The 55,740-nt window shown below is 62.3% G+C and carries 54 protein-coding genes and 4 tRNA genes (1 of these 58 running past the window's edge); 40 read left to right on the top strand and 18 right to left on the bottom strand.

The features are described from left to right. The 12 genes from LVD10_RS03015 to LVD10_RS02960 form a co-directional block, all read left to right on the top strand. Window positions 1–140, top strand: the end of a protein-coding gene (locus tag LVD10_RS03015; RefSeq protein WP_232942951.1) for an STAS domain-containing protein. The gene continues 208 nt to the left of window position 1, outside the view; 140 of the gene's 348 nt are visible here — the last part of the coding sequence; its start codon lies off the left edge, out of view; its stop codon occupies window positions 138–140. 2 nt (window positions 141–142) lie between these two features. After that, window positions 143–1,909 carry an ATP-binding SpoIIE family protein phosphatase gene (locus LVD10_RS03010; RefSeq protein WP_232942950.1) on the top strand — a complete coding sequence of 589 codons (1,767 nt, stop codon included), beginning with the start codon at window positions 143–145 and terminating at the stop codon, window positions 1,907–1,909. 110 nt (window positions 1,910–2,019) lie between these two features. After that, window positions 2,020–2,679, top strand: a complete 660-nt coding sequence (ccmA, locus tag LVD10_RS03005) for a cytochrome c biogenesis heme-transporting ATPase CcmA (protein ID WP_232942949.1) — start codon at window positions 2,020–2,022, stop codon at window positions 2,677–2,679. After that, window positions 2,666–3,409, top strand: coding sequence for a heme exporter protein CcmB (gene ccmB / locus LVD10_RS03000; RefSeq protein WP_232942948.1), 744 nt, complete (start codon window positions 2,666–2,668; stop codon window positions 3,407–3,409). The genes ccmA and ccmB overlap by 14 nt, the downstream gene beginning before the upstream one ends. Window positions 3,410–3,421: 12 nt before the next feature. Then, window positions 3,422–4,165: a heme ABC transporter permease gene (locus LVD10_RS02995; RefSeq protein WP_305080400.1), complete on the top strand. Its 744-nt coding sequence runs from the start codon at window positions 3,422–3,424 to the stop codon at window positions 4,163–4,165. 1 nt (window position 4,166) lies between these two features. Next, window positions 4,167–4,400: a heme exporter protein CcmD gene (gene ccmD / locus LVD10_RS02990; RefSeq protein ID WP_232942947.1), complete on the top strand. Its 234-nt coding sequence runs from the start codon at window positions 4,167–4,169 to the stop codon at window positions 4,398–4,400. Between the two features lie 60 nt (window positions 4,401–4,460). Then, window positions 4,461–4,910, top strand: a complete 450-nt coding sequence (gene ccmE, locus LVD10_RS02985) for a cytochrome c maturation protein CcmE (protein ID WP_232942946.1) — start codon at window positions 4,461–4,463, stop codon at window positions 4,908–4,910. Further along, window positions 4,907–6,892 carry a heme lyase CcmF/NrfE family subunit gene (locus LVD10_RS02980; protein ID WP_232942945.1) on the top strand — a complete coding sequence of 662 codons (1,986 nt, stop codon included), beginning with the start codon at window positions 4,907–4,909 and terminating at the stop codon, window positions 6,890–6,892. Before ccmE ends, LVD10_RS02980 begins: the two co-directional genes overlap by 4 nt. A 33-nt stretch (window positions 6,893–6,925) precedes the next feature. Continuing rightward, the gene (locus LVD10_RS02975) at window positions 6,926–7,510 is read left to right on the top strand and encodes a DsbE family thiol:disulfide interchange protein (protein WP_232942944.1); all 585 of its coding nucleotides are present in this window, start codon (window positions 6,926–6,928) and stop codon (window positions 7,508–7,510) included. Further along, window positions 7,473–8,075 (top strand): IMPACT family protein, encoded by a 603-nt coding sequence (locus LVD10_RS02970; RefSeq protein WP_237061775.1) that lies wholly within the window; start codon window positions 7,473–7,475, stop codon window positions 8,073–8,075. Before LVD10_RS02975 ends, LVD10_RS02970 begins: the two co-directional genes overlap by 38 nt. A gap of 162 nt (window positions 8,076–8,237) precedes the next feature. Then, on the top strand, window positions 8,238–8,576 hold the full coding sequence (locus LVD10_RS02965) for a hypothetical protein (RefSeq protein ID WP_237061774.1): 339 nt from the start codon (window positions 8,238–8,240) through the stop codon (window positions 8,574–8,576). After that, window positions 8,480–10,135, top strand: a complete 1,656-nt coding sequence (locus tag LVD10_RS02960) for a BCCT family transporter (RefSeq protein WP_334079056.1) — start codon at window positions 8,480–8,482, stop codon at window positions 10,133–10,135. Before LVD10_RS02965 ends, LVD10_RS02960 begins: the two co-directional genes overlap by 97 nt. A gap of 475 nt (window positions 10,136–10,610) precedes the next feature. On the opposite strand, the gene LVD10_RS02955 is transcribed toward LVD10_RS02960, so the two are convergent. Together LVD10_RS02955 and LVD10_RS02950 are read right to left on the bottom strand one after the other, a co-directional pair. Next, window positions 10,611–10,687: transfer RNA gene (locus LVD10_RS02955), tRNA-Asp, on the bottom strand. A 47-nt stretch (window positions 10,688–10,734) separates the two neighbouring features. Beyond that, window positions 10,735–10,810: transfer RNA gene (locus LVD10_RS02950), tRNA-Val, on the bottom strand. 216 nt (window positions 10,811–11,026) lie between these two features. Between LVD10_RS02950 and LVD10_RS02945 the strand changes: the two genes are divergently transcribed. After that, on the top strand, window positions 11,027–11,746 hold the full coding sequence (locus LVD10_RS02945) for a DUF4197 domain-containing protein (protein WP_232942940.1): 720 nt from the start codon (window positions 11,027–11,029) through the stop codon (window positions 11,744–11,746). Window positions 11,747–12,301: 555 nt separating this feature from the next. Here LVD10_RS02945 and LVD10_RS02940 read toward each other — a convergent pair. After that, window positions 12,302–12,378 (bottom strand) — tRNA-Asp (locus LVD10_RS02940). A 47-nt stretch (window positions 12,379–12,425) separates the two neighbouring features. Next, a tRNA-Val gene (locus LVD10_RS02935) sits at window positions 12,426–12,501 on the bottom strand. Between the two features lie 178 nt (window positions 12,502–12,679). Here LVD10_RS02935 and LVD10_RS02930 point away from each other — a divergent pair. The 8 genes from LVD10_RS02930 (at window position 12,680) to LVD10_RS02895 (ending at window position 24,445) form a co-directional block, all read left to right on the top strand. Next, complete coding sequence (locus LVD10_RS02930) at window positions 12,680–13,231, top strand: cytochrome c-type biogenesis protein (RefSeq protein WP_232942939.1); 552 nt, start codon at window positions 12,680–12,682, stop codon at window positions 13,229–13,231. Next, complete coding sequence (gene ccmI, locus LVD10_RS02925) at window positions 13,224–14,480, top strand: c-type cytochrome biogenesis protein CcmI (protein ID WP_237061876.1); 1,257 nt, start codon at window positions 13,224–13,226, stop codon at window positions 14,478–14,480. Before LVD10_RS02930 ends, ccmI begins: the two co-directional genes overlap by 8 nt. A 202-nt stretch (window positions 14,481–14,682) precedes the next feature. Continuing rightward, entirely contained in the window at window positions 14,683–18,186 is a 3,504-nt protein-coding gene (gene smc, locus LVD10_RS02920; protein WP_237061765.1) for a chromosome segregation protein SMC, read from the top strand. A gap of 24 nt (window positions 18,187–18,210) precedes the next feature. Beyond that, complete coding sequence (gene zipA / locus LVD10_RS02915) at window positions 18,211–19,320, top strand: cell division protein ZipA (protein ID WP_232942937.1); 1,110 nt, start codon at window positions 18,211–18,213, stop codon at window positions 19,318–19,320. 135 nt (window positions 19,321–19,455) lie between these two features. After that, window positions 19,456–21,495: an NAD-dependent DNA ligase LigA gene (gene ligA / locus LVD10_RS02910; RefSeq protein WP_237061763.1), complete on the top strand. Its 2,040-nt coding sequence runs from the start codon at window positions 19,456–19,458 to the stop codon at window positions 21,493–21,495. Between the two features lie 177 nt (window positions 21,496–21,672). Then, window positions 21,673–22,107, top strand: coding sequence for a hypothetical protein (locus tag LVD10_RS02905; protein ID WP_232942935.1), 435 nt, complete (start codon window positions 21,673–21,675; stop codon window positions 22,105–22,107). 139 nt (window positions 22,108–22,246) lie between these two features. Continuing rightward, complete coding sequence (locus tag LVD10_RS02900; protein ID WP_232942934.1) at window positions 22,247–22,858, top strand: hypothetical protein; 612 nt, start codon at window positions 22,247–22,249, stop codon at window positions 22,856–22,858. Window positions 22,859–23,053: 195 nt separating this feature from the next. Next, window positions 23,054–24,445 carry a class II fumarate hydratase gene (locus LVD10_RS02895; RefSeq protein WP_237061754.1) on the top strand — a complete coding sequence of 464 codons (1,392 nt, stop codon included), beginning with the start codon at window positions 23,054–23,056 and terminating at the stop codon, window positions 24,443–24,445. Window positions 24,446–24,465: 20 nt separating this feature from the next. On the opposite strand, the gene LVD10_RS17890 is transcribed toward LVD10_RS02895, so the two are convergent. Next, entirely contained in the window at window positions 24,466–24,588 is a 123-nt protein-coding gene (locus tag LVD10_RS17890) for a hypothetical protein (protein WP_255701150.1), read from the bottom strand. Window positions 24,589–24,729: 141 nt separating this feature from the next. Between LVD10_RS17890 and LVD10_RS02890 the strand changes: the two genes are divergently transcribed. The 6 genes from LVD10_RS02890 (at window position 24,730) to LVD10_RS02865 (ending at window position 30,752) form a co-directional block, all read left to right on the top strand. Then, window positions 24,730–24,933, top strand: a complete 204-nt coding sequence (locus LVD10_RS02890; RefSeq protein ID WP_232942932.1) for a hypothetical protein — start codon at window positions 24,730–24,732, stop codon at window positions 24,931–24,933. Next, window positions 24,934–26,004, top strand: a complete 1,071-nt coding sequence (locus tag LVD10_RS02885; protein ID WP_237061752.1) for an AraC family transcriptional regulator — start codon at window positions 24,934–24,936, stop codon at window positions 26,002–26,004. Window positions 26,005–26,186: 182 nt separating this feature from the next. Beyond that, complete coding sequence (locus tag LVD10_RS02880) at window positions 26,187–27,980, top strand: acyl-CoA dehydrogenase C-terminal domain-containing protein (protein ID WP_237061750.1); 1,794 nt, start codon at window positions 26,187–26,189, stop codon at window positions 27,978–27,980. A 59-nt stretch (window positions 27,981–28,039) separates the two neighbouring features. Further along, complete coding sequence (locus tag LVD10_RS02875; RefSeq protein WP_232942929.1) at window positions 28,040–28,357, top strand: SCP2 sterol-binding domain-containing protein; 318 nt, start codon at window positions 28,040–28,042, stop codon at window positions 28,355–28,357. Window positions 28,358–28,461: 104 nt separating this feature from the next. Then, window positions 28,462–30,099: an AMP-binding protein gene (locus LVD10_RS02870; protein ID WP_232942928.1), complete on the top strand. Its 1,638-nt coding sequence runs from the start codon at window positions 28,462–28,464 to the stop codon at window positions 30,097–30,099. A gap of 188 nt (window positions 30,100–30,287) precedes the next feature. Continuing rightward, entirely contained in the window at window positions 30,288–30,752 is a 465-nt protein-coding gene (locus LVD10_RS02865; protein ID WP_232942927.1) for a phosphate-starvation-inducible PsiE family protein, read from the top strand. A 66-nt stretch (window positions 30,753–30,818) separates the two neighbouring features. Here the strand turns inward: LVD10_RS02865 and LVD10_RS02860 are convergent, their stop codons facing one another. From LVD10_RS02860 to LVD10_RS02850, 3 genes are all read right to left on the bottom strand, one after another. Beyond that, complete coding sequence (locus LVD10_RS02860; RefSeq protein ID WP_237061748.1) at window positions 30,819–32,585, bottom strand: M28 family metallopeptidase; 1,767 nt, start codon at window positions 32,583–32,585, stop codon at window positions 30,819–30,821. A 190-nt stretch (window positions 32,586–32,775) separates the two neighbouring features. After that, on the bottom strand, window positions 32,776–33,906 hold the full coding sequence (locus LVD10_RS02855) for a M14 family metallopeptidase (RefSeq protein ID WP_237061747.1): 1,131 nt from the start codon (window positions 33,904–33,906) through the stop codon (window positions 32,776–32,778). A gap of 389 nt (window positions 33,907–34,295) precedes the next feature. Continuing rightward, on the bottom strand, window positions 34,296–34,865 hold the full coding sequence (locus LVD10_RS02850; protein ID WP_232942924.1) for a lipid-binding SYLF domain-containing protein: 570 nt from the start codon (window positions 34,863–34,865) through the stop codon (window positions 34,296–34,298). Between the two features lie 185 nt (window positions 34,866–35,050). On the opposite strand from LVD10_RS02850, the gene LVD10_RS02845 reads away from it, so the two are divergent. Then, window positions 35,051–35,533 carry a hypothetical protein gene (locus tag LVD10_RS02845; RefSeq protein ID WP_237061746.1) on the top strand — a complete coding sequence of 161 codons (483 nt, stop codon included), beginning with the start codon at window positions 35,051–35,053 and terminating at the stop codon, window positions 35,531–35,533. Between the two features lie 384 nt (window positions 35,534–35,917). Here LVD10_RS02845 and LVD10_RS02840 read toward each other — a convergent pair whose 3' ends face one another. After that, window positions 35,918–36,928 (bottom strand): AraC family transcriptional regulator, encoded by a 1,011-nt coding sequence (locus LVD10_RS02840; RefSeq protein WP_232942922.1) that lies wholly within the window; start codon window positions 36,926–36,928, stop codon window positions 35,918–35,920. Window positions 36,929–37,053: 125 nt separating this feature from the next. Between LVD10_RS02840 and LVD10_RS02835 the strand changes: the two genes are divergently transcribed. From LVD10_RS02835 to LVD10_RS02820, 4 genes are read left to right on the top strand one after another with little or no spacing between them, the layout of a single operon-like run. Then, a complete protein-coding gene (locus tag LVD10_RS02835; protein ID WP_237061744.1) occupies window positions 37,054–38,394 on the top strand; it encodes a flavin-containing monooxygenase in 1,341 nt (446 codons plus the stop codon). Then, entirely contained in the window at window positions 38,394–39,344 is a 951-nt protein-coding gene (locus LVD10_RS02830) for a bile acid:sodium symporter family protein (RefSeq protein WP_232942920.1), read from the top strand. Before LVD10_RS02835 ends, LVD10_RS02830 begins: the two co-directional genes overlap by 1 nt. Continuing rightward, window positions 39,341–40,303, top strand: a complete 963-nt coding sequence (locus LVD10_RS02825) for an SDR family oxidoreductase (RefSeq protein WP_232942919.1) — start codon at window positions 39,341–39,343, stop codon at window positions 40,301–40,303. The genes LVD10_RS02830 and LVD10_RS02825 overlap by 4 nt, the downstream gene beginning before the upstream one ends. After that, window positions 40,300–41,139 (top strand): SDR family NAD(P)-dependent oxidoreductase, encoded by an 840-nt coding sequence (locus LVD10_RS02820; RefSeq protein ID WP_237061742.1) that lies wholly within the window; start codon window positions 40,300–40,302, stop codon window positions 41,137–41,139. The genes LVD10_RS02825 and LVD10_RS02820 overlap by 4 nt, the downstream gene beginning before the upstream one ends. A gap of 45 nt (window positions 41,140–41,184) precedes the next feature. On the opposite strand, the gene LVD10_RS02815 is transcribed toward LVD10_RS02820, so the two are convergent. From LVD10_RS02815 to LVD10_RS02805, 3 genes are all read right to left on the bottom strand, one after another. Beyond that, the gene (locus LVD10_RS02815) at window positions 41,185–41,607 is read right to left on the bottom strand and encodes a hypothetical protein (protein WP_232942917.1); all 423 of its coding nucleotides are present in this window, start codon (window positions 41,605–41,607) and stop codon (window positions 41,185–41,187) included. 77 nt (window positions 41,608–41,684) lie between these two features. Beyond that, window positions 41,685–42,230, bottom strand: coding sequence for an Hsp20/alpha crystallin family protein (locus LVD10_RS02810; RefSeq protein ID WP_237061740.1), 546 nt, complete (start codon window positions 42,228–42,230; stop codon window positions 41,685–41,687). A gap of 155 nt (window positions 42,231–42,385) precedes the next feature. After that, window positions 42,386–42,979 (bottom strand): LysE family translocator, encoded by a 594-nt coding sequence (locus LVD10_RS02805; protein ID WP_237061738.1) that lies wholly within the window; start codon window positions 42,977–42,979, stop codon window positions 42,386–42,388. Window positions 42,980–43,114: 135 nt separating this feature from the next. Between LVD10_RS02805 and LVD10_RS02800 the strand changes: the two genes are divergently transcribed. Next, window positions 43,115–43,909 (top strand): TatD family hydrolase, encoded by a 795-nt coding sequence (locus tag LVD10_RS02800; RefSeq protein WP_232942914.1) that lies wholly within the window; start codon window positions 43,115–43,117, stop codon window positions 43,907–43,909. Next, window positions 43,906–45,561, top strand: a complete 1,656-nt coding sequence (locus LVD10_RS02795) for an aminotransferase class V-fold PLP-dependent enzyme (protein ID WP_232942913.1) — start codon at window positions 43,906–43,908, stop codon at window positions 45,559–45,561. Before LVD10_RS02800 ends, LVD10_RS02795 begins: the two co-directional genes overlap by 4 nt. On the opposite strand, the gene tcdA is transcribed toward LVD10_RS02795, so the two are convergent. The 4 genes from tcdA to LVD10_RS02775 all read right to left on the bottom strand — a co-directional run bounded on the left by tcdA (window position 45,551) and on the right by LVD10_RS02775 (window position 47,873). Then, window positions 45,551–46,357: a tRNA cyclic N6-threonylcarbamoyladenosine(37) synthase TcdA gene (tcdA, locus tag LVD10_RS02790; RefSeq protein ID WP_237061737.1), complete on the bottom strand. Its 807-nt coding sequence runs from the start codon at window positions 46,355–46,357 to the stop codon at window positions 45,551–45,553. The genes LVD10_RS02795 and tcdA overlap by 11 nt on opposite strands. Then, window positions 46,354–46,803 carry a thiol-disulfide oxidoreductase DCC family protein gene (locus LVD10_RS02785; protein WP_237061735.1) on the bottom strand — a complete coding sequence of 150 codons (450 nt, stop codon included), beginning with the start codon at window positions 46,801–46,803 and terminating at the stop codon, window positions 46,354–46,356. Before LVD10_RS02785 ends, tcdA begins: the two co-directional genes overlap by 4 nt. A 93-nt stretch (window positions 46,804–46,896) precedes the next feature. Continuing rightward, entirely contained in the window at window positions 46,897–47,361 is a 465-nt protein-coding gene (locus tag LVD10_RS02780; RefSeq protein ID WP_232942910.1) for an FKBP-type peptidyl-prolyl cis-trans isomerase, read from the bottom strand. Window positions 47,362–47,513: 152 nt separating this feature from the next. Continuing rightward, window positions 47,514–47,873, bottom strand: coding sequence for a globin family protein (locus LVD10_RS02775; RefSeq protein ID WP_237061733.1), 360 nt, complete (start codon window positions 47,871–47,873; stop codon window positions 47,514–47,516). A gap of 382 nt (window positions 47,874–48,255) precedes the next feature. Here LVD10_RS02775 and LVD10_RS02770 point away from each other — a divergent pair, with 382 nt between their 5' ends. The 5 genes from LVD10_RS02770 to LVD10_RS02750 all read left to right on the top strand — a co-directional run bounded on the left by LVD10_RS02770 (window position 48,256) and on the right by LVD10_RS02750 (window position 52,935). Further along, the gene (locus LVD10_RS02770; protein ID WP_232942908.1) at window positions 48,256–48,681 is read left to right on the top strand and encodes an HIT family protein; all 426 of its coding nucleotides are present in this window, start codon (window positions 48,256–48,258) and stop codon (window positions 48,679–48,681) included. A 104-nt stretch (window positions 48,682–48,785) separates the two neighbouring features. Next, window positions 48,786–49,586, top strand: a complete 801-nt coding sequence (locus LVD10_RS02765; RefSeq protein WP_237061731.1) for a GIN domain-containing protein — start codon at window positions 48,786–48,788, stop codon at window positions 49,584–49,586. Window positions 49,587–49,798: 212 nt separating this feature from the next. Continuing rightward, complete coding sequence (locus tag LVD10_RS02760; RefSeq protein WP_237061729.1) at window positions 49,799–51,226, top strand: YcjX family protein; 1,428 nt, start codon at window positions 49,799–49,801, stop codon at window positions 51,224–51,226. Further along, entirely contained in the window at window positions 51,226–52,359 is a 1,134-nt protein-coding gene (locus LVD10_RS02755) for a TIGR01620 family protein (protein ID WP_232942905.1), read from the top strand. The genes LVD10_RS02760 and LVD10_RS02755 overlap by 1 nt, the downstream gene beginning before the upstream one ends. A gap of 24 nt (window positions 52,360–52,383) precedes the next feature. Beyond that, window positions 52,384–52,935 carry a hypothetical protein gene (locus LVD10_RS02750; RefSeq protein WP_232942904.1) on the top strand — a complete coding sequence of 184 codons (552 nt, stop codon included), beginning with the start codon at window positions 52,384–52,386 and terminating at the stop codon, window positions 52,933–52,935. A gap of 18 nt (window positions 52,936–52,953) precedes the next feature. Here LVD10_RS02750 and LVD10_RS02745 read toward each other — a convergent pair whose 3' ends face one another. Beyond that, on the bottom strand, window positions 52,954–53,454 hold the full coding sequence (locus tag LVD10_RS02745; protein ID WP_237061727.1) for a hypothetical protein: 501 nt from the start codon (window positions 53,452–53,454) through the stop codon (window positions 52,954–52,956). Between the two features lie 215 nt (window positions 53,455–53,669). Between LVD10_RS02745 and gorA the strand changes: the two genes are divergently transcribed. Then, window positions 53,670–55,025: a glutathione-disulfide reductase gene (gene gorA, locus LVD10_RS02740; protein ID WP_232942902.1), complete on the top strand. Its 1,356-nt coding sequence runs from the start codon at window positions 53,670–53,672 to the stop codon at window positions 55,023–55,025. 288 nt (window positions 55,026–55,313) lie between these two features. Here gorA and hpf read toward each other — a convergent pair whose 3' ends face one another. Then, window positions 55,314–55,652, bottom strand: coding sequence for a ribosome hibernation-promoting factor, HPF/YfiA family (hpf, locus tag LVD10_RS02735; RefSeq protein WP_232942901.1), 339 nt, complete (start codon window positions 55,650–55,652; stop codon window positions 55,314–55,316). Window positions 55,653–55,740: the final 88 nt, after the last annotated feature.

Raw genomic sequence — 55,740 nt, 5'->3', positions numbered from 1 at the left:
TCCTGTTGCTCCGCGACCACAGCCTGGAGGGGCAGGATGATGGTGGCCAGCGACATACCGTTGAGCTGGTCAATGCCAACGACCATGTGGCCAAGGTGCTGGCGGTTTCCAATTTCGACAAGATTTTCACCATTCGCTAGTGGTGTCCTCTCCCTTTAATATTCTCGTTATCGAGCCCGGCGATGCCGACGCCCGGGAACTCTCCAGTCTCCTGGATAGCTGTGCGCCGCTGGATGCACGGGGTGAGTCCGGCCCGGAGTCCCGGGCCATGGATGTGGCAGTCCGTGTTGTGGGCAGTGTGCCTGCGGCGCTCGCCGCTTTCGATTGTATCCGCCCGCACCTGCTGGTATTCGGCCCCCACGCGGGTGCAGCTCCCGAACCCCGCAGTGTGCACCAGTTGCGTGCGCGGGCCGGGATGGAGCCGGTGCCGGTCCTGGCGGTGCTGGATGAGCACGCGCTGCCCGCCGATGGCGTCGGGGCTGGCTGTGATGATGTCCTGCGGCGGCCCTACAACCGGCACCTGGTGCGACTGAAGCTGGTCGCGTTGCGGCGCTACTGCCAGTTCAACCGTAACCTGATCGCCCAATGCAATCGTATGCGCCGCAGCCAGTCGGACCTGCTCAAGGAGCAGGCCGGGGCGCAGGAGATTTTCCGCAATATGGGGCGTGAAAGTTGCCTGGAACAGACTGATGCCATCCGCTATCACCTGTCGCCCCGGGCTGTGCTCAATGGTGATGTGCTGGCAGCTGCCTGGGCACCCGGTGGCAAGCTGATGCTGTTACTGGGGGATTTCACCGGTCACGGGCTGGCTGCTGCGGTGGGCGCGGTGCCGTTGACCTCGATTTTCTATTCGATGGTGCCCAAGGGCTTCACCCTCAGCCAGATTGCCCGCGAACTGAACCTGAAGTTGCACCTGGTGCTACCCCGCAGCATGTTCTGTTGCGCGGTGTTGCTGGAACTCGACCCGCGCAAGCAGCACCTGCGTGTGCTCAATGCCGGCATGCCCAGTGCCTGCCTCTGCCGGGCCGGGGGAGGCATCCAGATGCTCGAGTCCCGTCACCTGCCCCTGGGAGTGGTACGCTGGCTGAATCTCGAGGAGGCGGTTCAGTATGTTCCCCTCGAGCCCGGTGACTGGCTCTATCTCTGGAGTGACGGTATCCACGAGGCGCGGGGCCCCTCCGGCGAGCTGTTTGGCGAGGAGCGACTGCTGGCCACTATCCGCAATGCCTTTCCGGCGGCGCGCTTTGAGAGGATCCTGGCCGAGATCAGTCGTTTCAGTGTCGGCCAGCAGGACGATCTCTCCCTGGTTGAGCTTTCCCTGGACCAGATCACTGCTGAGACCGTGGAAATCGGTGAGCCGCTTCCGGACCCGCCCGGCACGGGCCACTTCGGCGACTGGTCGTTCGGGGTCACCCTGGCGGCGGAGGACCTGAGGCAAATGGACCCGGTACCGCTGATGCACCGGGTGCTGGCACAGTTTCCCGAGTCCGGGCGTCTGCGCGACACGCTCTCCATCGTCCTGGGGGAGTTGTTCAACAATGCAATCGAGCACGGCTTGCTGCAGCTCGACAGCAGCCTCAAGCGCTCGGAGCATGGATTCGGTGAATACTACCGCCGCCTGGAGTCCGGCCGTCGGCAACTGCAGGATGGCTGGATCCGGATCCGCCTCAGCAGCTGCCGGGCAGGTGGGGACTGCGGGCTGCTGGTGTCGGTATCCGATAGCGGGCCAGGCCTGCCAGCGCGCACTGGCGCGGCCAATGCATACTCGGGCAGGGGACTGGCACTCCTGCAGAGTATCTGCCGCAGGGTGGAGTGGCAGCCGGGCGCGAGTGAAGTAAGGGCACTACTCAGCTGGGAGCAGGAGGAGAACAGTCCCTGGGAGCGGGAAGGGGCCCCCGCAAAGGTTTAATCCGGGCCTCGGAGCAAACAAGTACCATACAATTGGCGCCACAGCCGGTATAATGCCGCTCAGATTTTCATCAATTGCCTGTTCCCGAGGTTTTTGGCGGCACCGGTACTATGTCAGCGACTGCAAGTTCATCCCCCCTTATCCAGCTGCGGCGGCTCTCCTGTGAGCGGGATGGCCGGTGCCTGTTCGCCGGGCTGGACCTGGAGCTGGGAGCCGGGAAAGCCGTGCAGGTCGAGGGCGCCAATGGCTCCGGCAAGACAACCCTGTTGCGCACCCTGATCGGCAGTGCTTCGGACTACCGCGGAGAGATTCTGTGGCGCGGGGAGCCGTTGCCACGGGCACTGCCACAAATGCGCAGTGCGCTGCTCTATATAGGCCACCAGGCGGGAGTGCGCCGCGGCCTGACACCACTGGAAAACCTGGCCTGGTACGGCGCGACCGAGGATGAGGCCCTGGCCGCGCTGGAGCAGGTGGATCTGTACGGGTTCGAGTACAGTCCCTGCCAGCAGCTTTCCGCGGGCCAGAACCGCCGCGTGGCACTGGCCCGGCTCTACCTCCCCAATGCCCCGCAACTGTGGATTCTCGACGAGCCCCTGGCAGCCCTCGACGTAGCCGGCGTCTCCAGCCTGCAGGGGCAGATGGCCTGCCACCTGGGCCGGGGCGGGGCGATCCTGTTCACCTCGCACCAGCCGGTTGCCCTGGCAAACCTGCAACACGTGGACCTGGCGGATTACGCGCCGGCCGGGGAGGGCGAATATGTCCACGCCTGATACCCGTCACCTGCCCCCGGTCTCCGCAACACCCGCTGACCTTTCGCCCCGTGAGCGGCGCGGGCCGGGATTTGGCGCGCTGCTGCAGACAGAGTTACGGCTGGCGCTGCGACGCCGCTCCGATATCGCCAACCCACTGCTGTTTTTCGTGACGGTGCTGGCCCTCTTGCCCCTGGGAGTGGGACCGGAACCGGGGCTGCTGGCACGCTTGGCGCCGGGAATGATCTGGGTAATGGCACTGCTGGCCACACTGTTGTCGCAGGAGAGCCTGTTCCGCAGTGATTTCGAGGACGGCTCGCTGGAGCAGCTGACCCTGTCCCCGCAGCCGCTCTATTTTGGTGTGCTGGCGAAAGTGGCAGTGCACTGGCTGGTGACCGGCCTGCCACTGGCGCTGCTGTCGCCCCTGCTGGGGCTGATGCTCAACCTGCCGGCTGCGGGCTATGCCTGCCTGTTGCTGTCCCTGTTACTGGGCACCGCCAGCCTGAGCCTGATCGGCGCCGTGGGGGCGGGGCTCACTGTGGCGCTGCGTCGTCCCGGCCTGCTGCTGGCGCTGATTGTTATGCCGTTATACGTGCCCGTGTTAATCTTCGGCACCGGTGCGGTCCAGGCGGCCGTCGATGGTTACGCCTACAGCGTGCAGCTCGCCATCCTGGCGGCCCTGTTGGCGGCTGCCGCGGCGCTGGCGCCACTGGCGGCCGCCGGCGCCATCCGCATCAGTACCGATTCTTGAGGAGGTTTGCCCTTGGCCTGGCAATGGTTTCACCGCTTGGGTTCGCCGCGCTGGTTTTATGAGAAGACCAGCGCCTGGCTGCCGTGGCTGGCGGCTGCCAGCGCGTTGCTGCTGGCCGTAGGTATGGCCTGGGGGCTTGGGTTTGCCCCGCAGGATGCCAAGCAGGGCAACAGCTACCGCATTATCTTTATCCATGTCCCGGCGGCCTTCCTGGCGCTGGCGGGCTATTACCTGATGGCAATCAGTGGCGCCATCGGGCTGATCTGGAAAATGAAGCTCTCCTTCGTGGTGATGCGGGCTGCCGCACCTATTGGCGCCGCGCTCACGTTCGTATCCCTGTTTACCGGTGCGGTCTGGGGCAAGCCCACCTGGGGCACATACTGGGTATGGGATGCCCGTATTACCTCCATGCTGATCCTGTTCTTCCTCTACGTGGGGGTGATCGCCCTGTCCGGTGCCTTTGCCCGCGAGCAGCTGGCCGACAAGGCCTGTGCCCTGCTGGCGCTGGTGGGCACCGTCAATATCCCGATCATCTACAAGTCGGTGGACTGGTGGTTCACCCTGCACCAGCCGGCGACCATCAAGCTGACCGAGTCCAGCAGCATTGATCCGAGCATGTTCTACCCGCTGCTGACCATGATCATCGGCTTTTACTGTTTCTATGCCTGGGTGCTGATTCTCCACACCCGCACCCTGGTGCTGAAGCGGGAATCGCGAACCCAGTGGGTGCAGCAGCTGCTGGGGGAGGGACGATAAGATGGAATTCCAGTTTGCCGGCCTGGCGGATTTTATCGCCATGAACGGCCACGGCCCGTTTGTCTGGGTTGCCTATGGCGTGACCCTCCTCACCATGGCCGGGCTGGTTACCCAGCCGTTGCTGGAGCGCCGCAGGTTGCGCGCGGAGTTTCGCCGCGAACAGCGTATCCGCGAGCGCCGCGCCGCACGGCGCCAACCAGAGAGACCGGCAGCCGAGGCCGCGCTGGCCGAGTAATCGCGGCCCGGTCGTAACAGATTCATTACTTGACTTGATTTCCGGGGGAAATGACCGCTCATGCATCCCGCACGTAAACAACGCCTTATCCTGGTGCTGGTCCTGGTGGCCCTGTCCAGTGCCGCCGTGGGGTTTGTCACCTACGCCATGCGTAACAATATGGACTATTTTTACGCCCCCACTGCCTTTGCAGCGGGGGAGGTGCCGTTCGAGAAGCGAATCCGGGCCGGCGGCTGCGTGGTGCCGGGCAGTGTCCGGCGCAGCGAAGAATCGCTCGACGTTCACTTTGCGATTACCGATGGCGAGGCGGACCTGCAGGTAGTGTTCGACAAGATCCTCCCCGACCTGTTTGCCGAGGGTGAAGCCGCCGTGGTAACCGGGCAGTTGATGCGTGACGGCACCATGCGTGCTGACCAGGTGCTGGCCAAGCACGACGAGAACTACACACCGCCGGAGGTGGCCGAGTCCATGGCTGGTAACGCCACCTGTGGGGACGGAGCGAAAATATGACTCCGGAGCTGGGACACTTCGCACTGCTGGTGGGGCTGCTGTTATCGGTGGCCCTGACCGCGGTACCCGTGGCCGGGAGCTATACCGCCCGGCCCCTGTGGATGGAAGCCGGGCGCCCGCTGGCCCTGGGGGTGTTGGTGTTTACTGCCATCGCCTTCCTGTGCCTGACGGCGGCCTTTGTCCAGAGCGATTTCAGCGTCAATTATGTGGCGCAGAACTCCAACAGCCTGTTGCCCCTGCACTACAAGATTACCGCCGTGTGGGGCGGCCACGAGGGCTCTATCCTGCTGTGGCTGCTGATGCAGGCCGGCTGGGCCGCCGCCGTAGCCCTGTTCAGCCGCCAGCTGCCAGCGGAGCTGGTGGCGCGGGTACTGTCGGTGCTGGGTTTTGTGCTGGTGGGTTTCTTCCTGTTTATCCTGCTGACCTCCAACCCGTTTGACCGCACCCTGCCGTTTCCGCCCGTGGAGGGCAATGACCTGAATCCGCTGCTGCAGGATCCCGGCATGATCATCCACCCACCGTTGCTGTATATGGGCTATGTGGGCTTTTCGGTGGCTTTCGCCTTTGCCATCGCTGCGCTATTGGGTGGGCAGCTGGATGCGGCCTGGGCCAGGTGGGTACGCCCGTGGACGGCGGTGGCCTGGTCCTTCCTTACCCTGGGGATTGCCCTTGGCAGCTGGTGGGCCTATTACGAGCTGGGCTGGGGCGGCTGGTGGTTCTGGGACCCGGTGGAAAACGCCTCGTTTATGCCCTGGCTGGTGGGCACGGCGCTGCTGCATTCACTGGCAGTAAGTGAGAAGCGCGGCCTGTTCAAGAGCTGGACCATCCTGCTGGCAATCTTTGCCTTCAGCCTCAGCCTGCTGGGAACATTCCTGGTGCGCTCCGGTGTACTCACCTCGGTGCATGCCTTCGCCACCGACCCCTTGCGCGGTGGGTTCATCCTGGCGTTCCTGGTGATCGTGGTGGGGCTGTCGCTGGTACTGTTTGGCCTCCGGGCACCAGCAGTCAGCGCGGGCAGTGTGTTCTCGTTCCGCTCCCGGGAAACATTCCTGCTGTCCAACAATATCCTGCTGGTATTGATTACCGGCGTGGTGCTGACCGGCACCCTGTACCCGCTGCTGGCCGATGCCCTCAACTGGGGCAAGATCAGCGTGGGCCCGCCGTTCTTCAACCTGTTTTTTGTGCCCCTGATGGTGTTTCTCAGCGTTGTGCTGGGCCTGGGCATTCATGCCAACTGGAAGGACAGCCGCTGGGACCGCCTGTGGAGTCTGTGGCAGTTGCCCCTGGCGGTGGCTGTGGTGGCGGGCCTGGCAATTCCGTTTGCACTGGGCGAGTTCCACTGGGGGGCGGCGCTGGGAATCTTCGTCGGAAGCTGGGTCACCGCATCCAGCCTCGCGGATATCCTCGGCAAGACCCGCAACGCTGACTCGTTACTGGCGGGCCTGCGACGCCAGCGGGCCAGTTACTACGGCATGCACCTGGCCCATGTCGGCCTGGCCGTGACTGCGCTGGGCGTGGCCCTGACCACAATCTACAGCGTGGAGGACGATGTCCGCCTGGGAGCGGGGGATACGCACCGGGTCGCCGGTTATGAATTCCGCTTTGACGGTGTGCGCCAGGTGCAGGGCCCCAATTACCGCGCGTTTGAAGGGGTAGTGCATGTCAGTCGCGGCGGTTCGCCGGTGGCGGAATTGCACCCGCAGAAACGCAATTACCTGTCCGGCGGCAATACCATGACCGAGGCTGCTATCGACACGGGGCTGTTCCGGGATATCTACGTGGCCCTGGGTGAGCCGCTGGACAAGGGTAACCCTAACGGGGACTGGGCCGTGCGCCTGCAGTACAAGGCCTTTGTGGTCTGGATCTGGCTGGGTGCGCTGCTGATGGCCATTGGTGGTGGCATCGCGGTGGCCGACAAGCGCTACCGCAAGGTCCGTGCTGCCCGTGCCGAAGCCATCGATGCGATGCCGGCGGGTGCCTGAGTCGCGGATAAGTAGAGGGAGATCGAAATCACCATGGCCAGACTCAAGCTGTTCCTGCCGCTGATTATTTTCGCTGCGCTGGCCCTGCTGTTCTGGCGGGGCCTCTCGCTGGACCCGCAGGAAATGCCCTCGGCGCTACTGAACAAACCGGTACCTGAGTTTTCCCTGCCGAAAGTCGCGGATAGTGAGGCCCGGGCCGGGCTGGCGGACCTGCCGGCCGAACCCCTGTTGCTGAATGTGTGGGCGACATGGTGCATCGCCTGCCGGGTGGAGCATCCTTACCTGAACAAACTGGCCAGCCAGGGCGTGCCCATCATTGGCGTCAACCTGAAGGACGACAACGCCGAGGCGCAGAAGTGGCTGGAGAAATTCCATAACCCCTACCTGTTCAGTGTCGCTGACCGGGAAGGGCGGCTGGCCCTGGACCTGGGTGTGTTTGGCGCGCCGGAAACATTCCTGGTGGACTCTGGCGGTACTATTCGCTGCAAGCATGTCGGAGTGGTAGATGACCGTATCTGGCAGACCAAGCTCCAGCCGCTGTACGAAAGATTGCAGGACCAGTCATGGGAAGAATTTGCCGGTGAGTTACCAGATTCCCTGCTCTCCCGTTGTCAGTGAGACGGAAGAGAAGAAGAGCCGCTTTATCTGCTGGCTGGGTCCGGCTGAAGACAAGGCGGCGTTCCTGCAGCAGTTGGAAACCGTGCGCAGCCAGTTCCCCGATGCCAGCCACCACTGCACGGCACTGGTGATCGGCAACCCGGCCAACCCGTTAGTCATGCAGTCGGATGATGACGGTGAGCCCGGCGGCAGTGCCGGCCGCCCCATGCTGGAACTCCTGTTGAAACAGGAAGTGGGTAACGTTGGTGCGATTGTCACGCGCTACTTCGGCGGCACCAAGCTCGGCGTCGGTGGCCTGATGCGCGCCTACCGCGGCGCGGTGGGGGCGGCACTCCAGCAGGCTGAGCTGAAGCCATTCATTCCCTTTGTAAGCGCCTCTGTCTCCTGCGATTTTGCCCAGGAGTCGCGGTTGCGTTTCCTGGTGGGACAGGCTGGTGGGCACTGCGACGAAGCGGCGTACGGCGAGGGAGTCACCGTGCCCATTGCGCTGCCGCAGGATCACTGGGATGCGCTGGCTGCGACCCTTGTTGCTGAGGGTTGCCGGGTACACCGCGACGGCAACTGATACCGGCCGGACGGCTGCCCCTGTCCCGAGACTTTTACCCTCCCTCCCGATCCGATATAAAGGTCACCGGAAGAGCCCGCTCGCCAGGCAGTGCCCGGCCAGCCGGAAAAACAAGAACCCTCACGGGGCGACCTGCCCAGGGAACTACAAGGGGAAAGGATTATGCTACAGGCGTTAATTGCCGGCGGTGTTGTTTACGGTTTGTTCAACTTACTGGAGCGCGGTCGCGACCGGGGGCTGGATGGATTCACCTCAATCACGTTTGTGCTGGTGCCGGCACTGTTGGTCTGGCTGGCGAGCATGGCGGTGGCATTCAGTGGCCTGCCCCAGCAACTGTTGCTTCCGCTGCTCACCCTGTACTTTGTTGTGCCTGCCCTGATGCTGCGACTGCAGTTTGATTTCAGCTGGAAAACCGCCTGCGGCTACGGGGCGCTGGTGTTTGTGGTTGCCATTGCGGTGGATATCCTGCTGGGTATCGGGCTGGCAGCGATAGGCAGCTGAAGCGGGATGGTGCCATCAACCTTCGCCGCCGGATAACATCCGCCTTTCGGGGACACCTGAAACCCATTACGTTCTGGCCGGCGCTGGCAGGCGTGCTGGTGGTGCTGCTTGTTACAGCCGTGGACCAGGAGGCCTTCGTCAAGATGGCCTCCGCGGCCAATGCGGCGGTTATCGAGCATTTCTCCTCGCTTTTCCTCTATTCAGCCCTGGGGCTTCTGGCCCTTTGCCTGGTGGTGTTTCTATTGCCGTTGGGCCGGGTGAGGCTTGGCGGGCCCGAGGCCGAGCCCATCTATCCGCCTTTCCGCTGGTTTGCGGTTTCCCTCACCACCGTGATTGCCATGGGGATTCTGTTCTGGGCGGTAGCGGAGCCTGTGGTGCATTTTCGCGAGCCGCCGGCATTCACTGGTATCGAGCCGGGCAGTGAGGCGGCGATGCGGTTCGCGCTTTCATCAGTATTCGTCCACTGGACCCTGGCACCTTATGCCATCTACACCGTGGCGGCCCTGACGTTTGCCCTGTGCTTTTACAACCTCGGATACGAGTTTTCCGTGGGGGCGATGCTGCGGCCGCTGCTGCGCGGGCATCTGGGCAATGTTGCGGGACAGGTGGTGGATGGCCTGGTGCTGTTTGCGGTGGTGGTGGGAATGTCGGGGGTACTGAGCGCCGGGCTGTTGCTGATCGGTGATGGCCTGCAGGTCCTGTTTGGCATCGCCAGGTCGCCGGTAGCCTACGCGGCAACCGCCGGTTTTATTGTCGCGGTGGCACTGTTGTCTGCTGCCAGCGGGCTACGCCAGGGCATTCAGGTGCTGGCGCGGGCCAATACCATCCTGTTTGTGGCGCTGATGCTCTACCTGTTGCTGGTGGGTCCATCTGGTTTTATCGCGGGGCTTGGTGCCGGCTCACTGGTCGATTACCTGGCCAACTTCTTTCCCCGCCAGTTACTGCTGAGTGAGCCGCAAGATAGCCAGTGGTCCGGCTGGTGGACCACTGCGTTTTATGCCAGCTGGTTCGCCTGGGCACCGCTGTCGAGCCTGTTCCTGGGGAAAATCGCCAGGGGCTACACAGTGCGGCAGTTTATCCTTGTGAACCTGCTGTTGCCGTCACTGTTTGGCGTTTTGTGGTTCTCCACCTTTGGAGGTGCCGCCCTTTACTTCGATAACCTCGGGGGCGGTGCCATGTACCAGGTGTACCGGGAACAGGGGCTCGCTGCGATGGCCTACCAGCTGTTCAGTTACCTGCCGGGCAGCACCCTGCTGAGCCTGTTTTTCATCTGCGGTTGCTTTATCTCCTTTATCACTGCAACGGATTCCAATACCGATGCTATTGGCGGGCTGTGCATGAAGTCGGTGACCGCTGCCCATATGGGATCGTCGTTTGGGGTGAAGTTGTTGTGGGCTGGATTGGTCGGCCTGGTGGGGTGGTGCAGTGCCAGCTTTCTCGGTAGCGACGGTATCAAGATGTTGGCAAACCTTGCGGGTTTGCCGGGACTGTTGATTGTGTTGGGGAGTGCGGGATCGCTGGTGGTTTTGTTAGTCCAGGGGGTGGGGGAGCCGCGTTGATTCTGCTATGGGGGGCAGGTTGCCTGGGTTGCAGTGCGCCGGTGTCCAGGTTCGTTCTTGGCGTATTTGTGATTCGCGGTTATGCCGCTAACCCTGCGGGCGCCGTGGCTTCGCTCTGGCGTCCAAAATTACTCTTGGCAATTTAGTGACTCGGGCCATCCATGGCCCTCGCCCTGCGGGCACCTCCGCTTCGTTGCTGCGTCCAAAATTGCTCCCGGCAATTTTGTCGAACGGGGGTTCTTGTACGTCGATCCAGCACATACAAAAAAGCCGCGCTCTTGCGTAGATCGCTCCTCGCCAACTGAAGCTCTTGTAGCGGGACTGATTCGCGGCATTGCCGCTCACCCTGCGGGCGCCGTCGCTTCGCTCTGGCGTCCAAAATTGCCGATGGCAATTTTGTCGAACGGGGGTTCTTGTACGCCGATCCAGCACATACAAAAAAGGCCCACACGAAAGTGTGGGCCTTTTTTGTATGTGGCGGACCGGACGGGACTCGAACCCGCGACCTCCGGCGTGACAGGCCGGCATTCTAACCAACTGAACTACCGGTCCGCAGTCTTCGTTTCCCCGTTACAACCTGCCGGGCAGGTGAGGGGAAGTGGTGGGTGGTACAGGGGTCGAACCTGTGACCTACGGCTTGTAAGGCCGTCGCTCTCCCAACTGAGCTAACCACCCTCGAAGGGCTGCGTATCTTACCGGTAAATCTTATTGAGTCAATGCCCTTTTCCAAAAATTCGGGAGGCGCGGCGGTGGTCGGCCAGTGCAGGGGTGGCGGGTTTTGCGGGGGAGCTACGTTTGGCATGGTTTGCCTGTGCGTAGCAGGAAGCCAGTCACTTTCCAGGTGGCCCGGGTGGGTTAGTATTACGCAATCGGATTTCGAGGAGAATTATCATGACGCATCATTGGAAATTGGCCGTTGTCCTGGCCGGGGGATTGGTGCTGGCGGCCTGCCAGAATATGGAGGCGGTCTCGCCCTGGGTCGATGTCGGCAACCAGGTGGCCAAAAATGCCGGTTACGATACCGACTCAAGGCTTGCGCGGGGCATCAAGGAAACCCTGCGCACCAGCACTGACCGGGCCAGCAGCCGGCTGTCCCAGGTGGGCGCGTTCAACCTGGGCCTGCCTGCATCGGTCCGCCCGGTGGAAGATGGCCTGCGCCAGTTTGGTTTCGGCAACTATGTGGACCAGCTGGAGGATGCCATGAATCGCGGCGCGGAACAGGCGGTGGCTGAGGCGGCGCCGGTGTTCAAGCAGGCAATTACCGGAATGACGGTCAATGATGCGCTGGGCATTATCCGCGGCAGTGAGACTGCGGCCACGGATTACTTCCAGCGCCAGACCGAGAGCGCCCTGCGCATGCGCTACCAGCCGATTGTGGAAGCCAACCTGCGTAAGACCGGCTTTTACGGCCAGTATGAGAGCCTGCTTTCTACCTACGAGAAGTTACCCATCGCCAACAAGCCGGATATGGACCTGGAGCGCTACGTGATTGACCAGAGCATGATGACCCTGTTCAGCCGTATCGGTGAGGAAGAGGCCCTGATTCGCCGGGATCCTGTGGCCCGGGGCAGTGTGCTGATTGGCCAGGTGTTCGGGGCCGGGGAGGGCTGATAGCTCTCTTTGCTGATCCGGGGTAGTCGGGTGACCTTTCACTGTGTCGCGGGTGGAGGGTTGCCCCGTAGGAAAAAGCCCGCTCCCAGCGGGCTTATTTGTTGGGCTGGACTGGGCGGGGCTGGGTGTCGGTATCCCAGGGTGTCCCGGACGATTTAGTCGTACACCTACCCACTGGATACGCAAAGCCGCGCTCTCGCGTAGATCGCTCCTTGCCGGCTGGGACTCGTGTGGCGGGACTGACTCGGTCCATCCATGGCCCTCGCCCTGCGGGCGCCTTCGCTTCGCTCTGGGTCCAAAATTGCTCCCGGCAATTTAGTGACTCGGGCCATCCATGGCCCTCACCCTGCGGGCGCCGTCGCTTCGCTCTGGCGTCCAAAATTGCCGATGGCAATTTAGTGACTCGGGCCATCCATGGCCCTCGCCCTGCGGGCGCCTCCGCTTCGCTGCGGCGTCCAAAATTGCCGATGGCAATTTTGTCGAACGGGGGTTCTTGCACGCCGATCTAACAGATACAAAAAAGGCCCACACTTTCGTGTGGGCCTTTTTTGTATATGGCGGACCGGACGGGACTCGAACCCGCGACCTCCGGCGTGACAGGCCGGCATTCTAACCAACTGAACTACCGGTCCGCAGTCTTCGTTTCCCCGTTACAACCTGCCGGGCAGGTGAGGGGAAGTGGTGGGTGGTACAGGGGTCGAACCTGTGACCTACGGCTTGTAAGGCCGTCGCTCTCCCAACTGAGCTAACCACCCCGCGTCAGGAGCTGCGTATAGTAATGATATTTTTCGGTGCGTCAACGCTTTGTGAAAAATTTTTTTACCTTTCAATGAGTTAAGCGGTCCGGGGGAGCTGCGGGGGCGAGTGCGGGGGGTGGGGGAGGCTGTTATAATCGCGCAAATTTCCACCGCACGCATCGACGGAGAGAACTGGGTGAGAGAAAGAGAAAGAAAGACCGGGTGGCATCACCGGGTCGTGGCCCTGGTGGGCGGCCTTTGCCTGTCGCTGGCCGCGGTAGCCGCCGTGGAGGTCGAGCCGTTGTCGACTGCGGAGCTGGAGGCGCGCTACCAGGTGCTGATCGAGGAGATGCGCTGCCCCAAGTGCCAGAACCAGAACCTGGCGGGGTCTGACTCCCCGGTGGCCCAGGACCTGCGCCGGGAGATCCGGCGACTCCTGGAAGAGGGGTTCACCGATCAGGAGATTACCGAGTACATGGTGGCCCGCTATGGGGATTTCGTCCTCTACCGGCCCCCGGTGCAGCGCAACACCATGGCCCTGTGGATTGCACCCGGGGTATTTGCCGCCTTTGGCCTGTTGGCGCTGGTGGTGGTGGTGATGCGCTCCCGCTCCGGCACAGGCGCGCGGCAGGATGATGCCAGTGGGGAGCTGACCGCCGACGAGCGGCAGCGCCTGCAGGCACTGCTGGGGGAAGAGGAATTGAAAGCGGATCGGGAGAGTGACCGTGGGGCCGGGCGTGATGACTGAATTGTGGTTGGGCGTGGCGGCCCTGGTTCTGCTGCTGGTTTTCGTGCTGCTGTGGCCGGCGCTTCGCGGAGCGGGGGCCCATCGGCGCGTGCAGGCAGAAGCCGGGCGCCAGCGGGCGGCACTGGCGACGCTGTACCGGGAGCAAAGGGCAGAGCTTGAGGCATCACGCGCCAGTGGCGCCATCGACGAAGACCAGTTTGCCCAGTTGGAGGCGGAAATGGCCCGCAACCTGCTGGCGGCAGAGCAGTCGGCAGCTGGCGAATCCCGCCAGGGCGGCCGTGGCCTTCTGCTGGGGCTGGCGGTAGTGCTGCCGCTGGCGGCGCTGGCGCTGTACCTGGACAGGGGGCACGTGGGGGACCTCGAGCTGTATCGCGATATCCTCGCCAGCCAGCAGGGCGAGACCGACCGGGCGGCAGAAGAACGAATTACCCGTCAGCTACAGGAGCGGGCGGAGTCCCATCCTGATGACCTCACCAGCCGCTATGTCCTGGCGCAGCGGTTGATGGTTCGCGGTGACCTGGACGGCGCGGTGGCGGCATATCGCTACATAGTGGAGCAGCAGCCGGAGGCGGCGGGTGTGAAGGCAGAGCTGGCACAGGCGCTGTTTTTCCAGCAGGGCTCCCGCGTGACCGGGGAAGTCCGCAGGCTGGTGGGTGAGGCGCTGGAAGTGCAACCGGACAACGGTACCGCGCTGGGCCTGGCCGGCATCGCCGCCTTTGAGGAGCAGAAATTCCAGGTGGCGCGGGCCCTGTGGCAGCGCGCCCTCAACCAGCTGGCGCCGGGTTCTGCGGCGGCCCAGGCCCTGGCCGCCGGTGTGGCGCGGGCAGAGCAGGCGCTGGCAGAGCGGGGCGAGGCGGTCGACAGTGAAGCTGTGGCTGAAGCCCGCGCGCCGGACGCTGGCGAGGGAGATGGTCCGGCGATTCGTATCAATGTAAGCCTGGCAGAGGCGGTCAAGGCACCGGCAGGGACGCCGGTATTTATCTATGCCCGTGGTTCCGATAGCCCCATGCCCCTGGCGATTGTCCGGCTCAGTGCCGGCCAGCTGCCGGCAGAGGTGGTGCTGGATGAGTCGCGGGCAATGATGCCGGGTCGCTCCCTGGCCGGGGTGGACCGGGTGCAGCTGGTGGCGCGCCTGGCGATTAACGGCGATGCCCGGCCGGCGCCCGGGGACTGGCAGGGCAGCATCGAGTCGCTGCCGCAGGCCGACTGGGACCAGCCGGTATCGATTACGATCGACCGCCAGTTGTAGGCGCCCCGGGGTTCCCCTTTGCCCCGTTCCGGTAGCGGGCGGGGGTGCCGCGCGGCCCCTGCGGGCAGCCGTTGCGGCATCCCCTAATCGAAAATTACCGCTGAAACGACCGGCGCCGCCATGTACAATCGGCGGTTTGGTGCGGCCATCGCCGGCACGCTGTCGGGCGCCGGCGAATAACAAAATACCGAGTTACAAATACATGCGTCTGAAGTGCATCAAGCTTGCGGGTTTCAAGTCCTTCGTTGACCCGACTACCGTTCATTTTCCGTCCAACCTGAGTGCTGTGGTGGGCCCCAACGGCTGTGGCAAGTCCAACACCATCGATGCCGTGCGCTGGGTTATGGGTGAGTCGTCCGCGAAAAACCTGCGCGGTGACTCGATGACCGACGTGATCTTCAATGGCTCCAGCGGCCGCAAGCCGGTGGGCCAGGCCTCCATCGAACTGGTATTCGACAACTCCGAGGGCAAGCTGACCGGCCCCTATGCCGGTTTTGCCGAAATTTCGGTCAAGCGCCGTGTGACCCGCGACGGCCAGAACAACTACTACCTGAATGGCGACAAATGTCGCCGCCGCGATGTGACTGACCTGTTCCTGGGCACCGGCCTGGGCCCGCGCAGCTATGCCATCATCGAGCAGGGCATGATCTCCAAGCTGATCGAGGCCAAGCCCGAGGAGCTGCGGGTATTTATCGAGGAAGCGGCGGGTATCTCCAAGTACAAGGAGCGCCGCCGCGACACCGAGAATCGCATGCGCCGCACCAGCGAGAACCTGGAGCGCCTCACAGATATCCGCGATGAGCTGGAGCGCCAGCTGGCGCGCCTCGAGCGGCAGGCTGCCGCGGCTGAGAAGTACAGCCGCTTCAAGGAAGAGGAGCGCAGTCACAAGGCGCACCTGCAGGCCCTCAAGTACCGCGACCTGGATGACCAGGCCAAGGCCAAGCAGCAGCAGATCGGCGAGCTGGAGCTCACAGTCGAAGAACTGGTAACGCGGCAGGTGAGCTGTGACACCGATATCGAGCAGAAGCGCGTCGGTTACCACGAGCTGTCCGACGGCTTTAACGAGGTACAGGGCCGGTTCTACGCCATCGGCGCCGATATCGCGCGGCTGGAGCAGAGCATCGCCCATGCCCGCGAGCGCAATACCCGCCTGCAGTCCGACCTGCAGCAGACCGAGCAGGAATACCGCGAGGCGGAAACCGGCCTGGAAGCTGACCGGGAGAAGGCGGCGCAGTTTGAGGCCGAGCTGGAAGTGATCAACCCGGACCTGGAGATGGTCCAGGCCGCAGAAGAGGAGTCCGCCCTGGCCCTGCAGACCGCCGAGGACCAGATGCGCGACTGGCAGAACGAGTGGGACCAGTTCAACACTGGTGCCTCGGGTTCGCGCCAGAAAGCCGAGGTACAGCAGTCCCGCATCCAGCATCTGGAGACCTCTGCGCAGCGCCTGCAGGAGCGTATCAACAAGCTGCAGGAAGAGCGTGGCCGCCTCGCCGAGAGCGGCGATGACGACGATTTTGAAGAGCTGGGCGAGCAACTGGCCGAGCTGGAGCTGCAGGCCGCCGAACGCCGCGAGGCCGTGGCGGAGAAAAATGAATCCCTGGCGGAGCTGCGTGCCCGCGAGAGTGACAGCGCTGCGGAGCTGGACCAGCTGCGCCTGCAGTTGCAGACCAGCCGCGGGCGCTTCGCTTCCCTCGAGGCGCTGCAGCAGGCGGCGCTGGGGCAGGGCAAGGCCGTGGATAACTGGCTGCAGCAGCAGTCGCTGGCGGACCGCCCGCGACTGGCCGACCAGATCAGCGCCCGGGCCGGCTGGGAAAAGGCCGTGGAAACGGTGCTGGGCACCCAGCTGCAGGCAGTCTGTGTGGACCAGCTGGAGAGCCTGAGCGAGGGGCTTGCCAGCCTCGAGAGCGGGCAGGCGATCTTTGTCGACGGCAGCCCGGTTCCCGCCACCGCTGGCGGCAGCCTGCCGGCGCTGGCGGAAGTGGTCGAGGGTCCCGACTCACTGGCTGGCCTGCTGTCCGGCATCTATACCGCTGAGGACCTCACCGCCGCGCTTGCCCAGCGGGAGCGGCTGCAGGCCCATGAATCCATCGTAACCCGCGACGGTCTCTGGCTGGGGCCTAACTGGCTGCGGGTCAGCCGTGCCTCCGACGCCGAGGCCGGGGTACTGGAGCGCAAGCAGGAGCTGGAAGAGCTGGAGGCATCGATAGCCGCCTGCGAAGAACAGATCGAGACCCTCTCGGAGCAGCGTGAAGAACTGCGCAACCAGGCCTCCGACATGGAGAGTGCCATTGAGCAGTCCCGCAATGAGCTGGAGCAGCTGAGTCGGCGCGAGTCCGAGTTGCGCAGCCAGCTGTCCGCCCGCCGTGCGCGCGCCGAACAGATGGGCGAGCGCCGCACCCGTGTTGAGCAGGAGCTGGCGGAAGTGCGCGAGCAGCAGGAAATGGAGGGCGAGTCCCTGTCCGAGGCACGCCTGCTGTTGCAGGAGGCGCTGGAGGCGATGAGTGATGACACTGACCGCCGTGAGTCCCTGCTGGCCCGCCGCGACGAGCTGCGCGAGGCGCTGGATGCGGCGCGCCAGCGCGCCCGTGAAGACAAGGACAAGGCGCATGAACTGGCCATGCGTGAGCAGTCAGTGCGGACCCAGATGATGTCGCTGGAGCGCACGCTGCAGGTGATGCGCGAGCAGCTGGAGCGCCTGCGCACCCGCCGCGAGCAGCTGCAGGAGCAGATGGCCGAGAGCGACGACCCGTCCCAGGATTTCCAGGCCGAGCTGGAGGAGAAGCTGGGCGAGCGCATGGAGGTGGAAACCGAGCTGTCCGAGGCGCGCAAGAAACTGGAGGAGGTCGAGAGCGGCCTGCGCGAACAGGAGCAGGAGCGCCACAAAGTGGAGTCGGCGCTGCAGGGCGTGCGTGCCCAGCTCGAGCAGGAGCGCCTGGGCGCCCAGACCCTCGAGGTGCAGCGCAATGGGCTGGTTGAGCAGCTGCGTGAATCCGATTACGACGTGGACCAGGTGCTGGAAGAGCTTCCCGGCGACCTGACCATTGGCCAGGTACAGGAGGAACTGGAACTGGTGGCCGCGCGTATCTCCCGTCTCGGCGCCATCAACCTGGCGGCTATCGACGAGTACAAGCAGGAGTCCGAGCGCAAGGAATACCTGGATCGACAGTACAGTGACCTGATGGATGCGCTGGAGACCCTCGAGAACGCCATCAAGCGTATCGACCGGGAAACCCGTACCCGTTTCAAGGAAACCTTCGACAAGGTCAACAGCGGCCTGCAGGAACTCTTCCCCAAGGTATTTGGCGGCGGCCACGCCTACCTGGAACTCACCGGCGAGGACCTGCTGGATACCGGCATCGCGATCATGGCGCGGCCCCCGGGCAAGCGCAACAGCACCATCCACCTGCTGTCGGGCGGCGAGAAGGCACTCACCGCCATTGCGCTGGTATTCTCCATTTTCCGCCTCAACCCGGCTCCTTTCTGTATGCTGGACGAGGTGGACGCACCGCTGGATGACGCCAACGTGGGGCGCTATGCGCGGATGGTGCAGGAAATGTCCGAGCACGTGCAGTTCATCTATATCACTCACAACAAGATTGCCATGGAGATGGCGCACCAGCTGCTGGGTGTGACCATGCACGAGCCTGGCGTTTCGCGACTGGTGACGGTGGACGTTGAAGAGGCGGCCGAGCTGGCATCCGCATAAGGGCGTGAAAGGAGAAACGCTGATATGGACAACTGGCTGATCACGATTCTGGCGCTGGTGCTGGTGCTGGCACTGGTGGATGGGGTGCGTCGGGCGATCCTGCGCCACCGCGATGCGGACCGCACCGCCGATAGCCTGAGTCGCGCCATGCACGGCAACCGGAATACCCCGTCCACTCCCGCCAGGCCGGGCCGGGCCACCGCTGATGAGGATGATTTCCTCGATCCGGAGGAGGCGGCAAAGCGTGCCCAGATTGCCCGTGAACTGCCGGGCAGTGTACGGGTGGTGCAACGCCGCGCGCTGGAAGACGCGCTGCAGGTAAACCGCAAGTTGCAGGAGGGTTTCCAGACCGGGCGTCGGCCGGCCGAGGCCAACAAGCAGCAGCAAAGTGAGGCTGAGCCACAACAGGCTTCCCTGAACCTGGAAGAGCAGGTGCCTACCCTGATGGACTCATTTGCCGATGCGGCGGAAGAGGCCATTGGGGAAGACTTCCGTCGTGAGCCGGAACTCGACGAGGCTGACAGCCTCCAAGCCCTGAGTGAAACCGAACAGGAAGAGCGGGGCGAACCAGTGCTGAAGAAAAAGAAACCGCCGGAACCCGTTTCCGGTGGCAGCGAGACAATGCGCCAGTCGGGCAACACCCGGGGCGGCTCCCGGCACGACCGGCACCAGGCGGATGGCGCGGACAAGTCCCCGGTGGAAGAGGTGCTGATCATCAATATCATGGCGCGGGAGGGCGACCTGTTCGAGGGTAACGACCTGCTGCGGGCCCTGATGGCTGTGAACATGCGCTTTGGTGACATGGATATCTTCCATTATCACCTGGGCGGCAGTGACGACGGCCCGGTGATTTTCAGCCTGGCCAACATGGTGGTTCCGGGGGTGTTCGACCTGGGGCGTATGGAAGAGTTCGCCACCCCGGGTGTGAGCCTGTTCCTGGCGCTGCCCATCGATGGCGAGGCGATCAAGGCGTTCGAGTTGATGCTGTCAGTGTCACGGGAGATAGCCGAACAGCTCGGTGGCGAGCTGAAAGATGAAAACCGCAGTGTTTTCACTGCCCAGACCGCCGAGCACTATCGCCAGCGGGTGATGGAATACCAGCGCCGGCGTGCGCTGGCCCGGGCGCAAGCCTGACCCGAACCGGTAGAGCGTTGCGCGGCTGCCTGCCGCGTCCCCCGTGCGGCTGTCGCTGCGCTCGATGCAGCCGGCGGCCGCAATTCGTGTAAAATTCCCTCCCCATGACCTTTCCTTATTCTCTGCGAATAATCGATGACCAATAAGAATATCCCCACTGAAAAGCGTGAGCGGGCCCAGGAATTGCACGCCATCCTGTCGCGCGCCAACTACCAGTATTACGTGCTCGATGCGCCGGAGCTGCCGGACGCGGAATATGACCGTCGCCTGCGTGAATTGCAGGAACTGGAACAGCAATACCCGGAGCTGCTAACGCCGGACTCGCCCACGCAGCGGGTAGGCGCGGAGCCCCTGACTGAGTTTGCCGAGGTGCAGCACGAAGTGCCGATGTTGTCCCTGGACAACGCCTTCGATGACGATGAGCTGCAGGAGTTCGACCGGCGAGTGCGCGACCGCCTGAACAGCAGGGAAGCGGTCGAGTATGCGTGTGAGCCAAAACTGGACGGAATCGCCATCAGCCTGCTGTACCGGGATGGCGTACTGGAGCGGGCTGCCACGCGCGGCGATGGCACCACAGGGGAGGATATTACCCAGAATGTGCGCACCATCGGCTCGGTGCCCCTGCGGCTGATTGAGAACGGCGTGCCGGCTGTGCTGGAAGTGCGCGGCGAGATTTACATGCCCAGGGCCGGATTTGCAGAGCTGAACGAGAAGGCCCGTGAAGCCGGTGACAAGGTTTTCGTCAATCCGCGCAATGCCGCCGCCGGCAGCCTGCGCCAGCTGGATTCACGCATTACGGCGCGTCGCCCGCTGGAGCTGTGCGTGTATGGCGTGGGCCTGGTGGAGGGGGCCAGCCTGCCGGACAAGCATACGGAGATCCTGCAGCAGCTGCACCGCTGGGGTTTCCGCATCAACAGTGAGATGGCGGTCGCTGCGGATATCCATGACTGTATCGAGTATCACCGCAAGCTGGGCGAGAAGCGCGCGGAGCTGCCTTACGATATCGATGGCATCGTGTTCAAGGTAAACAGTATTCCCCTGCAGCGCCGCCTCGGTTTTGTCGCCCGCGCGCCGCGCTGGGCGATGGCCTACAAGTTCCCGGCCCAGGAAGAGATGACGGTGCTGCGCGACGTGGAGTTCCAGGTGGGCCGCACGGGCGCAGTGACGCCGGTTGCACGACTGGAACCGGTGTTTGTAGGAGGGGTGACAGTGTCGAATGCCACACTGCACAACCGCGATGAAATCGAGCGCCTGGGAGTGAAAATCGGCGATACAGTGGTTATCCGCCGGGCCGGCGATGTGATACCCCAGGTGGTCTCAGTGGTTGAGAGCAAGCGCCCAGGGAACGCGCGAGATATAGTATTTCCCGACCACTGCCCGGTGTGCGACTCGCCGGTTGAGTCGACTCCCGGGGAAGCGGTGGCGCGCTGTAGCGGCGGCCTGATCTGTAGCGCCCAGCGCAAGCAGGCAATCAAGCATTTCGCCTCGCGCAAGGCCATGGATATCGATGGCCTGGGCGACAAGCTGGTGGAGCAACTGGTGGACGAGGGCCTGCTGCATTCAGTCTCCGGCCTGTATCGCCTCGAGGCGGAGCAGGTGGCGGGGCTGGAGCGGATGGGGGAGAAATCGGCACAGAACCTGGTGGATGCGCTGGAGCGCAGCAAGGACACAACGCTGCCCAGGTTCCTCTATGCCCTGGGAATCCGCGAAGTGGGGGAAGCGACTGCACGCAACCTGGCCCGGCATTTCGGTGATCTCGAACCGCTCATGCAGGCGGATGAGGAAGCGCTGCAGGACGTGGAGGATGTCGGGCCGGTGGTAGCCCATTTTGTCGCTGAGTTTTTTGAGCAGCCCCACGCACAGGAAGAGATCGAGGCGCTGCGCCAGGCGGGTGTGCACTGGGCTGCCGAGGAAACCGGTGGTGAAGAGCAGCCGTTTGCGGGGCAGACCTGGGTCCTCACCGGCAAGCTGGAGACACTGTCCCGCAGCGAGGCCAAGGATTACCTGCAGCGACTGGGAGCCAAGGTGGCGGGCAGTGTCTCTGCAAATACCCACACGGTAGTTGCAGGGCCCGGAGCTGGATCCAAGTTGAACAAGGCCCGTGAGCTGGAGATCCCCACGCTCGACGAGGATGAATTCCTGGAAATGCTGCGCGGGCGCGGGATCGAGATTTAAGCCTCCCACGGCCGTAATATGTCGCGTGCGTCCGCTGCGTTCGGGCAGCGGCGCTGGTGCGCATAAAATGCGATTGTCGTTATGGTATTTTCCAGCGGTGATCGTTAAAGTGGAGCGGCTAACACTCAACAGGCCGTGCAAAATTTGCGCGGCTGCGCTGTGCTGAGGGACACAATAGTGGTACAGGCTGATCAGGAATCCATCGTTTACGGGTGCATCAAGGACAGTAACAGCCTTGCCGGTGGTGCTGACCGTCGCCGTTGCAATCGCGAGGCAGTACTGGCCCTGCCCAGTGCCGACGAGTGGCCTTTTCTCTGCCGCGACATGTTTTCCATTCCCACCATCAAGGTGAAGCAGTCCCAGTACCAGACCGATGTGATTCATTTTGGTGCTTCCTACCGTGCGGTGGAGTACGAATGGAATCACTGGATCCTGAAGTTTGAAGAGCTTTTGCGCAGCATGTACTGGGTCTCTGCCACCGTGCACCTGGAGACTGAACTCTCGGGCACCCACTCCTTTACCTGGGAGGCCGCCGGGCTCTACCACGAACCCGGTAGCGGCGATATGCAGGTTCGTTGTGAGTGGACCCAGGAGGGTCGGGTCAGCATCTGAATCCGGTCGCTGCCGCCGGTCACTTGTCCTCAATGCTGGCGGCAAGCGGGGCGGGCTAATCCTCTAACCTGCTATGCTTGACTTACCTGTGTGCGTTGCATGCGGGGCGGGGGCAGTAGCGGCCGGAGGTATGAGGCGCGTGGAACCATCGGAGCTTGCAGCCAGCAGTGTCCCCGCGTTCGCGACACTCTATGCCCATATCCGTGTGATCATGGGGATTGTGATCGGGCTGGGCCTGACACACCTGCTGCGCAACCTGGCCCGGCTGGTCGAGGAGCCGAGGGAAGACCGGCTCTACTGGATGCACCTGGGCTGGGTCGCATTCATGGTGCTGTACCTGCTGTTTTTCTGGTGGTGGGAGTTTCGCTTTTCCCACACTGGCGTACATGACCTGGCCACCTATCTCTACCTGATCTGTTACACCCTGCTGCTGTACCTGCTTTGCGCCCTGCTGTTCCCGGAAAAGAACTCGGCCCCCAAGGACTATCGCTCGCTGTTCTTCCTCCGCCGCAAGTGGTTCTTCACTGTACTGGCACTGGTTTTCCTGGTCGATTTTGGGGATACCATCCTTAAAGGCGGGCAATACCTGGCAAACCTGGGCAGTGTCTATGTCTACCGCAACCTGGCATTTATTGTCGGCAGCCTGGTGGCAATTGCGACCTCCAGCCGAATTTACCACGGCAGCTTCCTGTTGCTGGGAACAGCTTTCCAATTATTTTATTTCTTTACGGAATATGATTCCCTGGTATAGGTGGTGTAGGTTTGGCGTTGCGCGGAAGTGGCGATAAGCTGTTAAATGATACTCGCGGCTTCGCGCGGGCCGCTGCGGGGTTCCTGCAATTGTATGCAGGCCTGCATACGGCAGCCCTAAGCATGCCGGGAATGCCGGCCAGGCTCTGGCGAGTAGGCCGGGAAATTCTTTACGCCAACTCAAGACGGGTGTCCGATGAGCGATGAATTCCGAACCGAGAAAGACAGCCTGGGCGAAGTGCGTGTGCCCGCGGGCGCTCTCTATGGTGCGCAGACCCAGCGTGCCGTGGACAATTTCCCGGTCAGTGGCCAGCCGCTGCCGGTGGAGTTTATTCGCGCGGTCCTGATGATCAAGAAGGCGGCGGCGCAGGCCAACTGCGAGCTGGGATTGCTCGACCAGGAGCGGGCGGAGGCGATTATCGGCGCCTGTGATGCAGTAGGTGATGACGAGCTGGCCGCGCATTTTCCCGTCGACATCTACCAGACCGGCTCCGGCACCAGCACCAACATGAACGTCAATGAAGTGCTGGCCAGGATTGTGGCGCGTGACAGTGGCATTGAGGTGAGCCCCAATGATCACGTCAACATGAGCCAGAGCAGCAACGATGTGATACCCAGTGCCATCCACGTGTCGGCACTGCTAGCCGTGCGGGACCAGCTGTTGCCGGCTTTGCGGCACCTGCACAGTGTGATGGACGAGAAGGCCGCGGGGCTGGCGGATGTGGTAAAGACGGGGCGAACCCACCTGATGGACGCGGTACCGATCACCATGGAACAGGAGGTCTCGGCCTGGGCAATGCAAGTGGAGCACAGTCGCGAAAGGATTCGCTCCACGCTGCCCCGGCTGGCGCAGCTGGCGCAGGGCGGGACAGCCGTGGGTACCGGGCTTAACGCGCACCCGGATTTTGCCGAACTGTTTGCACAGAAACTCAGTGCCAATACCACCCAGCAGTTTCGCCCGGCGGAAAATGCGTTCGCCGCAATCAGTAGCCAGGATACGGCGGTGGAACTCTCCGGCCAGCTGAAAGTGCTGGCTGTGGCCCTGATGAAAGTCGCCAACGACCTGCGCTGGATGAACAGCGGTCCGCTGGCAGGGTTCGGTGAAATAGAGCTGCAGGCGCTGCAACCGGGCAGCAGCATCATGCCCGGCAAGGTCAATCCGGTGATTGCCGAAGCGGTGGCGATGGTGTCAGCCAGGGTGATAGGCAACGATGCCACCATTACCGTTGCGGGGCAGAGCGGCAACTTCCAGCTTAACGTTATGCTGCCACTGGTGGCTGCGTCGCTGCTCGAGAGTATTCGCTTGCTAACCGGGGCCTCGCAGGTGCTCGCCGATAAAGCCATCGCCACTTTTACAGTCAACCGGGAAAACATCGAGCACGCACTGGCCCGGAATCCAATCCTGGTTACGGCGCTCAATCCCGTGATCGGTTATGGCAAGGCGGCCGAGATTGCCAAACGAGCCTATCGGGAGGGGCGGCCAGTACTCGAAGTGGCGACCGAAATGACAGAGCTGGGTGAGCAGGAGCTTAAACGCCTGCTGGATCCGGCCAAATTGGCGAGGGGCGGAGTGCCGGGAGGGGAGTGAGTCGCCGTGGGTTAGGCCTTTCAGGCAAACAGGATCAGGGCGACCACCAGAGTGCCTACCGCCAGTGTAAGGCACTCAAGCCATATGAAAATATGCCGTACGGTGACGCGATCTTCCCGACGATAGAGTAATCTCTTGCCCATGGAACCTCCTGCGGCGTTGACAGCGATGGGGCAATGCCTCACGATTCTGCGCCGCACCGGCTATCGTTGCCGATTCTTCAATGGTAGTGCCGGCCTCCGGCATGACCTACTGTTCACGCTTGTTAATCATTCTGGGTGCCCATGGCCAGTAAACGTCGCCGTTCCTTCCTCACCAGCCTTATCGCCTGTATCGGTTTTATCGTCGCCGCAGTCTGGGCCTGGGACCTGCCGGTCAGGGATGTCCTGGCATACCTGGTATTACTGCTCGGATTCCTGGTGGTCCTGATCGTAGCCGGCTTTGCCGGTGGAGCATTGTTGAGCTGGCTGCGCAGGCGCAAGAAATAGATGAGCGTGACGGAAGAGGATATCCGTATTCCCATCGCCTACCTCGAGCGCTTGCTGGAGGAGGCGGCCCGCCATGGCTGTGACCGGCAGGAACTGCTGAGTGCAGTGGGAATAGAGGAGCAGGAACTGGCGGGTGTCGCGGCATTCTCGGCCCTGAAATACGGCCGCCTTTACCAGCGGGTCATGTGGCAGGTGCAGGACGAATGGTTTGGCATGCTCAGTGGCGGGCGTGTGCGTTCTGGCTCCTTCCGCCTCCTGTGCCTCACCGTGGTCAACTGCGCGACTGTCCGCCAGGCCATCCAGCTCAGCGCTGAATTTATGGAGATCTGTCGCGGGTTCAAGGTAAAGCCGATCCTCGAGGATCCGCAGGAGGGGCGTGAGCGGGTTGCGATTCGCGGGATCAGCTCCCTGGAGGAGGGAGAGTTCGAGCGGCTGATCGCAGAGACCAGCCCCGGGGTGATCCGCACCACACTGGCGGTCTGGCATCGTTTCTACTGCTGGCTGGTAGGGCGCGAAATCCCGCTGGCACGGCTGCACTTCTCTTTCCCGTGTCCCGAGGAGTTCCGGACGCTGGCACAGAGTGAGGCCGGCGAGCTGTTGTTTGAACAGTCCTCCAATGCGCTTGAGTATGACAGTCGTTATCTCGACTACCCCATCGTGCAGAATCCGCAGACGGTCGAGGATTTCATTCGCACTGCCCCCTATCACCTGGTCATCAGCGATGGCAGCGCCAACAGCATCAAGACCAAGGTAAAGACCATCCTCAACCGGGATGTCAGCGAATCCATGCCGGCGGCCGAGCTGGTGGCGGAACGCCTGAACATGTCGGTCACCACGCTGCGCCGCCGGTTGCAGCAGGAGGGCACTTCCTACCAGAAACTGAAAGACGAATGCCGCATGGAGGCCGCCTTTCACTACCTCAGCTGCCCGGACCTCTCCAACGGGCAGATCGCCGAGATGCTGGGCTTTGACGAGTCCAGTGCTTTCTTCCGCGCCTTCAAGAAATGGACGGGTATCACCCCCGGCGAATACCGCAAGAGCGGCCGTTCGGTCACGACAGCTGATGACTGATGGTCCGCTGTTTCAGGGGCCTGCCGTGTGCGGTTTTTGTCAGCGCTTTGGACGGTTTTCGCCATAGAGACCGGCGCGCACCTGCTACTATGATGAACCAATCGTGAGATCTAGTCACAAACCTGACCAGCCGGTTTCATCACCGGCTCGAGATAAAACAGCGAGAATTTGAGGGTAGCAGGATGACCGACGTCAAGATTCCATTGCGCGATATGCGCTTCGCCACGCGCGAATTGCTCGATTGGGACCAGCACTATGCTTCCCTGGGTTATGAGGAAGCCACACCGGATCTGGTGGACGCCATTCTGGAAGAGGGTGCCAAGTTCTGTGAAAACGTACTGGCCCCGCTGAATGCAGTGGGTGACCAGCAGGGCTGCACCTGGAAAGATGGCGAGGTCACTACGCCCGAGGGCTTCAAGGAAGCCTACCAGCAGTTTGTGGAGGCCGGCTGGCCGTCACTGGCGCACGGTGTTGAGCACGGTGGCCAGGGCCTGCCGCCCTCACTCGGCACACTGATGAGCGAAATGGTGGGCACCACCAACTGGTCCTGGGGTATGTACCCGGGCCTGTCCCACGGCGCCATGAATACCCTCGAGGCCCATGGTACCGAGGAGCAGAAAGCCACTTACCTGACCAAGCTGGTAGAGGGTACCTGGACCGGCACCATGTGCCTGACCGAGCCCCATTGTGGTACCGACCTGGGTATCCTGCGCTCCAAGGCGGAACCCAATGACGACGGGTCCTACTCCATCACCGGTACCAAGATCTTCATCTCCGCCGGCGAACACGATATGGCCGAGAATATCGTGCACATCGTACTGGCGCGCCTGCCGGATGCCCCGGCCGGCACCAAGGGTATTTCCCTGTTTATCGTTCCCAAGTTCCTGCCTGCCGCGGACGGCTCCGCCGGTGAGCGCAATGGCGTCGCCTGTGGCTCCCTGGAACACAAGATGGGTATCCATGGTAACGCCACTGCGGTCCTGAACTTTGATGGTGCCAAGGGCTTCCTGATTGGTCCGCCCAACAAGGGCCTGAACTGCATGTTCACCTTTATGAACACTGCGCGCCTGGGTACCGCCCTGCAGGGCCTGGCACATGCTGAAGCCGGCTTCCAGAAGTCCCTGGCCTATGCCAAGGATCGTCTGCAGATGCGTTCCCTGAGCGGCCCGAAAAACCCGGACGGCGCTGCCGACCCGATCATCGTGCACCCGGATGTGCGTCGTATGTTGCTGACCCAGAAGGCCTTTGCCGAGGGTGGCCGCATGCTGATTTCCCTGTGCGCGCAGCAGGTCGACCGCACCCACAAGGGTAGCGATGAGGAGAAGAAGGAAGCCGATGAGCTGCTGGCCTTCCTGACGCCGATTGCCAAGGCGTTCCTGACCGAGACCGGCTTTGAGGCCGCAAACCTGGGCCTGCAGTGTTTCGGCGGCCACGGTTACATCGCCGAGTGGGGCATGGAGCAGAACGTACGCGACGCGCGTATCGCCACTATTTACGAAGGCACCACCGGCATCCAGGCCCTGGACCTGCTGGGCCGCAAGGTCCTGATGAGCCAGGGTGAGCTGCTGCGCAAGTTCACCAAGCAGGTGCACAAGTTCTGCCAGGCGGAAATCGACACCGAGGCCCTGGCCCCGTTTGTCACCCGCCTGCAGGAGCTGAACAAAGAGTGGGGCGATGTCACCATGCATGTGGGGGCGCAGGCCATGGAGAACCCGGACGAGGTGGGTGCCGCATCCGTGGACTACCTGATGTACTCCGGCTACGTGGTGCTCGGTTTCCTGTGGGCCCGTGCCGCCAAGGTGGCCAGTGACAAGCTGGCGGCCGGCGAGGGCGAGGCCGAGTTCTACCGCGCCAAGCTGGCGACCGCGCGCTTCTACTTCGACCGCATCCTGCCGCGCACCGCGGCCCACGCGGCGGCAATGAAGAGCGGTGCCGCCAACCTGATGGATCTGGACGCCGAACACTTCGCGTTCTGAACCACGCAGTAACAAAAAACCGTCGGCCCTGCCGGCGGTTTTTTTATTCAGGGTATTTTATGCAGTTGCCAGATCAGGTGGTGGCGCGGCTGCGCCGCCTCTCTTGTTTGCACCCATGCACTCGGGTACAGTTCCGGCTACCGGATGCCAGCGATTTCTGCGTTGTTCTGTCGCAGGAACCCGGTGAACCCGCGGCGGTTGCCCGCCATGGGGAGGTTGAGGGTGCGGCCCTGATTCTGGAAATGTCGCAATCGACCCTGGACGCCGTCATGGAAGGGCGCCTCAGTGCCCGCCATGCATTTCTTCTGGGAGATATCACATACTCCGGTGACCGGGAACTGGCCGCCGCACTGGCGGACCTGTTTCCCGCAACATAAGCTTACGAAGAATAACGACACGTTCGCGCTCTCAGAGAGGGAATTTCGTCTATAAGAAACGAAACACGCGGACAAGCGACAACAACAGGACTGGGAGAAGACAGTTGGACATCGACCGCAGCATACTCGACGTATTTTCTAACGCCTGCGCCAAATACAGCGACAGGCCGGCATTTACCTGCCTGGGCCAGACGCTGACCATTGGCGATATCGATAAACTCAGCGCCAGGTTCGCCTCATACCTGCAGAATCATACCAATCTCGAGCCCGGCGACCGCATTGCGGTACAGCTGCCCAATGTCCTGCAGTACCCCGTCGTCGTTTTTGGCGCCCTGCGTGCCGGGATGGTGGTGGTAAACACCAACCCGCTTTACACCCGCCGGGAACTGAAGCACCAGCTGAATGACTCCGGTGCCAAGGCGCTGGTGGTGCTGGCCAATATTGCCGATACCGCCTCCCAGGTGATTGGGGAAACCGGTGTCGAGAAGGTGATCGTTTCCGAGATCGCTGACCTGCACAACCCGGTCAAGCGGGTGCTGATCAACAGTGTGGCAAAGTACATCAAGAAGATGGTGCCCGAGTTCTCCTTTGCCAACCAGGTGAATTTCCGTGAAGCCATGGGCCTTGGCGAGCAGAACCCGCACAAGGACGTCCAGTGCAAGCCGGAAGACGTCGCCGTCCTGCAGTACACCGGCGGCACCACCGGCGTTGCCAAGGGTGCGATGCTCACCAACCGCAACCTGGTCGCGAACATGGAGCAGGTCCGCGAGGCGCTGGGGAAATCCATCAAGGAGGGTGAGGAACTCTACGTTGCGCCGCTGCCTCTCTACCATATTTACGCCTTTACCATTCACTGCATGTGCCTGTTCGCCACTGGCAACCACTCGCTGCTGATTCCCAACCCGCGCGATATTCCGACCTTTGTGAAAACCCTCAAGGGTGTGCGGTTTACCGGCTTCTGCGGGCTCAACACCCTGTTCAACGGGCTGATGCGCAATTCGGATTTTGCCGAGCTGGATTTCAGTAAGCTGCACACAACGGCCTCCGGTGGTATGGCGTTGACGCGCGACACCGCCAAGCGCTGGGAGCAGATGACTGGCTGCACCGTCACTGAAGGTTACGGCCTGACCGAAACCTCGCCGGTGGTATCCTTCAACCCGGCCGAGGCTGTGCAGCTGGGCACCGTGGGGATGCCGGTGCCGGGCACCGAAGTGAAGGTCATCGACGAGAACGGCAATGACCTGCCTAACAACTCCCCCGGTGAACTCTGTGTGCGCGGCCCGCAGGTGATGAAGGGCTACTGGCAGCGCGAGGAAGCCACCGCCGAGTCCATCGACAGTGAGGGCTGGTTCCGGACCGGCGATATGGCCGAGATCCAGGACGATGGCTATATCAAGATCGTCGATCGCAAGAAAGACATGATCATTGTCTCCGGTTTCAATGTGTACCCGAACGAGATCGAGGATGTGATCAGTGGCCATGACAAGGTGGCCGAGGCAGCCGCTATTGGCATTCCCGATGAAAAGAGCGGCGAAGTGGTCAAGCTGTTCCTGGTGAAGGCGGACGACTCCCTGACCGAGGAGGAGGTCGTTGCCTACTGCCGCGAGAACATGACCGCCTACAAGGTGCCGAAGCAGGTGGAGTTCCGTGAGGAATTGCCCAAAACCAATGTGGGCAAGATCCTGCGCCGCGAGCTGCGCGACGAGGAGATGAAAAAGATCGAGGCCCTGGAAAGCGCCTGATTCCAGCAGCCGCTGCTGCTAACAAAGTAATAGCATTGAGGCCCCGCTGGAGACAGCGGGGCCTTTTTATTTCGGGTGCGGGCAGCGATGGCCTGCCGGGCGGATTAGTCGATATCCCCATGCTCCCGGTTGCTGTTTTCCCTGATGAACTATAACTGTGGTTCGACAGGGCTATTGGGGTTTTGGGGATGGAAGAGGGCGAGGATCGCAATCGACTGGTCCACCAGGAGCTGCCAGCGGAACACGACGACCCGCTGATCCGTGCTCTGCATGTGGTTATCCGCAGTTCCGTGCGATTGCTGGCAGTGCTGATGTCACTGGTAATCCTGTGGTCAGTGGCGGATGTGATTTACGTCCTCTACCAACGCCTGAGCACGGAGCCGGTGTGGCTGCTGAACTACAGGGACCTGTTCGATGTATTCGGTACAGTGATGTTGGTCCTGATCGCGATCGAGATCTTTATCAATATCCGCCTGTACCTGGGCTCCAATGTGCTTCCCATCCAGCTGGTAGTTGCGACAGCATTGATGGCAATTGCCCGGAAGGTAATCGTGCTGGATCTCGCCGATGTCGGCCCGGAACAGATTCTGGCGATTTCCGCGGCGGTGGCGGCCCTCGGTGTGACCTACTGGCTGGTGGCAAGGAAAGGCTGAGATCGGCGGCACAAACAAAAAAGCCCGGCATATGCCGGGCTCTCTTTTTCTGCTCAGGCGCTGGCGTTACTGGCGGCTGGCGCTGCTGGCATCGCGAATTGCGCGGAATTCGTTGCCCTCATACCAGTTCGGCCAGTCGCGGCTATTGGCCAGCTCCAGGCCAAGTTCCAGGCCCAGTCGCAGGTCCATGGCAGCACCTTTGAGGTTCCACTCGGGATCGTACTCGTCGCCGGGCTTGTGGTAGGCGTGGGCAGTATATTCCTCACCCTTCTCCTGTGCCCACTCGCGACCGTGCTCGAAGCTGTCGGTACCGGAGTCAAAGTACAGCATGGGTACGCCTTTCTTGGCCAGGCTGAAGTGATCCGAGCGATAGAAGTAGCCGCGCTCCGGGTGGTCTTCCGGTGCCAGGTAGCGGCCCTGTTGTTCCGCCGCTTTCTCCAGCTGCTGTTCCAGCTCGCTGTTGCCGTAGCCCACGACAATCACATCACGCATCGGCCCCAGTACGCCCATGGCATCGAAGTTGATACCGGCTACGGTCTGCTCAAGCGGTACTACCGGGTTGGCTGCGTAGTACTTGGAACCCAGCAGGCCGGACTCCTCTGCGGTTACTGCTACGAAGAGCATGGAGCGCTCCGGCTTTGCCTGTTGCTCGGAGAGCTGGCGCGCCATTGCCAGCAGGCCGGCGGTGCCGGTGGCGTTGTCGACCGCACCGTTGAAGATATGGTCTTCACCGGCAGCGTTCTTGTTCACGCCCAGGTGATCCCAGTGTGCGGTATAGATTACCGCCTCATCCGGGTACTTGCTGCCCGGCAGCTTGGCCACGACGTTGCGGGAGTCAGAGGTGCGCAGCTCGTTTTCCAGTTTGACGCTGGCGTTCAGGTTCAGGGCCTTGGGCTTGAAGTCCCGGGTCTTGGCCACTGCCATTTCCTCGGCCAGGTCGAGGCCGGCGGCCTGGAAAACGTCCTGCGCCGCGTCGCCGGTCATCCAGGCTTCCACCGCCACGCGATCGCGGTTTTTGTCTTCTGCAGCCAGGCTGATCTGGGCGCCCGACCAGCTGCCACTGACTACTTCCCAGGGGTATCCGGCAGCGCCAGTCTCGTGAATGATGATCGCGCCATCGGCGCCCTGGCGGGCCGCCTCTTCAAACTTGTAGCTCCAGCGGCCGTAGTAGGTCATGGCGTTGCCGTTGAAGAGGGCCTCATCCTGGGTGGCGTAGCCCGGGTCATTGACCAGGATCACGGCGGTTTTGCCGGTCATGTCGAGCCCGGCGTAGTCGTTCCAGTCGTTTTCCGGGGCGACGATGCCGTAGCCCACAAACACCAGCTCACTATTCTCGAGCGCGGCACTGTCAGTCTGGCGCTGGGTAAAGGCCACCATGTCGGACAGGGGCTGCAGTGACTTGCTGAAATCATTGCCTTCGATGGTCAGCGGGGTGGTGTCGATCTGCATTTCCACCACCGGTACCTGCTGGAACCAGCTGGGCTGGCCTTCCGCATCGACGGCGCCCGGCTCCAGGCCGGCTGCGGCAAACTGCTCGGCGAGGTAATTCACTGTGAGTTCTTCGCCCTCGGTGGCAGGTGCGCGGCCCTGGAACTTGTCGGAGGACAGTACCGAGACGTGCTTGTGCAGGTCCGCTGCGATCGCGTCCACCTGTGCCAGGCCGGCTTCGCTGAGCGAGGGTGTGGACGCACTGGCCTGCTCGACCTTTTTCGGGGTGGCGGCATCGGGTGCGGCCGCCTGTTCGCTGGCCGGGGTATCCTTGCCGCACGCGGCCAGGGCGGTGGTCACAGCCACGGCGAGGCCCAGGCGGTGCCAGGGGGTTGGTTTGTGCATGGTTGTTTCCTGTGAGTCTTATTCTGGACGGTTTAAATTAACAAAATAAGCGGCGCCAGCCGAGAGATTCTGTGCTGAAAAAGGCGGCATCCGCAGGGATTTTTGTTCCATCACGCCCTCCGGCGGGAGCCGCTTCCGTTGATACCGGTCGCGGCTGCCCGGGGAGGGCGGTCGGAGGAGGGGGCGTGACTCAGGCAGACCTGATGGTCTTGAGAGTCTCGCGGATCGGGAACAGGATATCGCGGGCCAGTTGCTGGCAGCGGGCCGGGGACCAGCCCTCGATCGGGTCGGGGAGGTTGTCGTTGTCCTTGAACGGCATTTCCAGGGTCAGTGCCAGGGTGCGGAACTGGTGCCCGCACCAGTTGGTGCCCACGGTCATGTTGGCCTTACCCGGCTTGTCCAGGTCGTAACCCCGCTCGGTCTGGAAGTCGGGGCTGGCGGCCACGAAGGCGCGCTTGAATGTCTCTTCCAGCTGCGCATGCCGCTCGTCATAGCCAGGGACGCCCTCACAGGCGGCGACAAAGTTGAAGGGCAGGGCCTCGTCCCCGTGAATGTCGAGGAAGATATCACCTCCAACCTCGAGCATCTTCTCCCGCACCAGGAACACTTCCGGGCTGCGCTCCATGCTCGGGTCCTGCCACTCGCGATTCAGGTTGGCGCCGGCCGCATTGGTTCGCAGGTGGCCACGTACACTGCCATCCGGGTTCATGTTGGGCACCACGTGGAAAACAGTGTCCTCCAGCAGTGAGCGTGCCGAGGGGTTGGCGTCGTCCAGCAATGCCTCCAGGAAGCCCTCGACAAACCACTCCGCCATGGTTTCGCCGGGGTGCTGGCGCGCGATCATCCATACCCGGTTTTTGGCATTGTCCGCATCACCGATGGTAAGCAGGGACATGTCGCGCCCGTCCAGGGTTTGACCCAGGGTCTCCAGCGTCACCTGGTCGTGGCACTGGGCCCAGGCCAGCAGGTCCAGGTGGCGCTCCCAGGAGAAGGGGGCGAAGTAAGCCAGGTAGATCGCCGGTCGGTCCAGCTCCACGGTGAAATCGAGGGTGTTGCCGTCGTATTCCGCGGGAATCCGGAACCAGTCCTGCCGGTCGTAGGAAGCGCATACGCGGTAGTTTTCCCAGCCTTCGGGATAGGCGGCCTTGCCGGCATTCACGATGCGGAAAGGCAGAGACTCGCCCACCTTGCCCTCCAGGCGAAAGTGGAACCATTGATAGAAATCGGAGTTGTTGTCGCGACGGATCGCCAGTTCAACCGGCCGGCTGTCGCTGTTGATGACTTCGATATTGCCGCTGTCGAAAGCGCTGCTGATATGCATGGATATTGAGCTCCAATCCTGATGTGCGCGGCAAGGATAACAGGGCGGGCGTCGATTTATTACCGAGGAGGGGAGAAGTTGTTTTGCCGGCGCGCGAGGGGCGTACCGGGCGAGTAAAATAAAAGGGCACGACCTCAGTTCGAGACCGTGCCCCTGCCATCCCTGGCGGCACCTGAGCGACTACTGCTCCCTTCAAATTCCCGGTGGTGGTCGGGACGACCGCTGACTGTCCCGGCTTGCCACTAGCGCGCGATCCCGCACATCAGAAATTTTGTACTGCTCCCTTACATTCCGCGTCAGGTGCTGTCTAAAGTTTAGGCAGTGCGGGGGTGCGGGGGGCGTCCTCTGTACACATTGGCGTCAGATTGGTTAACTTGTGACCATTTTGTTTAGTCATAGTTCAATTCCGGGTCTTTCCAGAACTTGGTTCCCTTCAGGGTGGCCTGCAGGGCGATACCACTCTCGGTGAGCTGGTAGACACGCATGCCATCGACCACGACCTCGCGGCTCACTGCGGCGCCTTTATCCTGGGCCTTGGCGGCGGCATCGGCGTGGCCGCCAAAAGACCAGCCGCTCTCCACAAAGCGCTGCATCACCTCCGGGGAGTCGAAGACAAACAGGGCACGGAAGTCTTTGACGCCAAAGCCCAGCCCGACACCCACCTCGCCCATCTTCATGTAGGTCCGCTGGCGATTGCGATTATCGACGGCCACCCCGTAACCGGTCGAGGCGCTCGCCAGCAGCAGGTTGACGTTGACGTTGCTGAAGACTGCGTAGCCCGGCGCAGCCGCCACTTCACCGCGCAGGTCCGGCTGCAGCCGGTAAAGCTCGGTCAGTACCTCACGCTCGGTGCGATCGATATGTTGCCGGCGGTCATCCCGTGTCTGGCCGGGCGCGGTGCAGGCAGAGGTGAGCAGGGCACTTATGACCAGGGTGCCGAGGGCGAGTCTACGCAACATGGCTGATTCCTCATTTTTATTGTGTTGGTCCATTTAAGCAGAGCGGCTGGCGGGGCTCGAGCAGTTAATGGCCGCTTTGCGACATGTCGCACACAGGTGGTAGAGTGCGCCACTTCCGGCGGCTGTCCCAATTGGGTAAGCTATGCGGCCGACTTTCTGACTCTGACAAATACGAGAGAGAGACCATGAATAGAACTGCCAAGCGCGGTATCGCCGCCAGCTGCCTGCTGGTAATGATGATGAACCTGACCGCCTGCGGTTACTTCCTGTACCCCGAGCGCAAGGGCCAGAGCGGTGGCCGGGTTGATCCCACCGTGGTGATCCTGGACGGTGCAGCCCTGTTGTTCGGTATTCTGCCGGGCGTGGTGGCCTTCGCCGTGGATTTCGCCACCGGCGCCATTTACCTGCCCGCAGGCAGCAGCTCAGCGGTGGATCGTCACGTGAGCGCAGCCGACGTCGAAGGCGCGGAAAAAGTTGTGGACCAGCAGGGCCAGGTCTGGCTGAAGATGCCGGTCAACAAGGTATCCGCCGATGCCGACAACCTCGAGCAGCTGGGCGCAACCCTGTCTTCCGCGACCGGTCAGCAGGTGGCGGTCAAGGATATCGTCTGGGTAGAGGATCTCGCCGCACTGCGGGCCGCCCGGGCTGAGTGCACTGCCGCACTCTGAGGTGATGGGGCCGCGCCGGCCCCTGCCCCCGGCCCGGTTGTGCCAGTGCGGTACTTCCGGGTCATTCCCACAGCAGGATAAAAGCTGCGCCGCGACTGGTCCCGGCTCCTGCGATCGCTACGCCCATCTGGGCGATCGGCTTCTCCCTTTCATCCCGTTCTCCCGCCAGCTGCTCAACAGGTTCTGTTGCCGGCCCGGCCTGTAATCCCCGTTGGATGACCGTCCAGGCCGGGCCCTGCCGGGTATGGCTTGTCCGCGTTCGGCGCGACTGTGGGATGCCGGCAGGCGCTTGGTGCCCCGGGTTACTGGCGTCCGGGGGGTGGGCCCCGGGATGGAAGTTATTCGCGGGCCGGTGACCCTCTGCAATCCCTGCGTGGCTGCTGTTCAGGCCGGTTCCTGTTCCCGTTGGCCCGTCATGCGCCAGGCTTTTGGCGAGGCCCCGGTCCAGCGCCGGAATGCCTTGCCGAAGGCACTCTCATCGCAGTAGCCCAGGGCTGCGGCGATTTCCGAATTATTCCTTTTCCCCTCGGTCAACCAGCGGCGCGCGTAGTGGCTGCGCACCTCGTCCTGTATCGCCCTGAAGCTGGCGTCTTCCGCGGTCAGCTTGCGGCCCAGGTGGCGGGGACTCATGCACAGGCGGCTGGCTACCTGCTCCCGGGTGAGTTGCGGTTCCTGCTGCAGCAGGTGGGCCACGCGCAGGTGCAGGCTCTTGTTGTTCAGGGACTTGAGCAGCGCATCGGCCTCCGGCTTCAGGCGGTTCATCACCTGGTGATCGGCGGCTACCAGTCGGGTGCGGAGATCCTCTGGCCGCAGCCGGATGGCCGATACCGGGGCGCCGAAGTGAACGGGAGTCTGTAGCGCCGCCTGGTACTGGTGTTGGATGGCCAGTGAGGGGGCAGGGTAGGCCAGCTGCAGGCTGTGGGCGCGCAATTGTCCCCCGGTCATCTCGCGAATCTGGGTCAGGCACGCGGCCAGCACCGTCTCCACGCGCAATTGTGCGCAGCAGACGTAGTTGGGCAGGTAGCACAGGTCGACATGCTGTGCTCCCCGGCGCAACTCGAACTGTCCTCCCTCGCCGACCAGGGGGTGGTACTGCAACAGCTGGTCGACGGCTTCGCCCAGGTTTTCCTGGGTCATCAGCAGGTATCCCACCAGTCCCAGCTGGCTGGCCTGGATCGCCTGGCCCAGCCGGATCCCCAGCAGGGGGTCGGAGTGGCTGTCCGCAAGGCACTGCCAGAGTTGCTCCTGGCGCTCCATCGGGACCCGTTCCTGCTGGTCAATATCGGCCAGAATGTTCCTGGCATCGAAAGGCAGGGGCTTGCCCATGCTATTGAGGGCCGAGGCAAGCGCGCGTGAATAGTTTAATGTGACACTTCTTGAATCTCTGGGTAACATACTGCTTGTCCGTAAATCACCAGTTATGGCCCGATTATGACGAACACCCGAAGGGTTGTCACTGTATATTGCGGTGACGTGCCGGGAAGATGCCCGGAGCCAACTGAACAGAGGTGACAATAACAATGAAACCCTACGCGGTGATTGGCGCCGGCCCCATGGGGCTGTGCACAGTGCGCAACCTGCGCAAACAGGGAATTCCCTGTATCGGTTTTGAGATTCACTCCGATGTTGGCGGCCTGTGGGATATCGACAGCCCGACCAGCACCATGTACGAATCTGCACACCTGATCTCGTCGAAAAAAATGACCGAGTTCGCCGAGTTCCCGATGGACGAACGGGTAGCTGACTTCCCCCATCACAGTGAGCTGCGGGCGTACTTCCGGGCCTATGCGCGGGAGTTCGGGCTGTATGACTGTTACGAGTTCAACACGGAAGTGGTGCGCTGCGAGCGCGATGGGGACGACTGGCTGATTACCACCCGCTGTCACGGTGAGGAGCAGACCCGTGCCTTTGGCGGCCTGTTGATTGCCAACGGCACCCTGCATCACCCGAACATGCCGCAGCTCCCCGGGGAATTCGATGGCGAGCTGATTCACTCCTGTGATTATCGCGACCCGGCCGTGTTTGATGGCAAACGGGTACTGCTGGTGGGCTGTGGCAACAGTGGTGCGGATATCGCTGTGGATGCGGCGCACCGGGCGCGCACTGTGGATATCAGCCTGCGCCGTGGTTACTACTTCCTGCCCAAGTTTATCGGCGGCAAACCCACTGATGCCGTGGGCGGCAAGATCCGCCTGCCGCGCTTCGTACAGCAGCGCATCAGTGCAGCCCTGGCCCGCCTGATGCTGGGTCGGCCGAGCCAGTACGGGTTGCCGGAACCGGACTACAAGATGTTTGAGTCCCACCCGGTCATCAACTCCCTCATACTGCACCATATCGGCCACGGCGACGTGCACCCGCGGGGGGATATTGCCAGTATCAAAGGCAACACCGTCACCTTTGCCGATGGCCACAGTGCCGAGTACGACATGATCGTGCTGGCAACGGGTTACAAGCTGCATTACCCGTTTATCGATCGCGAGCACCTCAACTGGCAGGGCATGGCGCCAAGCCTGTACCTGAACGCGTTCCACCCGGAGTACGACAACCTGTTCCTGATGGGAATGGTGGAAGCGGCCGGGCTTGGCTGGGAGGGGCGCAACGAACAGGCGGAGCTGGTCGCGCTCTACATCCGCCAGCTTGCGGACGGCGCCCGATCCGCCGCTGATTTCCAGGCCATCAAGCGCCAGCGGGCGACTGCCCGTGCTGATGGCGGCATGAAGTACCTGCAGCTGGAGCGCATGGCCTATTACGTGCACAAGGATACTTACCTCAAGGCGCTGCGCACGCACCGCCGCCAGCTGCAGCGCGACCTGCCGGCGCCGGTGGCTGCCGGTGGCCAGCGGAGCGTGGGGGCAGTCTAGTGGAAGGTACCCTGCAGGTAGCGGAAAGCTTCCAGATGTCGCCCGGTGCTTTGCTCGCCCTGAATACAGTGCTGGCGTTCATGATGTTCGGGGTGTCACTGGGATTGCGACCGGCAGATTTTGTCGCCGTGTTGCGTCGTCCGGTGGCACCGGTGACCGGGCTGGTCGCCCAATTCCTGCTGCTACCTGCTATTACCTGTCTGGCGACCTGGTGGTTTGAGGTCAGCCCCGGACTGGCGCTGGGGATGATCCTGGTGTCGTGCTGTCCCGGCGGCACCTTCTCCAATGTAATGACCTGGATCGGGCGGGCCAGTGTGGCAACTTCAGTCAGCATGACCGCTGTGTCCAGCCTGGCTGCGGTGGTAATGACGCCACTCAATTTCGCCCTCTATGGCGGGCTCAATCCCGCCACCCGCGGGCTGCTGGAGGAGATCGCACTGCCGGCCGGCAGTATGGTGTTACTGGTGGTCCTGGTGCTGGCATTGCCGATGTTGCTGGGAATGCTGGTCGGGGCGCGTTTCCCCGGTTTTGCGGTTCGCAGTGAGCGGTTTTTTCGCAGCACGTCGCTGCTGGTGTTCCTGCTGTTTGTGGTGGTGTCTTTCAGCAAGCACTGGGAAACCGCGATGCAGGTGGCCGGCGCGGTATTGCTGCTGGTGGTGGCCCACAACGCGCTTGCATTCCTGCTGGGCAATGTCAGTGGCCGGGTGATGCGGCTGCCGGTTGCCGAGCGGCGGGCGGTGACCATGGAGGTGGGAATCCAGAATTCCGGCCTCGCCCTGGCCGTGCTCTTCACCTTCTACCCCGGCGCTGGCGAGATGCTGGTGGTCGCCGGGTTCTGGGGTGTCTGGCACCTGGTCGGCGGCCTGGCCCTGGCGGGCTACTGGAACTTTTCCGGACGCGGTGCGAACTGGCTGCGCCCCTCAACCGAAGAGACAAGAAAAGCTTTATGACGCGCAAAAAAGTACTGGTAACGGGTGCCTCGGGATATATCGGCAAGCAGCTGGGGGAGCGGCTGGCCGGGGAAATGCCGGTGGTTGGGGTGGATATTCACCCCCGCCCGGCAACCTTCCCGATTTTCAAGTTGGATATCTGTGACGCCGCACTGGGCGAACTGATGCGCGCCGAGGCAGTAACCCACGTGGTTCACCTGGCCTCGGTGATGGCAGCGGGGCGCGACCGTGCCGCCGAATACCGGATTGATGTCGAGGGGACCGAAAATGTGCTGCGGGCCTGCCTGACCGCGGGCGTGGAGCATGTAACCGTGACCAGCAGCGGGGCGGCGTACGGCTATCATCCTGACAACCCGGAGTGGCTGGAGGAGCGTCACCCCCTGCGGGGTAATCCGGAGTTTGGCTACTCTGACAACAAGCGGCTGGTGGAGGAGATGCTGGCGGCCTACCGTGAGCAGTATCCGCAACTGAAGCAGCTGGTGTTCCGCCCCTGCTCCGTGATCGGGGCAACGACCAAAAGCAAGATTGCCGAGCTCTTTTCCGGTAGCGCGATCCTCGATCCGGGCGGGCACAACTCCCCGTTTGTCTTTATCTGGGACCAGGACGTGGTGCGGGCGATCGAGTTCGGGGTGGATCGCAATGCTTCCGGTATTTTCAATCTTGCCGGGGACGGTGCGCTGACGCCGCGGGAGATTGCCGCGCGCCTGGACAAGCCACTGCGCACACCGCCGGTATGGCTGGTCAAGATGTTGCTGGGAACCGGCTATACGCTGCACCTGACCGACAAGCAGCCAGAGCAGGTGAAGTTCCTGCAGTACCGACCGGTATTGTGTAATCGACGCCTGAAAGAAGAGCTGGGATTCATTCCGCAGAAGACCTCGGCCGAAGCGTTCGACTTCTTCGCCCGTGAGGCGCTCAAGTTGGAGCCGGTGCGGCAGCCGGTTGGGGATTCGGCATGAGTTCGGTGGCGGAAGGGCGGGTATTGGTTGTCACCGGCGCTGCCGGGGGGCTGGGGTGGGCCCTGGTGGAGGCCCTGGCGGGTGACCGGGATACGGAATTTGCGCTGGTGGACCTGGCCGGCAGCGCACTCGAGGACCGTGTGGCGGAATTGCAGCAACGTGGTATCCGGGCCCGGGCCTGGACCGCTGACCTCTCCAGTGAGCAGGAAGTGGCAGGCCTGGTAGCGCGGCTGAAATCGGCTTACGAGCGTGTAGATTTACTGGTTAACAATGCCGGGATTACCCATCGCAGCCTGGCCTGCCAGACCGACAACGCGGTTATCCGCAGGGTTATGGCGGTGGATTACCATGCGCCGGTGGAGCTGGCCCAGGGCCTGCTTCATGAGCTGCGTCGCGCGGGCGGTTGCGTGGTGAATATCAGCTCCATGGCTGGCTGGATGCCGGTGCTGGGGCGTGCCGGTTACTGTGCGGCCAAGAGTGCCCTGCACCAGTATTTCGAGACCTTCCGGGAAGAGGTGCGCGAGGAGGGAATCTCCGTACTGATGGTTTACCCCAGTTTCGTCGCCACCAATATTGACCGCAATGCGCTGTCCGGCGATGGCGGTAAGGCCCAGCACAAGCAAAGCACTGTCGGGGCGGTGAGAAGCGCCGACTGGATGGCAGCAAGAATTGTCACGGCATATCGCAGAGGGGAGGAGCGCCTGTTCCCCCGGGATATGACATTGCTCGGGGCTTATCTCTATCGCCTGGCGCCTCGCCTGTTTATGAGGCAAATGGTGAAGAACTTTCGCTCGGAGCTCGAGGCGGGCAAGGCGGTACCGTCGGGGACGCCGTGAGACCGCCGGGCGCCGGCCAGCAGGCCGGCCCCCGGGCAGGGGGCATCAGATGGCCCAGGTGAGGTAAACGGGCTCAATGCCACCATTCTGCCCCACCTCAATGCGGGCCCCCTGGGGGCGATCACCATTGCGGGCCTCGATGGTGTAAGTGCCGGCAGGCAGGTCCACCAGCAGCTGCGGGCCCGCGGTTTGTGTGTCCAGTACCGTGCGCCCACTTGAATCCCTGATTTCCACGCGGGCGCTGCCCAGGTAGTGCCCGGAATTGGCGCTAAGGTGGATCCGGGCATCGAACTCCTCATCCAGGGTGTTGCCCAGTGCATCCAGGGCCTGTCGTTCCTGTTTACCGATTCCGCCGGACACATAGCGAACCCCGTCCTCCTGTAGGACCTCCGGCGTCCTGGCGTCGACCTGCATGGAGATGGTTGCCAGCCCGGCCAGCACTGGAATCATAAATCGCATGCTGCGCATTGATTACCTCCGTCTGTCAGTCTGGAAATAGTGGTTATTGTTCGGGAGCGGCGTCCCTGTGCGTGAATCAGTTGTCGTCAGGCCGCTGTGCGGATATCGATGACGGTGCCCTGGTCCCGCGGCTCTGCCTTGCGCGGGAAGGCAATGGTAAGCACACCGTTGCGGCACTGGGCATCCACGCCATCCCGGTCGGTGTCCTCCGGTAGCGACAGCACACGCTGGAAAGCGCCGTAACTGCGTTCCAGCCGGTAAAAACTGGTGTCGTCGCTCTTTCTATGCTCGCGGCGTTTCTCCCCGCGAATCGTCAGGGTGTTGTCGGCGAGGCGGACTTCGATATCTTTTTCATCGATGCCTGGCACCTCGACCGAGATCAGGTACCTGTCTTCGGTTGCCGCAATGTCCACATTGGGTTTTAGCAACAGGCTCTCGACCGGCCCCGCACCGGCCTCGTCGGGGTTCGAGGACCGGTGGAACAGTTCCTCGAACATGCGGTCCAGCCGGTCCTGCAGGCGTGCAACCGTCGGGAACTCCAGGGCGGGCCTGCCGGCCTGGGCTAAGTGGGCGGATTCAGAGGCTTCCTCGTCCCTGAACCAGTTCCATGGTGCGAGCTTCTTCATATCCATGACTACCTCCACTGAATTGCAGAAATTGTCATTGTCGCGGCCTGGCGGAAGATCACGCCGACCGCCGCCGTCACTACTCAACCTGAGGCGAGTCTGGGGCTTTTCAAGGGCCGTTCTGGAAGGAAAAGTTGACTTTGGCGCCCGCCGGCATCCTGTTATTCAAATGCCATTGGTATCACGCTGGCTGCCAACAGCAGGCCCATGGCGATATTGAAGCGGCGCAGGTGATCGCTGTTTGACAGCAGGCGCTGCATGCCCACCCCGAACAGCAGCCAGGTGACGATGCAGGGGCCGCCGATGAGGATAAAAGCCAATGCCACCCTGCTGGCGTCGAGCCACGCTTCGCCACCGGGGATTGAGAAGGCCGCCAGCGCGCCCACTGCCATTACCCAGCCCTTGGGATTGACCCACTGGAATGCTGCTGCCTGCAGGAATGTGAATGGGGGACGCTGGTCGGCACTGCTCACCTCGCGGGTGGTGCCAATAGCCCAGGCCAGGTACAGCAGGTAGGCGATGCCCGCCCAGCGGATCAGCTGGTGCAGGAAAGGGAACTCCGTAAACAGCGTGCCCAGGCCGAGTCCGATGGCCATGATCATTGCCGGGAAGCCCAGGCAGATACCCAGGAAGTGTGGCAATGAGCGCGCGACACCGTGGTTGAGGCCCGAGGTCATGATCATCAGGTTGTTGGGGCCCGGTGTGATGCTGGTGGTAAAGACAAACAGGGCCAATGGCAAAAGGGCTTCGAGCAAGGGGGGTCTCCGGCTTGGTGGCAGCACATTGTAACGGCAGCGGGCCCGTCAGTCTGCCCGTTATGCAGCCCGGCAACGGGGCTGTCCGCTGCGTGTTAAAATTGCCCGGTAACCCGATGGATTGACAGGCGCTCCGTGGAACTGATTGACAGCCATTGCCATTTCGATTTTGACGATTTCGCGCTCGACCGGTCCGAGGTCTGGCAGCGATGCTGCCAGCTTGGCCTCAAGGGGATGGTCATTCCCGGGGTCAGCATCGCGCAGTGGCGCACCCTGTTCGAACTGCTGCAGCGCCGGCCCGAGTGGCATGGTGCCGTGGGTGTGCACCCCTGGTGGGTGAAAGAGCTGGCGACGGATCACCCGGGGCCGGGTGAGGAATTGCAGGAGTGGCTGCTGGGCCAGCTGCTCCACTGGGGGCGCAACAGCCGCTGTGTGGCGATCGGGGAGTGCGGACTGGACAGGGCCATCGATACCCCGCTGGCGTTGCAGCGCGACATCTTCCGGGTGCATTTGCGAGCAGCGTGTGAGCTGCAGCTGCCGCTGATCATCCATGTGCATCGTTACCATGCCGATGTGCTCGCGCTGTTAAAGGAGTACCGCCCATTGCGGGGGGGAGTGATCCATGCGTTCAGCGGCAGTGAAGAAATCGCGCGAGAATACTGGAAGCTGGGTTTTTACCTGGGCATCGGCGGCACAATCACCTACCCCCGTGCGGCCAAGACCCGCAGGGCAGTAGCCGCAGTGCCCCTGGAAGCCCTGCTCCTGGAAAGCGATGCACCGGATATGCCCCTGTCCGGGCGCCAGGGCCAACGCAACAGTCCCGAGTTCCTGCCCGACATTGCCGCCGAACTGGCAAGCCTGCGTGCAGTCCCCGTAGAAGAAGTGGCGGTACAGGCACTTCGCAATACCAGGCAATTATTTTCCCTATGAGCCAGCCAACGTTTTCGCCGGAGCATTTCCGCAGCCAGTTCCCGCTGTTCGCACAGCCGGAGAATCTCGACCTGGTCTATCTCGATAATGCTGCCACCACGCAGAAACCGGACGTGGTAATCGAGGCCCTGGGCGACTTCTACCGGCACAGTAATGCCAATACCCATCGCTCCAGTCACCGGCTGGCCCGCCGGGCAACCGAGATGGTTGAGCGGGTGCGGGCGCAGGCTGCAGGCTTTTTCAATGCGGCGTCGCCGCGGGAAGTGGTTTTCTGTCGTGGCGCCACCGAGGCCCTGAACCTGCTGGCCTACAGTCTTTGCCAGGACCTGCAGCGCGGTGACGAGATAGTGCTGTCCACTATCGAGCATCACGCCAACATCGTGCCGTGGCAAATGGCTGCCGAGCGCCATGGGCTGAACCTGCGCTATGTGCCGCACACCGCCGGAGTGCCCCAGTTTGACCGGCTGCACGAAGTACTGGGGCCGCGCACCCGCATCGTCTCGCTCAGTGGTGGCTCCAATGCCCTGGGCCTGCGGCCGGACTTTACCCGCATTCGCCAACAAGTGAGGGAATATGACCTGCGCTGGGTGGTGGATGCCGCGCAGCTCGCAGCCCACGAGCCGCTCGACGTGCAGGCGATCGGCTGCGATTTCCTGGTCTGTTCCGCGCACAAGTTTTACGGTCCCACCGGAATCGGCCTGATATACGGGCGCGAGCAATGGCTGGCCGCAATGCCCCCCTGGCAGGGCGGTGGGGAGATGATTACCGGGGTGGGCCTGTATCACAGTGATTACGCCGGTTTGCCGCACCGATTTGAGGCGGGTACTTCGTCCCTCGCCGGGATCGCCGCCCTGGGCGCAACGCTTGAGTTTCTCGGGCAGCAGGACCGCCCGGGCATGGCCGCGCACGAACAGGCGTTGCTGGCGCGCTTGCACGAGGGGATCGCCGCGCTGCCCGGCCTGCGCCTGCTGAGCCAGCCGCAGCACAACCTGGGAGTGACGGCATTCGCACCGGAAACCGGCGAGGCCACCGACCTGATGCACTGGCTGGACGGGCGGGATATCGCTGTGCGCGTCGGCACCCACTGTGCCCAGCCTCTGCTGCGGGCGGCGGGCAGCGGGCCTACAGTGCGGGCCTCGGTGGCCGCCTACAATACGTTTGCGGAGATCGAGGCACTGCTGCTGGCGGTCGCGGACTACCTGCAGCTGGACCAGTCGCTGGTGAGTGTGGAAGGGGCCGGTTCCCGGTGGAGCGCCGACGAGCTGGGTGCCCTGCAACTGGAGCGGCTCGCGGCACAGCGCTCGTGGCAGGATCGCTACCGTGAACTGCTGCGTTGGGGCAAGTCGATCTCTGGTAAGCCTGAGATCCGCCGGCCGGAAAACCTGGTGCGGGGCTGTGAGGCGGATGCGTGGCTGGTCCACCGGGAGGAGGCTGGCCGGCACTATTTTGCCTTTGACAGCGACAGCCGTGTGGTCAAGGGCCTGGCAGCCCTGCTATTGTCACAGGTAAATGGTCGCGAGGCCGGGGAGATTCTCGGCCGGGACCTGTCCGGCCTGTTTACCGAGCTGGGCCTGGCCAGGCACATGAGTGAATCGCGCAGCAACGGCTTTCACGCGCTGCTGCAGCGGATTCACGCACAGGTCAGCGGCTGAGCTTCTTCTGCAGCAGGCGCTCGATAGCGCGCGAGGCGGCGACGAAGCCAAAAGTGCCGGTTACCATGGTGGCAGCACCAAAGCCGCCGCTGCAATCGAGTTTCACCCCGTCCTGCATGGCACTCTTGCGGGCGCACACCTGGCCATCGGGTTGCGGGTAGACCATCTGCTCCGGGGAATAAATGGCATCCACGCCGAACACCCGTTTGCGCGATTTCTGGAAGTTGTGGAATCGGTACAGGTGCTGGCGCACCTTGGCCAGCATCGGGTCGTTTACTGTGCGTCCCAAATCGTCCCATTCGATTCGGCGCGGATCCAGTTTGCCACCGGCGGAACCCACGGTCACCAGACGCAGCTTGCGCGCTTTGCAGTAGGCGATGAGTGCTGCCTTCACCCGCGCCGAGTCGATTGCGTCAATCACCACGTCGACAGGCCGGGCGTCCGGGTCAATCAGCTCTGCCAGGTTGTCCTGGGCAATGAAATCTTCTTCTTCATGCACGTGGATTTCCGGGTTGACCTGGCGCAGGCGCTCGGCCAGTACTGCCACCTTCTGCTGGCCGATGGTGTCTTGCAGGGCGTGGCTCTGGCGATTGGTATTGGTGATGCAAACGTCGTCGAGGTCGATCAGCGTAATTGTGCCCACCCCTGAGCGGGCCAGGGCCTCTGCGGTCCAGCTGCCGACGCCGCCAACACCAATCACAATGCAGTGGGCACTGTGCAGCACGGGCAATGCCGCGTCCCCGTAAAGTCGTGCGATCCCGCCAAATCTCTGCAGGTACTGCTCACTCAGTTTCATTCGTCGATCGTTTCCAGAAAACGGTGTTGCTCCGCTGCGGCTGGTAGCCGGCAGTCATCCCGGCGCCCGAACAGCCGGTAGCGATTGCGCGCGATGATATCGTATACCGCGTCCCGGAGCACAAGTGGCAAAGCGCGGAGTAAACGCAGGTGCCGCGCTGCGCCCGGTAGCTCACCCAGCACCCGCAGGGCGGCCTCGCTCTTGAAGTGGGGCCGGTGCTGGCCGTTGGCCCGCTCCAGGTAAACCACGGATTCGTAGTCATCCAGTGGTAGGCCCAGCCCCTCAAGTAGCTTCTGGCCGGCCGGGGACTGGGCGCGGCAAAAGGTGAATAACCCTGTGCGGTCCCGCTCCAGCACAAAGTGCACCCAGCCATTACACAGGTTGCAGAGGCTGTCAAAAAGGATGATGCGATCGGGCAGGCTGGTCGCCATAGAGGTGCTGGCCATCGGTAGTGTCAGGGTCAGCTGGCAATGGTAGTCGGAGGGGAAATAAAAACGAAGGCAGGCAGTTCGGCGGCCCGGGGGCCGCCGCGAAAAGGATCAGTGCACGTGGCCGTGATCGATCTCTTCCGGAGTGGCTTCGCGTACGGAAACCACTTCAACCTCGAAGTGCAGCTCCACACCGGCGAGCGGGTGGTTGCCATTGATGGTGACGTTGTCGCCGTCGATTTCGATGATTTCGACTTCGATCGGCTGGCCCTCGGTGCTCTGGGCGCGGAACGCCATGCCCACTTCCAGCTTGTCGACACCGCCAAATGCGCTGCGCGGCAGGGTCTGGATCAGCTGCGGGTTCTGCGGGCCGTAGGCCTCTTCGGGCGGGATCACGGCAGTGAATTTGTCGCCGGCAGCCTTGTCCAGCATCTCTTTTTCCAGTCCGGGGATGATGTTGCCCACGCCCTGCAGGAACTTGAGCGGCTCGCGGCCCTCGGAGGAGTCGATAACGGTGCCGTCGGCGTCTTTCAGGGTGTAGTGCATCTCCACTACGGAGTGGTTGGCAATCTTCATGAAAAGTCTCTGAGAAAGGTGGGTGAATGAAGTAGCGCTTACCGCATGCGGAAGCCATGCAAAAAGGAGAGATAAGGCTTTGAAGGGCGTATTGTATTGACCGCCCGGGCCGGTCGCAACCATAGCCTGCCCGGGGGAAGGTCGGGGGAGGGTCAGCAGGCCAGGGACAAGTGGGCGTCGCAGTGGTCGTAGAGGCCCTCGGCTGCCTCCACCAGGTCGCTGCTGACGGAATGCGGGATGCCGAGTTCCACCAGCCGCGGCTGCAGGTATTCCAGCAGTGCCTCGAACAGTGGCCCGTTGAGCCCGCGAGCGAGAAAGCGGGCGCGGCTCGACCGAACGGGCTCGGGACTGCCGGCTAGGGCATTGCTGATAAACTGGGCCTGGCGCGCCTGCTGCTTGCAATGATCACGGGCGTCATCGGTGGACAGGTGGCGGCCGAGTGCCTGGTAGAATTCCGTGACGGTGCGATGGAGTACAGCGGTGCCTCCAATCTGGTCCAGCAGATTGCTCATTGGTTCCCCCCGGTATGGAAGTCGTGGAATAGCTGTTGTGGTTGTCCCGCGGGTACCCGTCCCCAGGGTGATGCCTGCCCGGCGGAACCAATTTATGCGGCGAGACTACGCGAACGCCCCGGAGCTGCCAACGGCCTGCCTCGAGATTGTCATCTTGTTCTTCGGGTTTTCCGCGCCGGCACCGGGATGACAAAATTGTGCAAGGAGCCAGGCGCCGAACTGGCAAGTCAGAACCACCTGGCCCCGCATCTAGCGAGAGGGGCAGTAAACAAGCTGCGTAATCCCATAAGGCTGGTAGACTGTCAGGCCTGACTGATAGGGCGGTTCCATTCGCATACCATTGCGGTGGTGCGTGTATTCATAAAGTGGCAAGGGGAGTTTTATGGCGAGTATTTTTACCCAGATTATCAATGGCGACCTGCCGGGACATTTCATCTGGCGCGATGAGCGGGCGGTAGCCATTATGACCATCAGCCCGATCAAGCCCGGCCATTGCCTGGTCATCCCGGTCGAGGAGATCAATCACTGGGATGATGTGCCCGAGGATCTGTCCGCGCACCTGATGCACGTGGCCCAGCGAGTGGCCAAGGGCCTCAAGTCGGTGTACCAGCCCCGCCGGGTGGGGGTGATGGTGGCGGGCCTGGAGGTTCCCCACACCCATATCCACCTGGTTCCGGTTGAGGCCCTGGACGACTTTGACTTCTCCAAGCAACGGCCAGCCGAGGCTGGGGAACTGGCAGCGGAAGCTAAGAAGGTGCGCAGTGCATTGACCGAGCTGGGCTTCGCCGAAGCCGCGATAGACTCCTGAGTCACTTGTTCGCGTGAAAAATCTCGCCAGCGCTGCATCCACAACCCGTGTTTGCTGCGTCATAAGTGGGTAACAGGGGACAACTGAGTATCTGTGAGGATCAAATGGCCGCAAAATCTTTCCTGAAACGCCCGCTGGGGGGCCTGGCGCTGGTAATGCTGCTGGCCGTCTCGCTGGCTTCCCATGCTGAGGACGTGAGTAAACAGTTCCCGCTGGACGGGTTTACCCGCATTGAGCTCAAGGGCAACTCCCAGCTGGAAGTGGTCCAGGGGGACACTTTCGAGGTGATCGCCACCGGGTCGAAGGAAGTCGTCGAGCTGGCCGTGGCCGAAGTGCGGGGCGATACCCTGGAACTGTCGGTCCGGGACAAGCACCGCCGCTTCTTCGGTGTGGTCACGGTCAGTGACAGTGAGGGGGTCGATTACCGGGTGGTGCTGCCACGACTCGAGTCGCTGGAAGTAACCGGGTCGGGCGATGCCCGGGCGGAACTGCTGGAGAGCGAGACCCTCGACCTGGAGGTGACCGGATCCGGCTCGCTCAGGGTCAACAAGGTGGCGGCTGAATCCCTGCAGGCCGCGGTTACCGGCTCCGGCGACCTGACCCTGGGTACGGTCCTCGCAGTAGAGGCCAGGGCGTCCATCAAGGGCTCCGGCGATATCCGCCTGGACAGTGTTATCGGCGACTCTTTTGGCGCCGAGATCAAGGGCTCCGGCGATATGGTAGTGGGCGGCAAGGTCGCTTCGTTCTCCGTCAGCATCATGGGCTCTGGCGATTTCCTGGGGCGCAACCTTCAGTCCGATTCTGCAGAGGGCGCCGTTATGGGTTCCGGTGACGTGGTGCTGCGCCGACCGGCGAAGGAGTCCTTCTCGGTAATGGGATCCGGGGATATTGCCCTGGTGGACTGATCCCGTCGGGTGTCACCGCCCAGACAAGCGCACAGTAGCCCTGTGCGCTTTTTTTGTATCCGGGGCCGGCAAAACGATGGATTGTTGCAGCATGACGGCAGGCCGATCTCATGCGGCGACGCAGGTTTTTCCATGACCTGTTATCCTTGCCGGGTCAGCAGTTTCTCCGGGGCGCTGGTGCCGCGGAGACAGCGAGGGAGCTCGGTCGTAGCATGAGTGAAGTGGAGCCAGGAAAAGGCAGAAAGCTGCGTGATAAAGTCCGCCGCTGGGGGAAGAAGGCCGGGGAGAAGTCCCAGTGGGCTGCTGAGCGGCTGCTGGACCGCCGTCTCTGCCTGGGCGTTACGGGGCTCAGTGGCGCCGGCAAGTCCACCCTCCTGACCAGCCTGATTTACCAGCTGAGCCATCCCCAGCGGGCCCAGTTGCCGGGCTTTGCGCCTGCGCTCAACGGTGACCTGCTGGGCGCAGAGATCCTTCCCGCGGTGGATTCCGGGCTCCCGGTGTTTGATTACCGCCATTGCCTCGATGCGCTGCTGTCACAGCCGCCACGCTGGCCCGAGAGCACTCGCGAGGTTTCCGCGATGGAGCTGCATGTGCACCTGCGCCACCGGCGCCGCCTGCGCAGCGAAACCACACGCACGCTGGTGATAGAGTTGCGCGATTACCCGGGCGAGTGGCTGATGGACCTGCCCCTGTTGGGTATGTCCTACCAGGATTGGTGCCGTCACCAGGCCCACCTGATTGGTACTGACTCCCGTGCGGGGCTGGCGCCGCGCCTGATGTCACAGTTGGCAGCGCTGGATCCCCGCGACCGCGCCGATCCCGCCCGCGTTGCGGACCTCTGGCGGGACTACCGGCAGTTCCTGCTGGAGTGCCGAAGTGAACGCCGCCTCAGTTACCTGCAGCCAGGTCGCTCCCTGACCGATGAGCTGTCCCACAATGTGTTGCCAATGCTCGATCTCCGCGGCCACCCGCCGGAGAGCCTGTCATCGCTGCCGGATGACAGTAACTTCAAAACCCTGGAGCGGTATTACAGTCAGTACGTGGAAGAGCAGGTGCAGCCGTTTGTCGAGCAGCAGTTTCGGCACCTGGATCGCCAGCTGGTCTTGGTGGATATGATAGGTACCCTGTATGCGGGTGAGCAGGCCCTTGACGACATGCGCCTCGCGTTCGGGCATATCGCCGATACTTTCCGCTATGGCAGTACAGGCCTGCTGCGCAAGTTATGGCGGCCGCGGGTGGATCGCCTGGTTTTTGCCGCCACCAAGGTGGACCAGGTACTGGCCGCTGACCATGACGCCCTGCGCCAGTTGCTGGGGCAGCAACTGCAGCAGGCTTTCTCCGGGGCCCGGCACCAGGGCCTGCCCCTTTTCTGTGAAGCGATTGCCGCGGTGCGTTGCTCCAATGAGAGCCAGCGCAATGGCCGCCGTATGCTTGTCGGGCATGACCTTCAGGGGCGGCACCTGGGGTTTGAGAATGCAGAGATCCTTGCCCGCCTTCCCGAGGAGGTAAACGACTGGGAACACTATGCCGGAGCCGCACCGCCGCAACTGCGGCCACCGACTGGAATGGCCTCCGGCGGCACTATTCCGCATATTCGCCTCGATGCATTATTGAACCTGTTGCTGGGAGACCGACTGTAATGAACGGTGAGCAGGACAAGACCCGCCGCAAGACCCGTATTGAGCCTGTGGACGAGCCCGAGCCGCGGACGAGTTCGCGGTCCTCAACCCGGGTTGAGGATATCAGCGATGCAGATGATGAGCTGCCGCGCTCGATTACCACCGGTGAATCACTCCCGGACAGGATTTCTTTTTCCGAGTTGAGGGTGCCTTTTTTCCGGTTGCGCTTCTGGAAGCCGGCACTGGCTGCGGGGCTGGCCCTTGCCGCAGCGGCAGTTGCCTGGGAGCTGCACCAGTTATTTGGCTGGGCGATGGAGCGCCACTGGACCCTGGGGGTGCTGGCCGGCGTCATTATCGTATCGCTGGCGGCGACGATTGTTGCTTCCGTATGGGAGTTCTTCCGTGCCGGGAGGCCCCTGCGCCGCCTGCAGGAGACCCAGGAGCTGGCAGCGGAGCTGCGCGATTGCCGCAGTAACGAGGATGCGGAAAAATTCCGTGGCCAGCTCCAGCAGCATTTCGGCGGCAAGCCTCAGGGCGTGCTGCTGGCCAGGGTGCTGGACGAGGCGCCGGACTACTATGACAGCAGTGAGTTGCTGCAGCACCTGGAGGTCACTTTCCTTCAGGCGCTGGACCAGGAGGCCCTGCGGAGGATCGTCCGCCACGCCACCAGTACCGGCGCCCTGGTGGGGTTGAGTCCGTTTGCCACCCTCGATGTATTGGTGGCCCTGCGACAGTCGCTGCGAATGATCGACGATGTGGCACAGATCTACGGAGTGCGGCCCTCCATGGTCATCCGCTGGCGACTGTTCAAAAAGGTGCTGGCACTGGTGGCCTATAGCGGCGCCAGCGAGTACGCGGTAAGCGAACTGTGGCCGGAGCTGGTTGGCGACAGCATGCTCAGCAGCGTCTCTGCGCGCCTGGGGCAGGGGATGGGGGCGAGCCTCTTTATGGGCAGGATCGGACTTGCGACCTTGCAGGCCTGCCGCCCCGTCCCGTTTTCCGACAAGCAGCGGCCGCGCCTAGGCGCACTGACACGCCGTATTGCCGCCAGCCTCAAAGAGCGTGTATTGGGGGCCGGTGCGTCGGGCGCCAATGATCTGCAGCGTCAGCTGGGAGAGGCTGAACTGCGCGCGCGGGACAACCTGAAAAGATGAGCGGGAAGAACAGGAGCCAAGGGAATGCCAAGTAGACTGCGCAATGGAGCGGCTGCCTGGGCGCTGGCATTTGCCTCAGCTGCCCCGACCGCCGCGGTGCTGCACAGCGAAAGTGACGAATTTGTTATTCGCCATGAAGTCGAACTGGGCGTATCGAGTGATGTGGTTTTCGCCGGGCTTGCGGCATTGCCGAAGTGGTGGAGCGGTGATCACAGTTATTCCGGGGATGCGGGCAACTTCTCCTTTGACCTGGCCGCTGGCGGTTGCTTCTGCGAGCGCTGGGGTGGGGCTTCGGCCGAGCACCTGCGGGTGATCTATGCCGTACCGGAGCGCGAGGTGCGGTTGCGGGGGGAGCTGGGCCCGCTGCAGACCATGCCGGTGAGCGGCCTTATGCGTTGGCGCATAGTGCCCCGGGGCAGTGGCGCCACGCTGACCTGGGAGTACCGGGTCTGGGGTGCGGCAAGCGCCCAGCTGGACCGTGTTGCCGCTCCCGTGGACCAGGTGCTGGGTCAGCAGCTCTCGGCACTGGCGGCGTACCTCGGCGAGGAGCCCGGCCATCGCGCAGATGGCCGGTAACCTGGAGGGTGCAGTCGCTTACTGGAATTGCTTCTTCATCAGGAAGCGAGTGTGGTGTTCATCGACGTATTCTGCGAGTTGCTCGTAACGTTCCTTGATAAAGGGCGTAGGATTGTTCACGCCATTTTCGTCGGAGTATTCGACCCCATCACGCACGAGCTGCAGCTCCCGGGCGAGTGCATCGATTGCGCTGAGGATGTTGTTGGTGAGCGCGCGGTTGTAGAAGGCACTGCCGTTGGCGGTATCCTGCAGGTAGGCGTCGCACTCAGAGATCCAGCTGGACCGTTGCTTGAGAAAGTGGATGGTATTGCGAATGCCACCGCGATACTTTGGGTCGAAGTGGTCATTGACATACTTGCCCAGGCTGCGCATACCCGAGTCAACAAATTGTTGCACCAGGCCATCGCAGTATTGTGGCGTGAGGTAAGAGGGGTGCTCCTTGGCACTCGCTGCACTGGTAAACAGTAGCAGGCAGAGAAACCAGAAAACCCGCAGTGGTCTTGAGGATAAAGCGTCCATTTTGTCTGCCTATAGTTTGTTCTAGTCGTTAACAGGCTTCTTTTTGTGATAAACATCTCATAAGTATCGAATAGCGAGGCTAAAGTCAACGGCTATTAAGAAACAAAAGTCAATTTGGTTCGTTTTGGCGTTGAGTGGTAATCCCGGTAGCCTTGCGGTTTGTGGACGTACTGGGTGGGCCGCGCGTCCAGGCTCAGGAGTAACAGGAGTTTATTTTGTCGGAATATGATTTTGATCTTTTTGTCATCGGCGCCGGATCGGGTGGTGTGCGAGCCTCCCGGATGGCGGCTACGGCAGGTATGCGGGTGGCGGTGGCAGAGGATCGCTACATGGGTGGAACCTGTGTGAATGTTGGCTGTGTGCCGAAGAAGCTGTTCGTCTACGCCAGCGCCTTCAGCGAGGATTTTGAGGATTCGGTTGGCTTCGGCTGGCAACCCGGGAAGCCCTCATTCGACTGGGCCACGCTGCGGGATAACAATGCGGCGGAAATTGGCCGCCTGAATGGTATCTACCGCAACCTGCTGGCGAACTCCGGTGTGCAGACCTTTGATGCCCGTGCACGGTTGACCGGGCCACACACGGTGGCGGTGGGCGACCAGGAGTTCAGTGCGGAACGCATCCTGGTGGCAACCGGCAGCTGGCCCTTCGTGCCGGAGATTCCGGGTCGGGAATACGCCATCACCTCGAATGAGATCTTCTCCCTGCAGTCATTTCCCCAGCGCATCCTGGTGGTTGGCGGTGGTTATATTGCGGTGGAGTTTGCCGGTATTTTTGCCGGGCTGGGTGCGGAGACGCATCTCTCTTACCGTCGCGAGCTGTTCCTGCGGGGCTTTGATCGCGAGATTCGCGAGTTTGCCCGCGGTGAGATTGGCAAGAAAGGTGTTCGCCTGCATTTTAATCACCAGGTCACGTCTATCGAAAAACAGGACGATGGCAGCCTGCTGGTGCACTCCGGTGACGGTGCGCCGCTGAATGTGGATGCGGTGCTCTTTGCTACCGGCCGCCGGCCGAATACCGCGGAACTGGGGCTCGGTGAACTGGGAGTGGTCATGCACCGCGATGGCACGATTTCCGTGGATGATAATTTTTGCACCAATGTGCGCTCGGTATATGCCCTTGGAGACGTGACTGGAGAGCCCCAGTTGACTCCGGTAGCCCTGGCCGAGGCAATGGCCCTGGTGAAACACTTCCAGACTGGTGAAACGGCAGAGATCGATTACAACAATATCCCCACGGCGGTTTTTTGCCAGCCGAATATCGGTACGGTGGGCCTGTCGGAAGAGGAAGCCCGTGACTCCGGTCTGCAGGTAACCATATTCAAGTCGGAGTTCAGACCCATGCGTCACACGGTCAGTGGCCGGGATGAGAGAACCCTGATGAAGTTGGTTGTGGATTCGAGCACCGACCGGGTTCTGGGTGCCCACATGGTCGGCCCGGATGCGGGTGAGATCATCCAGGGCATTGCGGTGGCCCTGAAGGCCGGGGCTACCAAGGCGACCTTCGACCAGACCATCGGTATTCATCCCACCGCAGCAGAGGAGTTTGTCACCATGCGGACGCCGTCTACCTGATCCAGTGCACTCCCTGCCGGCTGGATAGCGAGGTCTGGCGGGGAGGAAACCTGAAGGGGAATGGGAAAGCTGAACTGCCTATTCTGCCCGGTGCTGTGCACCTGCAGCTGGAGTCATTGAGGCGGGGAAAGGGTAGGCCGGGTTCCCGAAGGTCACTCGGCAAAGCAGGCTTATTGATCGGCTGACGCGGGTTTGGGTGTCGGGGCCGGCGATCCTGCCAGCCCCGGTTGGCAATGCCTGCCCGGAACTCGGGCAAGGGTGCGAAGGCGGTGACTAGCTCGTCACTTGCTAGCCTGCCACTCCCTGGTGCCGCTGGGCAATACGCCGGTTACTGCGCTCCTTCAGGCAGCGTTCGGCAGATTCGAAAGCGGTTTTGATTGCCCGATGTATGGATTCGCTTTCGTTGCTGATGGTCACGGGAGTACCGCTGACGGCCAGTTCGACCGAGGCGCGGTATTGCCGGCCTTTGTTCTTGTGTTGGTGGGGGGCTTCGAGCACGACACGACTCTGGATGATGTCGCCGCAATAACGTTCCAGTTTATGCAGTTTTTTCGATACCGTATCTGCGAGAGCAGGGGACTTGTCGATATCGCGGAACACGATGTTATCGTTCGGCGCAATTTTCATGGGCACTTACCTCCGGTTATAGGAAAACCATGCAGGCCGCTTGTGCGGTTTGCCGGATAAAAGGAAGGGCGCCCTTTTAGGGAGTAGC

The organism is Microbulbifer zhoushanensis, from assembly GCF_021729055.1.
In the GTDB taxonomy this organism is placed as follows: Bacteria; Pseudomonadota; Gammaproteobacteria; order Pseudomonadales; family Cellvibrionaceae; genus Microbulbifer; species Microbulbifer zhoushanensis.
Note: the sequence above shows the minus strand (reverse complement) of the source record. Positions and strands in the feature narration are given on the sequence as shown.

Bases quoted from the DNA above. Each gene is read 5' to 3' on its own strand.
- ccmA (WP_232942949.1), top strand. From the start codon at position 2,020: ATGTCAGCGACTGCAAGTTCATCCCCCCTTATCCAGCTGCGGCGGCTC.
- ccmB (WP_232942948.1), top strand. From the start codon at position 2,666: ATGTCCACGCCTGATACCCGTCACCTGCCCCCGGTCTCCGCAACACCC.
- ccmD (WP_232942947.1), top strand. From the start codon at position 4,167: ATGGAATTCCAGTTTGCCGGCCTGGCGGATTTTATCGCCATGAACGGC.
- ccmE (WP_232942946.1), top strand. From the start codon at position 4,461: ATGCATCCCGCACGTAAACAACGCCTTATCCTGGTGCTGGTCCTGGTG.
- LVD10_RS02980 (WP_232942945.1), top strand. From the start codon at position 4,907: ATGACTCCGGAGCTGGGACACTTCGCACTGCTGGTGGGGCTGCTGTTA.
- LVD10_RS02975 (WP_232942944.1), top strand. From the start codon at position 6,926: ATGGCCAGACTCAAGCTGTTCCTGCCGCTGATTATTTTCGCTGCGCTG.
- LVD10_RS02965 (WP_237061774.1), top strand. From the start codon at position 8,238: ATGCTACAGGCGTTAATTGCCGGCGGTGTTGTTTACGGTTTGTTCAAC.
- LVD10_RS02945 (WP_232942940.1), top strand. From the start codon at position 11,027: ATGACGCATCATTGGAAATTGGCCGTTGTCCTGGCCGGGGGATTGGTG.
- ccmI (WP_237061876.1), top strand. From the start codon at position 13,224: ATGACTGAATTGTGGTTGGGCGTGGCGGCCCTGGTTCTGCTGCTGGTT.
- smc (WP_237061765.1), top strand. From the start codon at position 14,683: ATGCGTCTGAAGTGCATCAAGCTTGCGGGTTTCAAGTCCTTCGTTGAC.
- zipA (WP_232942937.1), top strand. From the start codon at position 18,211: ATGGACAACTGGCTGATCACGATTCTGGCGCTGGTGCTGGTGCTGGCA.
- ligA (WP_237061763.1), top strand. From the start codon at position 19,456: ATGACCAATAAGAATATCCCCACTGAAAAGCGTGAGCGGGCCCAGGAA.
- LVD10_RS02895 (WP_237061754.1), top strand. From the start codon at position 23,054: ATGAGCGATGAATTCCGAACCGAGAAAGACAGCCTGGGCGAAGTGCGT.
- LVD10_RS17890 (WP_255701150.1), bottom strand. From the start codon at position 24,588: ATGGGCAAGAGATTACTCTATCGTCGGGAAGATCGCGTCACCGTACGG.
- LVD10_RS02890 (WP_232942932.1), top strand. From the start codon at position 24,730: ATGGCCAGTAAACGTCGCCGTTCCTTCCTCACCAGCCTTATCGCCTGT.
- LVD10_RS02885 (WP_237061752.1), top strand. From the start codon at position 24,934: ATGAGCGTGACGGAAGAGGATATCCGTATTCCCATCGCCTACCTCGAG.
- LVD10_RS02880 (WP_237061750.1), top strand. From the start codon at position 26,187: ATGACCGACGTCAAGATTCCATTGCGCGATATGCGCTTCGCCACGCGC.
- LVD10_RS02875 (WP_232942929.1), top strand. From the start codon at position 28,040: ATGCAGTTGCCAGATCAGGTGGTGGCGCGGCTGCGCCGCCTCTCTTGT.
- LVD10_RS02865 (WP_232942927.1), top strand. From the start codon at position 30,288: ATGGAAGAGGGCGAGGATCGCAATCGACTGGTCCACCAGGAGCTGCCA.
- LVD10_RS02860 (WP_237061748.1), bottom strand. From the start codon at position 32,585: ATGCACAAACCAACCCCCTGGCACCGCCTGGGCCTCGCCGTGGCTGTG.
- LVD10_RS02855 (WP_237061747.1), bottom strand. From the start codon at position 33,906: ATGCATATCAGCAGCGCTTTCGACAGCGGCAATATCGAAGTCATCAAC.
- LVD10_RS02850 (WP_232942924.1), bottom strand. From the start codon at position 34,865: ATGTTGCGTAGACTCGCCCTCGGCACCCTGGTCATAAGTGCCCTGCTC.
- LVD10_RS02845 (WP_237061746.1), top strand. From the start codon at position 35,051: ATGAATAGAACTGCCAAGCGCGGTATCGCCGCCAGCTGCCTGCTGGTA.
- LVD10_RS02840 (WP_232942922.1), bottom strand. From the start codon at position 36,928: ATGTTACCCAGAGATTCAAGAAGTGTCACATTAAACTATTCACGCGCG.
- LVD10_RS02835 (WP_237061744.1), top strand. From the start codon at position 37,054: ATGAAACCCTACGCGGTGATTGGCGCCGGCCCCATGGGGCTGTGCACA.
- LVD10_RS02825 (WP_232942919.1), top strand. From the start codon at position 39,341: ATGACGCGCAAAAAAGTACTGGTAACGGGTGCCTCGGGATATATCGGC.
- LVD10_RS02820 (WP_237061742.1), top strand. From the start codon at position 40,300: ATGAGTTCGGTGGCGGAAGGGCGGGTATTGGTTGTCACCGGCGCTGCC.
- LVD10_RS02815 (WP_232942917.1), bottom strand. From the start codon at position 41,607: ATGCGCAGCATGCGATTTATGATTCCAGTGCTGGCCGGGCTGGCAACC.
- LVD10_RS02810 (WP_237061740.1), bottom strand. From the start codon at position 42,230: ATGGATATGAAGAAGCTCGCACCATGGAACTGGTTCAGGGACGAGGAA.
- LVD10_RS02795 (WP_232942913.1), top strand. From the start codon at position 43,906: ATGAGCCAGCCAACGTTTTCGCCGGAGCATTTCCGCAGCCAGTTCCCG.
- tcdA (WP_237061737.1), bottom strand. From the start codon at position 46,357: ATGAAACTGAGTGAGCAGTACCTGCAGAGATTTGGCGGGATCGCACGA.
- LVD10_RS02785 (WP_237061735.1), bottom strand. From the start codon at position 46,803: ATGGCCAGCACCTCTATGGCGACCAGCCTGCCCGATCGCATCATCCTT.
- LVD10_RS02780 (WP_232942910.1), bottom strand. From the start codon at position 47,361: ATGAAGATTGCCAACCACTCCGTAGTGGAGATGCACTACACCCTGAAA.
- LVD10_RS02775 (WP_237061733.1), bottom strand. From the start codon at position 47,873: ATGAGCAATCTGCTGGACCAGATTGGAGGCACCGCTGTACTCCATCGC.
- LVD10_RS02770 (WP_232942908.1), top strand. From the start codon at position 48,256: ATGGCGAGTATTTTTACCCAGATTATCAATGGCGACCTGCCGGGACAT.
- LVD10_RS02765 (WP_237061731.1), top strand. From the start codon at position 48,786: ATGGCCGCAAAATCTTTCCTGAAACGCCCGCTGGGGGGCCTGGCGCTG.
- LVD10_RS02760 (WP_237061729.1), top strand. From the start codon at position 49,799: ATGAGTGAAGTGGAGCCAGGAAAAGGCAGAAAGCTGCGTGATAAAGTC.
- LVD10_RS02755 (WP_232942905.1), top strand. From the start codon at position 51,226: ATGAACGGTGAGCAGGACAAGACCCGCCGCAAGACCCGTATTGAGCCT.
- LVD10_RS02750 (WP_232942904.1), top strand. From the start codon at position 52,384: ATGCCAAGTAGACTGCGCAATGGAGCGGCTGCCTGGGCGCTGGCATTT.
- LVD10_RS02745 (WP_237061727.1), bottom strand. From the start codon at position 53,454: ATGGACGCTTTATCCTCAAGACCACTGCGGGTTTTCTGGTTTCTCTGC.
- hpf (WP_232942901.1), bottom strand. From the start codon at position 55,652: ATGAAAATTGCGCCGAACGATAACATCGTGTTCCGCGATATCGACAAG.